Genomic DNA, 53,821 nt, shown 5'->3' on the forward strand with positions numbered 1-53,821 from the left:
AGGCCGCCGCCCAGATGACGAAGCTGGGACAGGCGTACCGCCTGTCGGCGACGCAACTGGACGGACTGGAAAGACCCAGATTCCCTCCACCGCCGAAGGCGATTCAGCCTGATCCGCGAAGTGTTTGGTCAAACGAAGTCGTGTCGACCGGAGGCGGGGCCGTCAGCACGTCATCAAGCAGACACACGGTTCCCGCCCCGTTCTCATCCGGGGTGTCTAGGACTGCGGCCGAGGCCACTGGGCGTCGAGGAGGGATGAGCGATGAATCCGGCTCGCCGGGAACAGTTGGACGATCGCGCCCCGAAGCCTCGGACCATGTGGGCGTGAAGATCGACGGGACGCAGGTACTGCCGCAAACACCCTTGGCACCTCCTGTGAGTCCGGTCGGCCCGCCGAGTGGTGGAAGGGCTGAGGTCGGTGGTTCGCCTCCCACGGGGACGATTCCGCCGATGCCGAGTGGCGCGCCGGGTTCGCCCGGACGCTTGGTGGGTCCGGAGCGCACGACGGCCGGCGGTCGTCCTACGGTTCAGCCCAGGCCCGGACCGGCGGGACCGGTCTCCCGAGGCGTACGGGGTATCGGAGATGTCGCCGAGCCGGGGGGCCCGACAGGCGCGGCACGTCCGGTAGTCGGAGGACGGCCTGCGGTCCCCCTTGGACGCGGGATGGCAGTCGCAACTCCCAGACGGACGCCGGGCAGCGACGGCATTGTCGGGGGCCGTCCCACGTCACCGACCCCGGGACCGGCTGCTGCTCGGCCTTCCCGTGGGCTGACGCGCGGCACCGTCGTGGGGGGTGAAACACCCAGCACGCCTGATCGCGGTGCTAGCGGTCCAAAGCGGCCTGCCGGTGCCGGTGGAGCTCGCAATGGTCAGCGCGCGACGCCTGAATTGCGGGGCATGGGAACCGGTCCGGAGAGCGGCGTACTGGGTGGCCGCCCGAAGCCACAGAAAGGCTCGGGAACTGGGCTGTTCACCCGCGGTGGCTCGGGTTTGGTGCGAAACCAGGACCCCGATGGCACTACGCCCACGTCGAGCGCTGTCGGGCGTACGGGCGCGCCGCCGAACGGCTCCCGGACATCGAAATCGCGGAGACGGAATAACGAGCGGGAAAAGAGGGACGGCACCCGAACCGAGGAGCAGGAGACCGGGCAGCAGTAGGCCGCTTGGAGACCTGGCCGACGTAAGTCGACCGACCCTGCACATGAGACCCCGAGGAAGTAGATGCCTGCCAGCACGATAAGGAACGCCCGCCTTGGGAACGCCGTCTCCGGAGTCGTGGGCCTGCTGTTGGTGGGCATTGCGACCACGCCCGCCTACGCGGAGTCCATCCGGGAGCGGGAGTGGCACCTCACGGCCATGAAGGCCGAGCAGATGTGGCAGACCAGCACGGGCAGGGGCATCACCGTGGCCGTCATCGACTCGGGCGTGAACGCCGACTTGCACGACCTGAAGGGCCAGGTACTCCCTGGCATGGACGAGGCACCAGACTCACCCGGCGACGAGCACACGGATTACGAGGGGCATGGGACCGGGATGGCCCTTCTGATCGCCGGCACAGGCAAGGCCAACGGAGGCGCTGGCACCTTCGGCCTCGCACCAGGAGTCAAGATCCTCCCGGTACGGACACCTGATAGGGGATTGGACGGCGCCCGATACACCAAGGAGTTCAGTGAGACCGTGAGCCGTGGGATTCGTTTCGCCGTTCGCCAGGGCGCACAGGTGATCAACATCTCGATGGCGGTGTCCGAAGGGTCGGAGCAACTCACCGACGCTGTGAAGTACGCGCTGGACAAGGGTTCGCTGATCTTCGCCGGCGTCGGAAACAGCGGCAGCGAAGACAAGGGAAACCCAGTGGAATACCCTGCCGCGACTCCGGGCGTGGTCGGCGTGGGCGCGGTCGGCAAAGACCTCCGCAAGACCACCGAGTCCGAGTACGGCCCGCAGGTCGACATGGCCGCGCCTGGCGAAGAGATGTACTCCGTATGCCCGAACGGCTCGGGTTTGTGCCGCTCCCACGGCACCAGCGACGCCACCGCCCTTGCCTCCGCCAGCGCCGCCCTCATCTGGTCCAAGCACCCGACATGGACCAACAACCAGGTCCTGCGCGTCATGCTCGACACCGCCGGCGGCCCCACGGACGGCGCCAAGCGCAACGACTCCATCGGCTACGGCATCGTCCGTCCTCGCATCGCCCTGCAGGACCCCGGCGATCCGGGGCCGGCCGATGCTTATCCACTCCCAGACTTCCCAATTGCGGCCACCGCGGCGCCCTCTCCGGGTGCTGTTGCCTCCAAGGAGCAGGAGTCCGTGGCGAAGGCTCACAGCGCAGCAGGCGAATCTGCTTCAAAGGGCGCCGGAGGCGGCTCCCTCTGGATCGCCCTCGGCATGGGGGCCGTGGTGCTCCTCGGAGGTCTCGCGACCGTCATCGCCCGTAAGTATCGGCGTTCGGCCGCCTAGCGGCGGGTGGCGACCCCTTCGGCGGAATGTCCTCACCCAAGGGCTGACATCGTTGGAATATCAGGCGCTGTTAGCCTGGCAGGCGCACGCCAACTGACCACACAGGGGTGGATGTTCATGTCGCAGTCGACAGGCGAGCACCCGACAGTCGCTGCCGGAGCCACGCCTCCGATCGGTATGCGGCTGAACCAGCTCCCCGGCGACCCGGGCGGCGGGCTCTCCGGCGGCAAGCCGGATCTCGCGTCGTCGCCCGCTGAGAAGCGGGCCGCTGCGAAGGCGATCGAGGATCACATCGAGCCCGAAACCAAGAAGGCCGGGGAACGAGCGGACGGGGAGATGGGCGCCGCCATCAAGGCGTTCGGGCCGAAGGACGGGAGCGGTTGGCTCACATCCGGTGCGGTCGGGAAGGCGCACAAGGCCTGGGACGAGCAGGTCCGGCACCTCATGAACCGGCTGTCGTCGGAGAAGGCTGCGCTGCGAAGCACTAACACCGTGTTGACGGGGACGGACGTCGGAGTCGGGACCGGCGTGCGCAAGTCGTCGTCGCTCGACGGCTTCTGATCCCCTTCGCTCTCCAACGGTTCTTACGCCAGCGCACTCAACGGGGACCCATGCCGACGTATCACGAGATCATGACGACCGACCTTTCTTCACTCACCACGGCCGCCGAACGCTGGGACGCCGTGGCGAAGGAGTTCCACAAGCAGGAAGTGGCGTACAAGCGGGACGTGCACGGCATATCCGTGGGGCAGACCTGGACGGGCCTGAGCGCGGACGCCGCCAGCAAGCGCTTCGACATCACGCTGAAGGAGTTCCAGAAGGCCCAGGTCGAGGCGAAGGCCATCGCCTCTCTTTTCCGTGACGCCCATAAGCAGTTCACGGGCCTGCGCGTCAAGCTCGAATCGTCTGGCAGGGATGCCGTCGAAGCGGGCATGAAGGTGTCCGACCAGGGACTGGTGTCCTTCGACACCGAGAAGCTGAGCCAGGCCGAGCGAACCGCCTGGGGCCACGACCCCGACTACCAGGACAGCATCCGCAAGTCCGTCAGCTCCTGGCAGCAGCTCATCGACCAGCGCGTGAAGGATATGGGCGACGCAGACAAGGACGTCGAGACCGCCTTGCAGACCGTGGTGGTCGACGGCGACCTCAATGACGGTACGTTCACTGGCTTCAACGGCCAGGCCCAAGGCCACATTGACCACTACACGGGCCAGAAGCCCGTCGGCACGAAGACGGACGGGTGGGACCCCGAAGGCAAGCTCAAGCTGACCGGGCCCGGCGCCGGCTTCTCCGTCACCACCGACCCCAAGTACGGCAAGGAGGGATCGGTCAAGGCATACACCGACCTCTTCCATGCGACCGGGGAAGGGACGCTGACCAGGGGAGACTGGAAGCTTGCCGGGATAGCCGACGGCTACGGGGGAGCCAGGGCCACCGCGAACTACGGATTCAACAACAAGGGCGTCGTCGGCAAGGCCGAGGCCTCCGCGGGGCTACGGGCGTTGACCGAAGAACGGGCCGAGTATGGGCCCTACGCCGGTGTCTACGGGCGGGCCGACGGATTCGCCGGTGCCGAGGCGGGGGTCAACGCCAAAGCGACCAAGGACGAGTTCACCGTCGGCGCGAAGGCGTTCGCCGGGGCGAAGGGCGGCGTCGCCGGAGGTGGGGAGGTCGCCGGCATCGGTTTCGGCGCGACGGCCGAGGGGTGGGCCGGTCCCGGTGCGGAGGCCTGGTGGGGTTACAAGAGAGACGATGACGGCAAGTTCCACCTCGGCGGTAAGGCCGGAGCGTCCCCTCTCCTCGGCGGCGCAGTGGGATACGAGATCACTGTCGATCCGGACAAGCTGAGCGAGACCGCCGGCGACGCGGCCGATGCGATGGGCGACGCGGTCGACTCGGTCGGCGACGGCATCGGCTCCGTCAAGGACAGCGTCACCAACTGGTTCTGATCCATTTCCCTTGGAAGGAGGGCCCGAAATGCCCACGACATTGCCGGTGCCCATCGAATTCCGATTGCCAGAGGGCTGGCTCCCGGCCCGTCCGGAAGGGTTCGACGCCGCGGGCGTGGCCTTCGCTGCGGTGCGTCCGCAGCCGGATGCCGGGTTCGCGGCGAACATCACCATCGACGGCGAGGTGCCGCCGGACGAGGCGACGCTGGCCGACCTCGCGGACGAGTCGGTGGAGCGTCTGCGCGAGGCCGCCGAGTCGGTGGTGGCGGGCCGCCGACGCGAGGTCGGCTCCGCCGACGCGCCCGCCCTCACCCAGCGGCTGACGTTCTCCACCTTTGTCGACGGCGCGCGCTGTGACCTCGTCCAGTCGCAGGTGTACTTGTCCCTGTCGGACGCCGAGGATCCGCACAAGCGCGCGGTGATCCGGCTGGCTCTGACCGCCACCGCGGCCCAGCACGACGCTGTCCTGGGAGACTTTCAGGACTTCGTTCGCACGGTTCGTCCAGACACCAGGGCGGGGGCCTAGCAATGGGGCGTCTTTGGGACAGACTGACCGGCACCACATACCCGGACAGCGGTGTCTCACCGCTGCCGAGTACGGAGATCCGGGCCGCGCTTTTCGCGCTCAACGGGCCGGACGTGCCGTACCGCGTACGGAACGCTCTCCCTGCCGAGAAGGCCGACCTGGTGGCGGAGTGCCGGATTCCGCGGGTGGGCGTGACCCTCAAGACCCGTATGCGCCTGATCCCTGAGAAGCATGAGGTGCGTTTCCTCGACGAGCGGTGGGAGAACCGTTCGTCCGACCAGGCCAATGCGCAGTACGGACGTGGGCACGCACCCGCGGTGTTCCGACAGTGGAAGACCGAGCAGGGTCCTGACGGCCGTCGGCGCAAGGTCGAGACGTTCCGCTTCGACACGCGGGAGATGACGGACCCCCTGCGGAACACGGTCCTCGGCGCAGGGTGGACCTTGCGGGGAGTCTTCAAGCTCTGATCCGCCGGTGGGGGACACGGGGCTGGGCGAAGGAGTCCGCGGTCACCGGCTCCTTCTGACGGCAGACAGCGACAGAGGCAGAGACAGAGACGACAAGAAGTTCTGCATCAAGATCGTCCCCGGAGCGTGGAGATCGGCATCGGCTCCGAGGCTCCGGCCGACATCTGCTCTCGCTCCCTCCTACCTGCTGGGGGCGGTCACGCATGATGCCGTTCTCGGGTCATGTCGCCCGTCCCCCGCTCTCACATGCACTGGTTCCCATGGCGCGGGTAGAAGCTTGGGGTCGGAGAGCGCGGTGGGATCCGGGTCGGGCGCATGTGCCCCGTGCGGAGAAGGCCCGCAGGCGCGACCGCGCACCCAGGGTTTGACCCACGTCACCCAAGGGGTACGATCCTCGGCTCGATTGGCCAGCCCCCCGCCGCGTATGGCAGACTAGCGGGGTTGCTCGGTCGAGTGCCGATGCTGTGCGCCTCCCGTCGGGGGGACCGGAAGCGAGTCCCACAGTACTCGTCGCCCCATCTGCCGTGAGGCAGCGCTGGAGCGGACGTACGGGAATCTTCCGGGAAGTGTCAGCGGGGTGCAGACCAGGCGCCCGGTGGGTGTTCAGCCCCCGGTTCCGCGGTTGTCTTTTGGGCTGAGCCGCGTCCCTGAGCAGGGAAATCCCTTGTGGATATCTGTGCGGCAGGAGCGCGACACACCCGACCGCGTGGGTCGGAGACGAGAACGCGAACCCGCGGGTTCCAGAGCGTTTCACGAGACAAAGGACTACTGAGTAGCCATGGCGGGACAGAAGATCCGCATCCGGCTCAAGGCCTACGACCACGAGGTCATCGACTCCTCGGCGAAGAAGATCGTCGAGACGGTGACGCGCACTGGTGCGTCGGTCGCGGGCCCGGTGCCGCTGCCCACTGAGAAGAACGTGTACTGCGTCATCAAGTCGCCGCACAAGTACAAGGACTCGCGCGAGCACTTCGAGATGCGCACGCACAAGCGCCTCATCGACATCCTCGACCCCACGCCCAAGACCGTTGACTCTCTGATGCGACTCGACCTCCCGGCCGGTGTCGACATCGAGATCAAGCTCTAAGGGCCGGTGATCTGAGAATGGGTAAGCAGATCAAGGGCATCCTGGGCGAGAAGCTCGGCATGACGCAGGTGTGGGACGAGAACAACCGCGTTGTTCCCGTCACCGTCGTCAAGGCCGGGCCGAATGTCGTGACCCAGGTGCGTACGAATGACTCCGACGGCTACGAGTCGGTCCAGATCGCCTTCGGCGAGATCGACCCGCGCAAGGTGAACAAGCCCCTCAAGGGTCACTTCGCCAAGGCCGACGTCACCCCCCGTCGTCACCTCGTCGAGATCCGCACCGCGGACGCCTCCGAGTACACCCTCGGCCAGGAGATCTCCGCCGAGGTCTTCGAGGCGGGCGTGAAGGTCGACGTCACCGGCAAGAGCAAGGGCAAGGGCTTCGCCGGTGTCATGAAGCGTCACAACTTCAAGGGCCTCGGCGCCGGTCACGGTGTCCAGCGTAAGCACCGCTCTCCCGGCTCCATCGGTGGCTGTGCCACCCCGGGTCGTGTGTTCAAGGGCGTCCGCATGGCGGGCCGCATGGGCAACGAGCGGGTCACCACCCAGAACCTGACCGTTCACGCCGTTGACGCGGAGAAGGGCCTGCTCCTCATCAAGGGAGCCATCCCTGGTCCGAACGGCGGCCTCGTCCTGGTCCGTACCGCGGCCAAGGGGGCCTGAGGACTATGAGCACCATTGACATTCAGTCGCCCTCCGGCGACACCGCCGGGACTGTTGAGCTCCCGGCCGAGATCTTCGACGTCGAGAAGATCAGCATCCCGCTGCTTCACCAGGTCGTCGTCGCGCAGCTGGCCGCCGCCCGTCAGGGCACGCACAAGGTCAAGCGTCGTGGCGAGGTCCGCGGTGGCGGTAGGAAGCCTTACCGCCAGAAGGGCACCGGCCGCGCGCGCCAGGGTTCGACCCGTGCGCCGCAGTTCGCCGGCGGTGGCGTCGTCCACGGCCCCACCCCGCGTGACTACTCGCAGCGGACCCCGAAGAAGATGAAGGCCGCGGCCCTGCGCCACGCCCTCACCGACCGGGCCCGCAACGCTCGCATCCACGTCATCACCGGCGTGATCGAGGGCGAGACCCCCTCCACCAAGGCCGCGAAGAGCTTCCTCGGCAAGGTCAGCGAGCGCAAGAACGTGCTCCTGGTCATCGAGCGCTCCGACGAGGCCGCGCTGCTTTCCGCGCGCAACCTGCCCCAGGTCCACATCCTGGAGCCGGGCCAGCTGAACACGTACGACGTTCTCGTCTCGGACGACGTGGTCTTCACCCAGGCCGCTTTCGAGTCCTTCGTGTCTGGCCCCCAGGCCGCTGACACCGAAGGGAGCGAAGCCTGATGGCTACGCGTCACCCGAGCATTGCCTCCAAGGCGGCCAAGGCCGCCAAGGCCGCGCGCGTCGCCAAGGCGAAGCGCCACGAGGCCGAGGGCAAGAACACCGTCGAGACGCCGCTGAGCAAGAGCTTCACGGACCCCCGTGACGTCCTTCTCAAGCCGGTCGTCTCCGAGAAGAGCTACGCGCTGCTCGACGAGGGCAAGTACACCTTCGTCGTCGCGCCGGGCGCCAACAAGACCCAGATCAAGCAGGCCGTCCAGGCGGTCTTCTCGGTCAAGGTCACCGGGGTCAACACGATCAACCGCCAGGGTAAGCGCAAGCGCACCAAGAGCGGTTTCGGCAAGCGTGCTGACACCAAGCGCGCCATCGTGACCCTCGCTGAGGGCGACCGTATCGACATCTTCGGCCAGGCCTCCTAACGGAGCGCCCTGGTCCGATATCGGACGAGGACTGAGAAATGGGAATCCGCAAGTACAAGCCGACGACCCCGGGCCGTCGTGGCTCCAGCGTCGCCGACTTCGTCGAGGTCACGCGGTCCACGCCGGAGAAGTCGCTGGTTCGCCCCCTGCACAGCAAGGGCGGCCGTAACAATTCCGGTCGTGTGACCGTTCGCCACCAGGGTGGCGGACACAAGCGCGCCTACCGAGTGATCGACTTCCGTCGTCACGACAAGGACGGCGTGCCGGCGAAGGTCGCGCACATCGAGTACGACCCCAACCGCACCGCGCGCATCGCGCTGCTGCACTACGTGGACGGCGAGAAGCGCTACATCCTCGCCCCGCGCAACCTGCAGCAGGGTGACCGCGTCGAGAACGGTCCCGGGGCCGACATCAAGCCGGGCAACAACCTGGCGCTCCGCAACATCCCGGTCGGTACCACGATCCACGCGATCGAGATCCGTCCCGGTGGCGGCGCCAAGTTCGCCCGCTCCGCCGGTGCCTCGGTGCAGCTGCTCGCGAAGGAGGGCACCATGGCCCACCTCCGCATGCCCTCCGGTGAGATCCGCCTGGTCGACCAGCGCTGCCGCGCCACGGTCGGCGAGGTCGGCAACGCCGAGCAGAGCAACATCAACTGGGGTAAGGCCGGCCGTAAGCGCTGGCTGGGCGTTCGCCCGTCCGTCCGCGGTGTGGCGATGAACCCGGTTGACCACCCGCACGGTGGTGGTGAGGGCAAGACCTCCGGTGGTCGCCACCCGGTCTCCCCGTGGGGTCAGAAGGAGGGTCGTACTCGTTCGCCGAAGAAGGCTTCGAACAAGTACATCGTCCGCCGCCGCAAGACGAACAAGAAGCGCTAGGAGCGGGTTTAGATGCCGCGCAGTCTCAAGAAGGGGCCCTTCGTCGACGACCACCTGATCAAGAAGGTGGACGTACAGAACGAAGCAGGTACCAAGAACGTCATCAAGACCTGGTCCCGTCGCTCGATGATCATCCCGGCCATGCTCGGTCACACGATCGCGGTGCACAACGGCAAGATCCACATCCCGGTGTTTGTCACCGAGTCGATGGTCGGCCACAAGCTCGGCGAGTTCTCGCCGACGCGCACCTTCCGGGGTCACGTCAAGGACGACCGGAAGTCGAAGCGCCGCTAACGCGGGGTGGAATCGACCATGACAGACACTGGAAGGACAACCATGGAAGCCAGGGCCCAGGCGCGGTACATCCGCGTCACGCCCATGAAGGCCCGCCGCGTGGTGGACCTTATCCGTGGCATGGATGCCACGGAGGCTCAGGCGGTCCTGCGTTTCGCCCCGCAGGCCGCGAGCGTGCCGGTCGGCAAGGTGCTTGACAGCGCCATTGCCAACGCCGCACACAACTACGACCACACCGACGCCGGCAGTCTCGTCATCTCCGAGGCGTACGTCGACGAGGGTCCGACCCTGAAGCGGTTCCGTCCGCGTGCCCAGGGCCGCGCCTACCGGATCCGCAAGCGGACCAGCCACATCACCGTGGTCGTCAGCAGCAAGGAAGGAACCCGGTAATGGGCCAGAAGGTTAACCCGCATGGGTTCCGGCTCGGCATCACCACGGACTTCAAGTCCCGCTGGTACGCCGACAAGCTGTACAAGGACTACGTCAAGGAAGACGTCGCCATCCGTCGGATGATGTCGTCCGGCATGGAGCGCGCCGGTATCTCGAAGGTTGAGATCGAGCGCACCCGTGACCGCGTGCGGGTGGACATCCACACCGCGCGTCCCGGCATCGTCATCGGCCGCCGTGGCGCCGAGGCCGACCGCATCCGCGGTGACCTCGAGAAGCTCACGGGCAAGCAGGTCCAGCTGAACATCCTCGAGGTCAAGAACCCCGAGACCGACGCTCAGCTGGTTGCTCAGGCCGTCGCCGAGCAGCTGTCCTCCCGCGTCTCCTTCCGTCGCGCCATGCGTAAGAGCATGCAGGGCACGATGAAGGCCGGCGCCAAGGGCATCAAGATCCAGTGCGGTGGCCGCCTCGGCGGCGCCGAGATGTCCCGCTCGGAGTTCTACCGCGAGGGCCGCGTGCCCCTGCACACGCTCCGCGCGAACGTGGACTACGGCTTCTTCGAGGCCAAGACGACCTTCGGCCGTATCGGTGTGAAGGTCTGGATCTACAAGGGCGACGTCAAGAACATCGCCGAGGTCCGCGCCGAGAACGCCGCTGCCCGCGCCGGCAACCGCCCGGCCCGTGGCGGCGGCAACGACCGCCCGGCCGGCCGTGGTGGTCGTGGTGGCGAGCGTGGCGGCCGCGGCCGCAAGCCGCAGCAGGCTCCCGCTGCCGAGGCCCCCAAGGCCGAGGCTCCGGCTGCCGCTCCGGCTGAGAGCACCGGAACGGAGGCCTGACCGACATGCTGATCCCCCGTAGGGTCAAGCACCGCAAGCAGCACCACCCGAAGCGCCGTGGTCAGGCCAAGGGCGGCACGCAGGTTTCGTTCGGCGAGTACGGCATTCAGGCCCTCACGCCGGCGTACGTGACGAACCGCCAGATCGAGGCCGCTCGTATCGCGATGACCCGCCACATCAAGCGTGGCGGCAAGGTCTGGATCAACATCTACCCGGACCGCCCGCTGACCAAGAAGCCTGCCGAGACCCGCATGGGTTCCGGTAAGGGTTCTCCCGAGTGGTGGGTCGCGAACGTGCACCCGGGCCGGGTCATGTTCGAACTGTCCTACCCCAACGAGAAGATCGCCCGTGAGGCCCTGACTCGCGCAGCCCACAAGCTGCCGATGAAGTGCCGGATCGTCAAGCGCGAGGCAGGTGAAGCGTGATGTCGGCCGGTACCAAGGCGTCCGAGCTGCGCGAACTGGGTGACGAGGAGCTTCTTGCGAAGCTTCGCGAAGCCAAGGAAGAGCTGTTCAACCTCCGCTTCCAGGCGGCGACCGGTCAGCTCGAGAACCACGGTCGGCTCAAAGCCGTCCGCAAGGACATCGCGCGGATCTACACCCTGATGCGTGAGCGCGAGCTGGGCATCGAAACGGTGGAGAGCGCCTGATGAGCGAGAGCAACGTGACTGAGACCAACGAGCAGCGCGGTTTCCGCAAGACCCGTGAGGGTCTGGTCGTCAGCGACAAGATGGACAAGACCGTCGTCGTCGCTGTCGAGGACCGCGTCAAGCACGCGCTGTACGGCAAGGTCATCCGCCGTACGAGCAAGCTCAAGGCCCACGACGAGCAGAACGCCGCGGGTATCGGCGACCGCGTCCTCCTCATGGAGACGCGTCCGCTGTCCGCGACGAAGCGCTGGCGCATCGTCGAGATCCTCGAGAAGGCCAAGTAATTACCTGAGGGGTTTCCCTCAGGTTCGTTCCGCCAGGCTCGGGGCGGGGCCGCCGTAAGGTCGGCCCCGCCCCGGGAACCGGCAGACAAATCAGGAGATAGACGTGATCCAGCAGGAGTCGCGACTGCGTGTCGCCGACAACACTGGTGCGAAGGAGATCCTTTGCATCCGTGTGCTCGGTGGCTCCGGTCGCCGCTACGCGGGCATCGGTGACGTCATCGTCGCCACCGTCAAGGACGCGATCCCCGGTGGCAACGTGAAGAAGGGTGACGTCATCAAGGCCGTCATCGTTCGCACCGTCAAGGAGCGCCGCCGTCCGGACGGCTCGTACATCCGCTTCGACGAGAACGCCGCCGTCATTCTGAAGAACGACGGCGACCCTCGCGGCACCCGTATCTTCGGCCCTGTCGGCCGTGAGCTGCGCGAGAAGAAGTTCATGAAGATCATCTCGCTCGCGCCGGAGGTGCTGTAAGCATGAAGATCAAGAAGGGTGACACGGTTCAGGTCATCACTGGCAAGGACAAGGGCAAGCAGGGCAAGGTCATTGCCTCTTACCCGCGCGACGAGCGCGTCCTGGTCGAGGGTGTCAACCGGGTCAAGAAGCACACCAAGGCCGGCCCGACCGCCAGCGGTTCGCAGGCCGGCGGCATCGTGACGACCGAGGCCCCGATCCACGTGAGCAACGTTCAGCTCGTCGTGGAGAAGGACGGCAACAAGGTCGTCACGCGTGTCGGTTACCGCTTCGACGACGAGGGCAACAAGATCCGCGTTGCCAAGCGGACGGGTGAGGACATCTGATGGCTACCACCACGACTCCGCGTCTCAAGACGAAGTACCGCGAGGAGATCGCGGCGAAGCTGCAGGAAGAGTTCTCCTACGAGAACGTCATGCAGACGCCGGGCCTCGTCAAGATCGTGGTCAACATGGGTGTCGGCGACGCCGCCCGTGACTCGAAGCTCATGGACGGTGCCGTCCGTGACCTGACCACGATCACCGGTCAGAAGCCGGCCATCACCAAGGCCCGCAAGTCCATCGCGCAGTTCAAGCTGCGTGAAGGCCAGCCGATCGGTGCCCACGTCACGCTCCGTGGCGACCGCATGTGGGAGTTCCTGGACCGCACCCTGTCGCTCGCGCTGCCGCGCATCCGCGACTTCCGCGGTCTGTCCCCCAAGCAGTTCGACGGCCGTGGCAACTACACCTTCGGTCTCACGGAGCAGGTCATGTTCCACGAGATCGACCAGGACAAGATCGACCGCGTCCGGGGTATGGACATCACCGTGGTGACCACGGCGACCAACGACGCTGAGGGCCGTGCCCTTCTCCGTCACCTCGGCTTCCCCTTCAAGGAGGCGTAAGCGAGATGGCGAAGAAGGCTCTGATTGCCAAGGCTGCTCGTAAGCCCAAGTTCGGTGTGCGTGGCTACACGCGCTGCCAGCGGTGCGGTCGTCCGCACTCCGTGTACCGCAAGTTCGGCCTGTGCCGCGTCTGCCTTCGTGAGATGGCTCACCGTGGCGAGCTGCCGGGCGTGACCAAGAGCTCCTGGTAGTCCCGTACTTCGGGATTCCAGAGGCTCTCGGTAAGTAAAGGGCGCTGTCGGGTGCCCATCTCTCCATGGCTTAGGCTAGGGGGGTTGGGCGCCTGACGCCCGTACGACTTACTACGCCGTAGGTCCCCGCACCGCACCCGTCCCGCCACTGAGTGGGGAGAGGGATGGCGCATACAGGAAACCCCGGCGAGAGAGGCCGAAGGCCAATTCATGACCATGACTGATCCGATCGCAGACATGCTTACCCGTCTGCGTAACGCGAACTCGGCGTACCACGACGATGTCGCGATGCCGCACAGCAAGATCAAGTCGCACATCGCGGAGATCCTCCAGCAGGAGGGCTTCATCACCGGCTGGAAGGTCGAGGACGCCGAAGTCGGCAAGAAGCTCGTCCTCGAGCTGAAGTTCGGCCCGAACCGTGAGCGCTCCATCGCGGGCATCAAGCGGATTTCGAAGCCGGGTCTGCGTGTGTACGCGAAGTCCACCTCCCTGCCCAAGGTGCTCGGTGGCCTCGGCGTGGCGATCATCTCCACGTCGCACGGTCTCCTCACCGACAAGCAGGCCGGCAAGAAGGGCGTAGGCGGAGAAGTTCTCGCCTACGTCTGGTAGCGGAAGGGAACGGAGGAAACAGCTATGTCGCGTATTGGCAAGCTCCCCATCACGGTTCCCGCCGGCGTGGACGTCACCATCGATGGCCGTACGGTCCAGGTGAAGGGCCCCAAGGGCTCCCTCTCCCACACCGTCGTGGCGCCGATCGAGATCATGAAGGGTGAGGACGGCGTTCTGAACGTCACCCGCCCGAACGATGAGCGTCAGAACAAGGCCCTGCACGGCCTGTCCCGCACGCTGGTGGCGAACATGATCACCGGCGTGACCACGGGTTACGTGAAGAAGCTCGAAATCAGCGGTGTCGGTTACCGCGTCCTGGCGAAGGGCTCCAACCTGGAGTTCTCGCTCGGCTACAGCCACTCGATCACGGTCGAGGCGCCCGAGGGCATCTCGTTCAAGGTCGAGAACCCGACGCACTTCTCGGTCGAGGGAATCGACAAGCAGAAGGTCGGCGAGGTTGCGGCCAACATCCGCAAGCTGCGCAAGCCCGACCCGTACAAGGCCAAGGGCGTCAAGTACGAGGGCGAAGTCGTCCGGCGCAAGGTCGGAAAGGCGGGTAAGTAAGCCATGGCATACGGTGTCAAGATTGCTAAGGGCGACGCTTACAAGCGTGCTGCCATCAAGCGTCGTCACATCCGGATCCGTAAGCACATCTCGGGTACGGCTGAACGTCCTCGCCTGGTCGTGACGCGCTCCAACCGCCACATCGTGGCCCAGGTCATCGACGACGTTAAGGGTCACACCCTCGCGTCGGCGTCGACCCTGGACACCACGGTCCGTGGTGGCGAGGGCGACAAGTCCGCGCAGGCCAAGTCGGTCGGCGCCCTGGTCGCCGAGCGCGCCAAGGCCGCCGGTGTCGAGGCTGTCGTATTCGACCGTGGTGGTAACCAGTACGCCGGGCGCATTGCCGCTCTGGCGGACGCCGCCCGCGAAGCCGGACTCAAGTTCTGAGTCGGTTCCGTAGCTAGCGGAAACAGAGAGAGGTAATTCCAATGGCTGGACCCCAGCGCCGCGGAAGCGGTGCCGGTGGCGGCGAGCGGCGGGACCGGAAGGGCCGTGACGGCGGCGCTGCTGCCGAGAAGACCGCGTACGTTGAGCGCGTTGTCGCGATCAACCGCGTCGCCAAGGTCGTGAAGGGTGGTCGTCGCTTCAGCTTCACCGCGCTGGTCGTGGTGGGCGATGGTGACGGCACCGTCGGTGTCGGTTACGGCAAGGCCAAGGAGGTGCCGGCCGCCATCGCCAAGGGTGTTGAGGAGGCCAAGAAGCACTTCTTCAAGGTCCCCCGTATCCAGGGCACCATCCCGCACCCGATCACGGGCGAGAAGGCCGCGGGCGTCGTCCTGCTCAAGCCTGCTTCCCCCGGTACCGGCGTTATCGCCGGTGGCCCGGTGCGTGCTGTGCTCGAGTGCGCCGGCGTTCACGACATCCTGTCGAAGTCGCTCGGCTCGTCCAACGCGATCAACATCGTGCACGCGACGGTGGCTGCCCTCAAGGGTCTGCAGCGTCCCGAGGAGATCGCGGCTCGCCGTGGTCTGCCCCTCGAGGACGTCGCCCCGGCGGCTCTGCTGCGTGCGCGTGCGGGAGCGGGTGCGTAATCATGGCTCAGCTCAGGATCACGCAGACGAAGTCGTACATCGGTAGCAAGCAGAACCACCGCGACACACTGCGTTCGCTCGGGCTCAAGCGCCTGAACGACGTGGTCGTCAAGGAGGACCGCCCCGAGTTCCGCGGAATGGTGCACGCCGTCCGCCACCTCGTGTCGGTTGAGGAGGTCGACTGATCATGGCGGAGAACAAGCCGCTCAAGATCCACAACCTCCGTCCCGCCCCGGGCGCCAAGACTGCCAAGACCCGTGTGGGTCGTGGTGAGGCGTCGAAGGGTAAGACGGCCGGTCGTGGTACCAAGGGCACGAAGGCCCGTTACCAGGTTCCGGAGCGCTTCGAGGGCGGGCAGATGCCCCTCCACATGCGTCTCCCGAAGCTGAAGGGCTTCAAGAACCCGTTCAAGACCGAGTTCCAGGTCGTGAACCTCGAGAAGCTGGCCGCGCTGTACCCGGAGGGTGGCGAGGTCACCGTCGAGGGTCTCGTCGCCAAGGGTGCCGTTCGCAAGAACAGCCTCGTCAAGGTCCTCGGCCAGGGCGAGGTCTCCGTGGCGCTGCAGGTGACGGTCGACGCCGTCTCCGGCTCCGCCAAGGAGAAGATCACCGCCGCGGGCGGTACCGTCACCGAGCTCGTCTGATCACTTCAGGCGCCTCGATGACTTGAGCGATCCCGACCGGGGATGCCCCAACAAATGGGGCATCCCCGGTTGGTCGTTCCAAGGGGGGCGGTGTCGCCGGTAAGGTGGCCTGCACTGCCGACTTTCGTCCGGCGCCACGCCGGACGGCAGTTGACCGATACCTATTCGTCGAACCTCAAGACCATCACCCTTGACGCGGTAGCGCGGGGGTCGCAGGAGGCACCGTGCTCACCGCGTTCGCCCGGGCGTTCAGGACGCCCGACCTGCGCAAGAAGCTGCTCTTCACTCTCGCCATCATCGTGGTCTACCGGGTCGGTACGCACATTCCGATCCCTGGCGTCGACTACAAGAACGTCCAGACCTGTATCGACGCGGCCTCGAAGGGCAACCAGGGGCTGTTCGGTCTCGTCAACCTGTTCAGTGGTGGCGCGCTGCTGCAGATCACGATCTTCGCGCTCGGCATCATGCCGTACATCACGGCGAGCATCATCCTGCAGCTGCTGACGGTGGTGATCCCGCGCCTCGAAGCCCTCAAGAAGGAGGGCTCGTCCGGCACCGCGAAGATCACGCAGTACACCCGGTATCTGACGGTTGCCCTCGCCATCCTTCAGGGCACCGGCCTGGTCGCGACCGCGCGCAGCGGCGCCCTGTTCAGCGGCTGCCAGGTGGCCAACCAGATCGTTCCGGACCAGTCGATCTTCCAGACCGTCGTCATGGTCGTCACCATGACCGCCGGTACCGGCGTCGTCATGTGGCTGGGTGAGCTCATCACCGACCGCGGCATCGGCAACGGCATGTCGATCCTCATGTTCATCTCGATCGCCGCGAGCTTCCCGACCGCGCTGTGGACCATCAAGACGTCGGGCACCCTGGCCGGAGGCTGGATCGAGTTCGGCACGGTCATCCTCGTCGGCCTGGTCATGGTCGGCCTGGTGGTCTTCGTCGAGCAGGCCCAGCGGCGCATTCCCGTCCAGTACGCGAAGCGCATGATCGGCCGCCGGTCCTACGGGGGTACGTCCACGTACATCCCGCTGAAGGTCAATCAGGCGGGCGTGATCCCCGTCATCTTCGCGTCGTCGCTGCTCTACATCCCGGCGCTGGTCGCCCAGTTCTCCAAGGGCAACTCCGGTTGGAAGACCTGGATCACGCAGAACCTGACCAAGGGCGACCACCCGATTTACATCACCATGTACTTCCTCCTGATCGTTTTCTTCGCGTTCTTCTACGTGGCGATCTCCTTCAACCCCGAGGAAGTAGCCGACAACATGAAGAAGTATGGTGGCTTCATCCCGGGCATCCGGGCCGGTCGGCCGACCGCTGAGTACCTGAGTTACGTACTCAACCGGATCACCTGGCCGGGGTCGCTGTATCTGGGTCTGATCGCTCTCGTACCGACGATGGCGTTGGTTGGCTTCGGGGCAAGCCAGAACTTCCCGTTCGGTGGTACCAGCATCCTGATCATCGTGGGTGTGGGTCTTGAGACGGTGAAGCAGATCGAGAGCCAGCTTCAGCAGCGCAATTACGAAGGGTTCCTCCGCTGATGCGAATCGTCCTCGTCGGGCCGCCCGGTGCCGGGAAGGGAACGCAGGCCGCGTTCCTTGCCAAGAACCTGGGGATTCCGCACATCTCCACGGGCGACCTCTTCCGTGCCAACATCAGCCAGGGCACGGAGCTCGGCAAGCAGGCGAAGGCGTACATGGACGCCGGCAACCTGGTACCGGACGAGGTCACCATCGGGATGGCCAAGGACCGCATGGAGCAGCCCGACGCCGCGAACGGCTTTCTGCTGGACGGCTTCCCTCGTAACGTCTCGCAGGCCGAGGCGCTCGACGAGATGCTGAAGGCCGAGAGCATGAAGCTGGACGCGGTGCTGGACCTGGAGGTCCCCGAGGACGAGGTGGTCAAGCGCATCGCCGGCCGCCGTATCTGCCGCAAGGACTCGAGCCACGTCTTCCACGTGGAGTACAAGAAGCCGCAGCGGGACGGCGTCTGCGACGTCTGCGGTGGCGAGCTGTACCAGCGCGACGACGACTCCGAGGAGACCGTCCGTACGCGGCTGGAGGTCTACCACACGCAGACCGAGCCGATCATCGACTACTACAAGGCCCAGGGCCTGGTCGTCACGATCTCGGCGCTCGGCAAGGTGGAAGAGGTCACGGGGCGCGCCATGGAGGCGCTCAAGAGCAAGGCCGACGACAAGTAGTCGTCACGCTGCTGCGGCCGCGGTGCCCTCCGGGGCGTCGCGGCCGTAGTGTTGTGCAGGTAGTCGTTCGTGTACGCAGTCGTTTGACGGAGAAGACGGAGAGCGCGGGCCGCCATGGTGCAGATCAAGACCCCCGAGCAGATCGCCAAGATGCGTGAGGCGGGCCTTGTCGTCGCCGCCGTGCACGCGGCCACGCGCGAGGCGGCGGTGCCGGGTGCGACGACGCGGGACCTCGACGAGGTCGCGCGCAAGGTACTCGCGGAGCACGGCGCGAAGTCGAACTTCCTGGGGTACGGGGGTTTCCCCGCGACCATCTGCACCTCGGCCAACGAGGTCGTCGTGCACGGCATCCCGGACGACAAGACCGTCCTGAAGGACGGCGACATCATCTCCATCGACGCGGGCGCGATCGTGGACGGCTGGCACGGGGACGCGGCGTTCACGGCGTTCGTGGGCTCCGGCCACGCTCCGGAGCTGATCGAGCTCTCCCGGGTGACCGAGGAGTCGATGTGGGCGGGCATCGCGGCGATGAGGTCGGGGAACCGGCTCGTCGACGTCTCCCGCGCGATCGAGACGTACATCCGCCGTCAGCCGAAGCCCGGCGGCGGCCGGTACGGGATCATCGAGGACTACGGCGGCCACGGCATCGGCACCGAGATGCACATGGACCCGCACCTGCTGAACTACGTGGAGCGCCGGCGCGGCAAGGGCCCGAAGCTCGTCCCCGGTCTCTGCCTGGCCGTCGAGCCGATGGTCTCCCTGGGCACGCCGAAGACCGAGGTGCTGGAGGACGACTGGACCGTCATCACGACGGACGGCACCTGGTCCTCGCACTGGGAGCACTCGGTGGCGGTCACGGAGGAGGGCCCGCTGGTCCTGACGGCTCCGGACTGCGGCAGGGCGAAGCTGGCGGAGTACGGCGTGACGGCGGCGCCCGACCCACTGGCGTAGGGCGCGGCCTCGGCCGGTTCGCGCTCAATCACCGGGGGGACCAGGTTAAGGATCTCCCGGATGGGGCATTCTTCCTCGATTCGTCTTTCCGAGTGCCCTGACGTAGACTGACTCGTCGGCTCTCGTGCACCCGCATGCCTGCATGCGCTCGCGCGGAGTCGATCAAGGTAGTCGATTCGAAGGGCGAAGCGTGGCCAAGAAGCAAGGTGCCATCGAGATCGAGGGCACTGTCGTCGAGTCTCTTCCGAACGCCATGTTCAAGGTTGAGCTCCAGAACGGCCACCAGGTTCTGGCACACATCAGCGGCAAGATGCGTATGCACTACATCCGCATCCTCCCTGACGACCGGGTCGTGGTGGAGCTGTCTCCGTACGACCTGACGCGTGGCCGGATCGTCTACCGGTACAAGTAGATCTTGCCTTTACTCCGTGCTCCCGGTTCCGGGACGCGGGTGGTGGCACTGACCCGGAGAACCTCACCTAATGAAGGTCAAGCCGAGCGTCAAGAAGATCTGCGACAAGTGCAGGGTGATCCGCCGTCATGGTCGGGTCATGGTCATCTGCGAAAACCCGCGCCACAAGCAGCGCCAGGGCTGACGCACGACCGCACCTTCTGCACCCGCAGATACTTCGCGCGACGCAAGCAGTACATGTTCATACGCAGAACCCAGGGCTGATTCTCGTCAGGCCTGACACCCCCGGTCGGAGGCCGGGGACCCGTTCCGTACCGAATCTTCAGCAGAGAAGACGACGGCGGGCGGGATCCGGTTCTGCGGAAGACCTCCGAACGACAACTGGAGCCATTGAATGGCACGCGTTTCCGGTGTTGACATCCCGCGCGAAAAGCGCGTGGAGGTCGCCCTGACCTACGTGTTCGGCATCGGCCGGACCCTTTCCCAGCAGACGCTGGCCGAGACCGGCGTGAACCCGAACACCCGCGTTCGTGACCTCTCCGAGGAGGAGCTGGTCAAGATCCGCGAGTACGTGGACGCTCACCTGAAGACCGAGGGTGACCTCCGTCGCGAGATTCAGGCCGACATCCGCCGCAAGGTCGAGATCGGTTGCTACCAGGGTCTGCGCCACCGTCGTGGCCTGCCCGTCCACGGTCAGCGCACCAGCACGAACGCTCGTACCCGCAAGGGCCCGCGTCGCGCCATCGCCGGTAAGAAGAAGCCGGGCAAGAAGTAGTCCTCAGCGGACGCTTATCAGCGGTCTTCGCTGTAGGACCGACCACCTCCCGTAGGAGTAATAGATGCCCCCCAAGGGTCGTCAGGGCGCTGCCAAGAAGGTGCGCCGCAAGGAAAAGAAGAACGTCGCTCACGGGCACGCTCACATCAAGAGCACGTTCAACAACACGATCGTCTCGATCACGGACCCCGCGGGCAACGTGATCTCCTGGGCCTCCGCCGGCCACGTCGGCTTCAAGGGCTCGCGCAAGTCCACCCCCTTCGCCGCGCAGATGGCCGCCGAGTCGGCCGCCCGTCGCGCGCAGGAGCACGGCATGCGCAAGGTTGACGTCTTCGTCAAGGGCCCGGGCTCGGGTCGTGAGACGGCGATCCGTTCGCTGCAGGCGACCGGTCTCGAGGTCGGCTCCATCCAGGACGTGACGCCGACCCCGCACAACGGCTGCCGTCCGCCCAAGCGCCGCCGCGTCTGACGCACGGCCGCTTGTCGGCTTGAGGTTTCCGGGCGGTACGGCTCTGTGAAAGGGCCGTATCGCCCGTACCCTTGCAGTACCCGTGCGGTGAAACGTACGGTTTTTGTCGGGCGTCAAATAGCGGGCGTCCACGAAAGAAGGATCTGATCCACACATGCTGATCGCTCAGCGTCCCTCGTTGACCGAAGAGGTCGTCGACGAATTCCGCTCCCGGTTCGTGATCGAGCCGCTGGAGCCGGGCTTCGGTTACACCCTCGGCAACTCCCTGCGTCGGACCCTCCTGTCCTCGATCCCGGGTGCGGCGGTCACGTCCATCCGTATCGACGGCGTGCTGCACGAGTTCACCACCGTGCCGGGCGTCAAGGAGGACGTCACCGACCTGATCCTCAACATCAAGCAGCTCGTCGTCTCCTCGGAGCACGACGAGCCGGTCGTGATGTACCTGCGCAAGCAGGGTCCGGGTCTCGTCACCGCCGCCGACATCGCGCCCCCGGCCGGTGTCGAGGTGCACAACCCCGACCTCGTCCTCGCCACGCTCAACGGCAAGGGCAAGCTGGAGATGGAGCTGACCGTCGAGCGCGGTCGCGGCTACGTCTCCGCCGTTCAGAACAAGCAGGTGGGCCAGGAGATCGGCCGTATCCCGGTCGACTCCATCTACTCGCCCGTTCTGAAGGTCACCTACAAGGTCGAGGCGACCCGTGTCGAGCAGCGCACCGACTTCGACAAGCTGATCGTCGACGTCGAGACCAAGCAGGCCATGCGTCCCCGTGACGCCATGGCGTCGGCCGGTAAGACCCTGGTCGAGCTGTTCGGTCTGGCTCGTGAGCTCAACATCGACGCCGAGGGCATCGACATGGGCCCGTCCCCCACGGACGCCGCCCTCGCCGCTGATCTCGCCCTGCCGATCGAGGAGCTCGAGCTCACCGTTCGGTCGTACAACTGCCTCAAGCGTGAGGGCATCCACTCCGTGGGTGAGCTCGTCGCCCGCTCCGAGGCCGACCTCCTGGACATCCGCAACTTCGGTGCGAAGTCCATCGACGAGGTCAAGGCGAAGCTGGCCGGCATGGGCCTGGCCCTCAAGGACAGCCCGCCCGGATTCGACCCGACCGCTGCCGCGGACGCCTTCGGTGCGGACGACGACGCGGATGCCGGGTTCGTCGAGACCGAGCAGTACTGAGAGCTCGGGCCGGACGGTCCGTTTTCCGGTGCGGGTGCGCTGTGCTTGATCGCACAGTTCCCCGTGCCCCCTCCGGGGCGCCCCTTCGGGGCCGCCCCGGATCTCCGACGGGCAATCGCCCGCTCGGACACTGACCTCGGTACCTGATACGGCCGGGGCAGACACCAAGGAGAAACACCATGCCGAAGCCCGCCAAGGGTGCCCGTCTGGGCGGCAGTGCCGCGCACGAGAAGCTGCTCCTCGCGAACCTCGCGAAGTCGCTCTTCGAGCACGGCCGCATCACCACCACCGAGGCCAAGGCCCGTCGTCTGCGCCCGTACGCGGAGCGTCTGGTCACCAAGGCGAAGAAGGGTGACCTTCACAACCGCCGTCAGGTGCTCTCGGTGATCACGGACAAGAGCATCGTGCACACGCTCTTCACCGAGATCGGCCCGCGCTACGAGAACCGCCCGGGTGGTTACACCCGTATCACCAAGATCGGTAACCGCCGTGGCGACAACGCGCCCATGGCCGTCATCGAGCTGGTGGAGGCCCTGACCGTGGCCCAGCAGGCCACCGGTGAGGCCGAGGCGGCCACCAAGCGTTCCGCCAAGGACGCCGAGGCTCCGGCCAAGGTCGAGGAGACCAAGGTCGAGGACGCCGCTGAGGCTCCTGCCGAGGAGTCGAAGGACGCCTGAGGCACTGCCTTGCTGTGAGCGGGTCCGTCCCTTCGGGGGCGGGCCCGCTTTCGCGTTCCGGCAGGAGAGCCGGGCTTGAGAGGATCCAGGAGTGAGTGACGAAGCAGAGCACGGGTTCGTACGGGTGCGGCTCGACCTGTCGTACGACGGGACCGAGTTCTCCGGGTGGGCCAAGCAGGCCGGGGGCCGGCGGACCGTGCAGGGGGAGATCGAGGACGCGCTGCGAACGGTGACGCGCTCCCACGAGACCGGGTACGAGCTGACCGTCGCCGGGCGCACCGACGCCGGGGTGCACGCGCGCGGGCAGGTGGCGCACGTCGATCTGCCGGCGGAGCTGTGGGCCGAACACCGGGAGAAGCTGCTGAAGCGGCTGGCCGGGCGGCTGTCGAAGGACGTGCGGGTGTGGTCCCTGACCGAGGCGCCCGCCGGGTTCAACGCGCGTTTCTCGGCGGTCTGGCGGCGCTATGCCTATCGCGTCACCGACAACGCCGGGGGTGTGGATCCGCTGCTGCGCAACCACGTCCTATGGCACGACTGGCCGTTGGACGTCGACGCCATGAACCGGGCGGCGGCCGATCTCGTGGGCGAGCACGACTTCGCCGCCTACTGCAAGAAGCGCGAGGGCGCGACGACCATCCGTACGCTCCAGGAGCTGAGCCTGGTGCGCGGGGACGACGGGATCATCACCGCGACCGTCCGCGCCGACGCCTTCTGCCACAACATGGTGCGCTCCCTGATCGGGGCGCTGCTGTTCGTGGGGGACGGCCACCGCGGGCCCGAGTGGCCCGGCAAGGTGCTGGCCGCCGGTGTACGGGACTCGGCCGTCCATGTCGTACGGCCGCACGGGCTGACGCTGGAGGAGGTCGGCTATCCCGCCGACGAGCTGCTGGCCGCGCGCAACAAGGAGGCCCGCAACAAGCGCACCCTTCCCGGGGCGCCGGGGTGTGACACCTGCTAGTGCCTGCCGGGCCCTGGACGGCCCCGGCGCGCCGCGCAGGCGTCCGGCCGCCCGGTGCGGGGTGGCCGGGAGCGGGGTGGCCGGTTGCCGCCCGGTCCACCCGCGGCGGCCGGCCGGTGACTACCGGTTGGCCGCCGACGAGGCCTGGGCCTCGCCGCGCCGGCGGATCTGGCGGAAGGTGAACTCGGCCAGGTCGTCGCCGGTGGTGAAGACCTCGGCGCTCTTGGTCGTCACGTCCTTGCCGTTGGTGAAACCGGCCAGCGTGAAGTAGGCGTAGCGGCCGTAGGAGTTGGTGGTCGAGCGGCAGACCGACGTGCGGCAGAAGGTGGCGACGCCCTGGCCCGGCAGCGAGGTGATGATGCTCTTGCTGTCCGCCTGGGCCTTCGCCTTGTCCGCCTGGGCCTTGGTGTCGAAGACCGCGACGCCCACGGTCACGGCGACGCCGCCCTTGCTGTACGTGACGCGGATGAGCCGGGTGCAGCCGTTGTCGGTGAGGACCTTGGGGAGCGTCCTCTGCACGCCCGTCGCGCACTTCGTCGTGGAGGCGGTCGGACCCTTGCGGTAGACGCGGTCAACCATGGTCAGCTGCGAACCGGGGAAGAGGATGTCCGGGCTGAGCGGGGCGGTGTCCTTCTTGGCGCTGGATATGAAGTCCATCGGATCCAGCGGCGGAGGGGCCGAGGTCGGCGCGAACGAGGGCGCCGGCGCGGTGGTGTCGCTCGGGACGGCCGTGGTGCCGGGCAGCTTGCCGGACTGGTTCGACGCCGAGTTGTCGCCGTTCGCGGAGACGACGGCCACGGCGACGGCCGCGCCGACCGCGAGCGTGGCGATCGCCGAGCCGCCGATCACCAGCAGCCTGCGGCGCCTGTTGCGCGTCTCGGACGCCTCGGCGAGTGCCGCCCAGTCCGGAGTCCGGTTCCCGCTGCCCCAGTCGGGTTGCTGAGAACCAGGCTTCCACGGATCCCACGGGGGCTCCCCCTGCCCACCCTGCCCATAGCTCATGGGGCGCATCTTAGACGGGCGTTGGGGGGTGCCGTTCCGCACCGGGGGATACCTGAGCCCCTAGCGTGACCTGACCGCGCACGGGCAAAACTGACATCTCCGGGTGGTTGGTACGTCATGCCTCCCGGCGGCGCGCCGGGGCGGGGGGCCTCGCGCGGCGGCGGATTCCGTGGGGTTCCTCACACGGTCGCCGGGCCGGTGGCGCGGCGCGTCCTTTGTGACTGGTTTAGGCTGGGTACGCAGGCTGCGGCAGCGGCCGTGCGGCCGGAATCCGGCCTCGGGGCGCGTACAGCGCCCGGAGCCGAGGGATGTCCCATCCGCCCGGACGACCGCCCTCGAGGCTTGCCGCAAGAGCCGCGTTTTGACCCGTCCGGGGAAGCGCGGGTACTCTTGCAGTTCGTTATGTGTATTGGCTTGCTCATTCTCACGTGAGGGGCCCTTACACCGGTCCACCGGGGCCGATGACCAGCGACCAGCACTCGGTATGCGTCACCGAGGTGCGGTCAGGGCTGTCGTGATCGTCCGTGGTGGCCATGTCAGGACCCACTCACTGAAGAAGCGAAGGCTACGACCGTGCGTACGTACAGCCCCAAGCCCGGCGACATCACTCGCCAGTGGTACGTCATCGACGCCCAGGATGTCGTCCTGGGTCGTCTGGCGACCACTGCAGCGAACATCCTGCGGGGCAAGCACAAGCCGATCTATGCGCCCCACGTCGACGCTGGTGACTTCGTCATCATCATCAACGCCGACAAGGTGCACCTCTCCGGCAACAAGAAGACCCAGAAGCTGGCGTACCGCCACTCCGGTTACCCGGGTGGTCTGCGCTCCGTCCGTTACGACGAGCTGCTGGCGAAGAACCCCGAGAAGGCCGTCGAGAAGGCCATCAAGGGCATGGTTCCGAAGAACACCCTGGGCCGTCAGGTGCTCTCGAAGCTGAAGGTCTACGCGGGCGAGAACCACCCGCACGCTGCGCAGCAGCCGGTCCCGTTCGAGATCACCCAGGTCGCGCAGTAGTTCCGGCCACCCCCTAAGACGAAAAAGAATCTGAGGAGAATCGTGGCCGAGACCACCGTTGAGCAGCCGGTCGAAGAGACTGAGACCGAGCTTGTCGACATCGAGAGCTACACCAGCGAGTCCGAGGTCCCCGTCGAGGGTGAGTACACCTCGGAGTCGCTCGCGGGCCGCTTCGGCGACCCGCAGCCGGCCGCCGGCCTGGGCCGTCGCAAGAACGCCATCGCCCGCGTCCGGATCGTCCCGGGCACCGGCAAGTGGAAGATCAACGGTCGCACCCTTGAGGACTACTTCCCCAACAAGGTGCACCAGCAGGAAGTCAACGAGCCCTTCAAGGTGCTCGAGCTCGACAACCGCTACGACGTCATCGCCCGCATCTCGGGTGGCGGCGTCTCCGGTCAGGCCGGTGCGCTCCGTCTCGGTGTCGCCCGCGCGCTGAACGAGGCCGACGTCGACAACAACCGCGCGGCGCTCAAGAAGGCCGGCTTCCTCAAGCGCGACGACCGTGCGGTCGAGCGCAAGAAGGCCGGTCTCAAGAAGGCCCGTAAGGCCCCGCAGTACAGCAAGCGTTAATCACCGCCTGCTGATATTCGTACGACCGTTCGCCCCGGCGGCACGCTGTGTGCCGCCGGGGCGTTCGTATATCACCAGCCCAGGGCGTATAACGGCACAAGGCGCTCAAAGGTTTGCATGATCGGATGACTTCCGAATACTGAGCATCATCAGGAGGACACCAGTGGGACGACTCTTCGGCACGGACGGCGTGCGCGGTGTCGCCAACGGGGATCTGACGGCCGAGCTGGCGCTCGGTCTCTCCGTCGCGGCGGCGCATGTGCTGGCCGAGGCGGGTACGTTCGAGGGCCACCGGCCGGTGGCCGTGGTCGGGCGGGACCCGCGTGCGTCCGGGGAGTTCCTGGAGGCCGCCGTGGTCGCGGGTCTGGCCAGCGCGGGCGTGGACGTCCTGCGTGTCGGTGTCCTGCCCACCCCCGCGGTGGCGTATCTCACCGGTGTGCTGGGTGCCGACCTCGGTGTGATGCTGTCGGCCAGCCACAACGCCATGCCGGACAACGGCGTCAAGTTCTTCGCCCGCGGCGGGCACAAGCTCGCCGACGAGCTGGAGGACAGGATCGAGGCCGTCTACGACGAGCACCGCACCGGCGCTCCGTGGGACCGGCCGACCGGTTCGGGCGTCGGGCGTGTGCGCTCGTACGACGAGGGCTTCGACCAGTACGTCGCCCACCTGATCGGCGTGCTCCCGAACCGTCTCGACGGTCTCAAGGTCGTCCTCGACGAGGCGCACGGTGCCGCCGCCCGGGTGTCCCCGGAGGCCTTCGCTCGGGCCGGCGCGGAGATCGTCACGATCGGTACCGCGCCGGACGGCCTGAACATCAACGACGGCTGCGGTTCCACGCACCTCGACCTCCTCAAGGCCGCCGTCGTCGAGCACGGCGCCGCTCTCGGTATCGCGCACGACGGCGACGCCGACCGCTGCCTCGCCGTGGACCACACGGGCGCCGAGGTGGACGGCGACCAGATCCTGGCCGTACTCGCGCTGGCGATGCGGGACCGTTCCGCGCTGCGCTCCGACACCGTTGTCGCGACGGTCATGTCCAATCTGGGCTTCAAGCTCGCCATGGAGCGCGAGGGCGTCGCCCTCATCCAGACCGCGGTCGGTGACCGCTACGTCCTGGAGGAGATGAAGCAGCACGGCTACGCGCTCGGCGGCGAGCAGTCCGGCCACGTGATCATCCTGGACCACGCCACGACCGGCGACGGCACGCTGACCGGCCTGATGCTGGCGGCCCGGGTCGTCCAGACGGGCCGTACGCTCCAGGACCTCGCGTCCGTCATGGAGCGGCTGCCGCAGGTCCTCATCAACGTCCCCGACGTCGACCGCTCGCGGGTGAACAGCTCCGCCGAGCTGGCGGCAGCGGTCGCCGAGGCCGAGCGTGAACTCGGCACCACCGGGCGGGTGCTGCTGCGTCCCTCCGGCACCGAGCCGCTCGTCCGGGTCATGGTCGAGGCCGCCGACATCGACCACGCCCGGTCGGTGGCCGGCCGGCTCGCGGACGCCGTGAAGTCCTCGCTCGGCTAGCCGAGGGGTGTCACCGCACGCTGTCTCGCCCAGAACCACTTCTGGGCGAGCAGGGTGAGCGTCCCCGAGAGCACGATGCCGCCGAGGTTGGCGAGCAACTGCCAGGTGGAGCCCCAGGTCTGGGAGTAGTCCGCGTAGCTGAGGGCGACCGCCGCGTTCGCCGCCGCCGGGACCGTGGTCACCGAGATCGCGACGCCGATCAGCGCGCCCGACTTCGCGGACGTGAGGGACAGGGTGCCCGCGATCCCCGCGAGGAAGGCCACGACGAAGGACATCCAGTCGGGTTTCCAGATGAAGGCCGTGTTCGGCCGGGGGGCCTCCACCATCGACTTCTCGAACAGGCCCAGGCCGTCGAGGAGCAGACTGAAACCCGCGGTCAGCAGCATGGCGAGGGCGAAACCCGCGAGCAGCGCCCACAGTGACCGCCACACCAGGTGCGGGGCGTGCCGCACCAGCGCCGTCGAGATCCCGGCGAGCGGCCCGAACTCCGGTCCCACGGCCATCGCGCCGACGATCAGGATCGCGTTGTCCAGCATCACACCGCAGGCCGCGAGCATCGTGGCGACCGCCAGCAGCGCCACATAGGTGACGCTCAGCGTCGACTCCTCGTGCGAGGCGTCCGCCAGGTGCTCCCACAGCACCGCGTCCGCCCCCTCGCCCGGCGCCTCCTCCTCGGCCTCGTCGGCACGGCTGGAGAGCGACAGGTCGATGTTCTCGACGGCGATCGAGCCGGTCCGGTCCAGCTCGAACTCCCGCAGTGCGCCGATCAGTTCGTCACCCGCCTCACGGGCGACGTCGCACATCACGACGTCACCGGCGGGGTCGCGGGCCGCGCCGGGCAGCACGACGAGATGGGTGGTGCCGACCGTACGCCCGATCAGGCGCACCACCTCGTCGGTCCGTCCGGCCGGTGTGATCAGACGCAGATGCAGCATGCGGCGCAGGGTAGCCGTGCCGAACGCCCGGCGGCCGTACGGGACTACAGCTTGCGCAGGCTGAGGCGCTGCACCTTGTGGTCGGGGCCCTTGCGGACGACGAGGGCGGCGCGGCCGCGGGTGGGGGCCACGTTCTCCATCAGGTTGGGCTTGTTGATGGTCCGCCAGGTCGTGCGGGCGTAGTCGAGTGCCTCCTCCTCGGAGACCTGCGTGTACTTGCGGAAGTACGAGGAGGGGTTCTGGAAGGCGGTGGCGCGCAGTTTGCGGAACCGGTTGAGGTACCAGGCCTCGATGTCCTCGGCGCGGGCGTCCACGTACACGCTGAAGTCGAAGTAGTCGGCGAGACCGACGCGGGTGCGGCCGTCCTTGCCCGGCAGGGCGGGCTGCAGCACGTTCAGGCCTTCGACGATGAGGATGTCGGGGCGGCGGACCGTGAGCCGCCGGCCGGGGACGATGTCGTAGATGAGGTGGGAGTAGACGGGGGCGGTGACCTCGTCCTTGCCCGCCTTGATGTCGGCGACGAAGCGGGTGAGCGCGCGGCGGTCGTACGACTCGGGGAAGCCCTTGCGCGACATCAGGCCGCGTGCCTCCAGCTCCTTGGTGGGGAGGAGGAAGCCGTCCGTGGTCACGAGTTCGACGCACGGATGTTCGGGCCAGCGGGAGAGGAGGGCCTGGAGAAGGCGGGCGACGGTGGACTTCCCGACGGCGACCGACCCCGCCACGCCTATCACGAACGGGGTGCCGGACTGCGAGCCCTTCTCGCCGAGGAAGGTGTTCAGCGCCCCTCTCAGCCCGTCCGTGGCACCGACGTACAGATTGAGCAGTCTGGACAGCGGCAGATAGATGTCCCGCACCTCGTCGAGGTCGATGACATCGCCCAGACCGCGCAGCTTCTCGACCTCCTCGGCGTTCAGCGGCAGCGGCGTCTTCTCGCGCAGCGCGCTCCACTCGGCACGGGTGAGGTCGACGTAGGGAGTCGCCTCCGGCTTGTGCCGGTGGGCGCTCCGGGGCATCGGGGAGACCGGAGAGATCACAGTCCATTGTTACGGGAGTGTGGACGGGGTGGGGCGTGGGGTCCGTCACGTGGCGTCGTCCGGACGTCGCCGCAGCGCGCTTCCGAAGCGTCCGGGGCGGGTGGGATCCCTGGGACCGGTGTGGAAGGGCGGCTGGAATTTCCGATATCGGGCACGAGATGCCGAGATGTGGCGGGTGTCGGCCCTTAGGCTGCGCGCATGTGCGGAATCGTGGGATACGTGGGGTCGCAGTCGGCGCTTGACGTGGTGATGGCCGGACTGAAGCGACTGGAGTACCGGGGGTACGACTCGGCGGGCGTCGCCGTGCCGGCGGACGGCGGACTGGCCGCGGCGAAGAGGGCCGGGAAACTGGTCAACCTGGAGAAGGAGCTGGTCGACCGGCCGCTGCCGACCGGGACGACCGGCATCGGGCACACCCGCTGGGCCACCCATGGCGGCCCCACGGATGCGAACGCGCATCCGCACCTCGACAACGCGGGCCGGGTCGCCGTCGTCCACAACGGGATCATCGAGAACTTCGCCGAACTCCGCACCGAACTGACCGAGCGTGGCCACGAGCTGGCCTCCGAGACCGACACCGAGGTGGTCGCGCACCTGCTCGCCGAGGAGTTCTCGGTCTGCGCCGACCTGGCGGAGGCGATGCGGCTGGTGTGCCGGCGCCTGGAGGGCGCGTTCACGCTGGTCGCGGTGCACGCCGACATGCCGGACGTGGTCGTGGGCGCGCGCCGCAACTCGCCGCTCGTGGTGGGGGTCGGCGAGGGCGAGGCCTTCCTCGCCTCGGACGTCACCGCGTTCATCGACCACACACGGTCGGCGATCGAGCTCGGCCAGGACCAGGTGGTGGAGCTGCGCCGGGACGGGGTGACGGTCACCGGCTTCGACGGGCGGCCCGCCGACGTGCGCTCGTACCACGTGGACTGGGACGCCGCGGCGGCCGAGAAGGGCGGCTACGACTACTTCATGCTCAAGGAGATCGCCGAGCAGCCCAAGGCGGTCGCCGACACGCTCCTCGGCCGCATCGACGCGGGCGGCTCGCTCCGGCTGGACGAGGTGCGCATTCCCGTGCGCGAGCTGCGGGAGGTCGACAAGGTCGTCATCGTGGCCTGCGGTACGGCCTTCCACGCCGGGCTGATCGCCAAGTACGCCATCGAACACTGGACGCGCATCCCGTGCGAGGTGGAGCTGGCCAGCGAGTTCCGCTACCGGGACCCCATCCTGGGCGCGCGGGCGCTGGTCATCGCGATCTCCCAGTCCGGCGAGACCATGGACACCCTGATGGCGCTGCGGCACGCGCGCGAACAGGGCTCCAAGGTGCTGGCGATCTGCAACACCAACGGTTCGACGATCCCGCGCGAGTCGGACGCGGTGCTCTACACGCACGCGGGCCCGGAGGTCGCGGTCGCCTCGACCAAGGCGTTCCTCACCCAGCTGGTGGCCTGCTATCTGGTCGCGCTGTACCTCGGCCAGGTGCGCGGCACCAAGTGGGGCGACGAGATCCAGGCCGTGATCCGGGACCTGTCCCACATCTCAGGCGAGGTCGAGCGGGTCCTGGAGACCATGGAGCCGGTACGGGAACTGGCGCGGTCGCTCGCGGACAAGCGGACCGTCCTGTTCCTCGGCCGGCACGTCGGCTACCCGGTGGCGCTGGAGGGCGCCCTCAAGCTCAAGGAACTGGCGTACATGCACGCCGAGGGCTTCGCGGCGGGCGAGCTGAAGCACGGGCCTATCGCGCTGATCGAGGAGGACCTGCCGGTCGTCGTGGTCGTGCCCTCGCCGCGCGGCCGGTCCGTCCTGCACGACAAGATCGTGTCCAACATCCAGGAGATCCGGGCCCGGGGCGCGCGCACGATCGTGATCGCGGAGGAAGGCGACGAGGCGGTGGTGCCGTACGCCGACCACCTGATCCGCATCCCGGTGACCCCGACGCTGCTCCAGCCCCTGGTGGCCACGGTTCCCCTGCAGGTGTTCGCCTGCGAGCTGGCGACGGCACGGGGCAACGAGGTGGACCAGCCGCGCAACCTGGCGAAGTCGGTGACGGTGGAGTGAGCGCGTCCGGCGGCCGCCTCGCGCGGGCAGGTGCGCGGGGTCGCGCTCGGCCGTGACAGGACGGCGGCGGCGGATATCGGGACGGCGGATATCGGGACGGCGGGCCGGACGGCCGTAGGGTGCTCGGCATGAGCATCATCGGGGTCGGTATCGACGTGGCCGAGATCGACCGGTTCCGCGCGTCGCTGGAGCGTACGCCGGGGCTGGCCCAACGGCTCTTCGTGGAACAGGAGTTGCACCTGCCGAGCGGGGAGCGCCGGGGCATCGCCTCGCTCGCCGTGCGGTTCGCCGCCAAGGAGGCGGTCGCCAAGGCGCTGGGCGCTCCGGCCGGAATGCACTGGACGGACGCCGAGGTCTACGTCGAGGACAGTGGCCGGCCGCTGCTGCGGGTGCGGGGGACCGTGGCGGCGCGCGCGGCCGAACTGGGCGTCAGGTCGTGGCATGTGTCGCTCAGCCACGACGCGGGGGTGGCTTCGGCGGTGGTGATCGCGGAGGGATAGCGGGGCCGGCCGGCCGCGGCACGGGCCGGGGCGGCCGGGGCGGCACGGTGGGGCTCCGTACGGGAGACTCGGTCCATGCGTACTGCGTACAGCGTGGAGACCGTGAGGACCGCCGAACGGGAGCTGATGGCACGGCTCCCCGAGGGGGCGTTGATGCAGCGGGCGGCCGCCGGACTCGCCGCCGCCTGCGCCGACGTGCTGGGGCGGGTGTACGGCGGCCGGGTCGTGCTGCTGGTCGGCAGCGGGGACAACGGAGGGGACGCGTTGTACGCGGGCGCGCGCCTGGCCCGTCGCGGGGCGGGCGTCACCGCGCTGCTGCTCGCGCCCGAACGCACCCATGCCGGGGGGCTGGCCGCGCTGCGACGGGCCGGCGGGGCCGCGGTCGCGAGCGGGGACGGCTTCCCCGGCACCGCGCGAGAACTGATCCGGCGGGCCGACCTCGTCGTCGACGGCATCGTGGGCATCGGGGGCAGGGGCGGTCTGCGGCCCGACGCGGCGTCGCTCGCGGATTACGCCGCGGAGTCCCGCGCGGTGGTGGTCGCCGTGGACCTGCCGAGCGGTGTCGAGGCGGACACCGGAGAGGTCCACGGCCCGGCGGTCCGCGCCGATCTGACGGTGACCTTCGGCACCCACAAGCCGGGGCTGCTGATCGATCCGGCGCGCGAGTACGCCGGTTCCGTACGCCTCGTCGACATCGGGCTCGATCTGCCCGGCGCGGCCGAACTGGAGGCCCTGCAGCACGTGGACGTGGCGGCGCGGCTGCCCGCGCCGGGGGCGGAGAGCGACAAGTACCGGCGGGGCGTGGTGGGGATCGCGGCCGGGTCCGCCCGGTACCCCGGGGCCGCCGTGCTCGCCGTCTCCGGGGCGCTGCGCGGGGGCGCGGGGGCGGTGCGCTACGTGGGGCCCGCGGCGGACGCCGTGATCTCCCGGTTCCCCGAGACGCTGGTGTCGGACCTGGGGCCCGCGCGGGCCGGGCGGGTGCAGGCGTGGGTGGTCGGGCCCGGCGCCGGGGACGACGCGTCGGCGGTGGCCGAGGTGCTGGAGGCGGAGGTTCCGGTGCTCGTGGACGCGGACGGTCTGCGGCTGGCGGATCGCGAGACGGTGCGTGGGCGGACCGCGCCGACGCTGCTGACCCCGCATGCCGGGGAGGCGGCGGCGTTGCTCGGAGTGTCGCGGGAGTCGGTGGAGGGCGCCCGGCTGACGTCCGTGCGGGAGCTGGCGGCGCGGTACGGGGCGACGGTGCTGCTGAAGGGGTCGACGACGCTGGTCGCCGATCCGGGGGGCGGGGTCGTGCGGGTCAATCCGACGGGGACCGCGTGGCTGGCCACGGCGGGGAGCGGGGATGTGCTGTCCGGGCTCGCCGGGTCGTTGCTCGCGTCGGGGCTGTCGGCGCTGGACGCCGGGAGTGTGGGGGCGTATCTCCACGGGCTGGCGGGGCGGCTCGCGGCGGAGGGGGCGCCGGTGGGGGCGCATGACGTGGCGGAGGCGGTACGGGACGCCTGGCGCGACGTGACGGGGTGACCCCGGGGGCGAAAGAGGCTGGTCCGTTGCCCATTACGGGGGACCCCGTCCGCGCGGCTCACCTCCTCCCGCCCCCACGTTGCGTATCGCTGATCGCATGATGATGAGCAGACGAATGGCCTGCCGAAGCGCGGCGGTGATGCTGGCGCTGCTGACCGTACTGCCCGCACAGACCGCCCTGGCCGAAGCGGACGGCCCGCTGGCCCCCGGCCCGGAAAGCCCGCTGGTGCCCGGCGCGGCGTCCGCCGTGGAGAGCCTGGTGCCCGGTGTGGCGCCCGGCCCGCGGCAGTCGTGGCAGGGGCCGGCGGACATGCCGGACCAGATGCTCCCGCCGGAGGTGTACACGCCGAGCGCCCGCGAGGACGCCGTCGAACCGCGGGACGCCGCCCCCGAGGCGGACGCCCTGATCGAGTACGTCCCGCCGGGCGACGCCGCCGACAGGACCCTGTCTTGCAGCAGGCGGACCGGCCCCTACCAGCGCCAGGTCGAGCGCTGGCTGAAGCTGAACGTGGACGGGAAGCAGTCCGGCGGCGACTGCCGCGCGATCAGGGCGTTCCAGACCCGCCACGGGATCAAGCCGCACACCGGATTCGCCGGACCGGTGACCTGGGCCCGTATGCGGCTGCTGTCCGCGCGCAAGAACCCGAACGCGGCCGGGAAGTGCCCCGTCCGCTCCTCCCGCGTCGCCTGTGTGGACCTGGCCCGTCAGCTCACCTGGGTGCAGAAGGGGAAGAAGGTGCTCTGGGGACCGGTGCCGATGCGCAGCGGACGGGCCGGGTACCGGACCAGGACCGGCCAGTTCAAGATCTACTGGAAGCACAAGAACCACTGGTCGACGCTGTACAACAGCCCCATGCCGTACAGCCAGTTCTTCAGCGGCGGCGAGGCCTTCCACGCCGTCTACGGCAGCATCTACGACCCGCACGGTTCGTGGGGGTGCGTCAATCTGCGCCTCGCCGACGCCCGCACGCTGTGGAACGTGCTCAGGACGGGCGACCGGGTGTCCGTCTGGGGCCGCAGGGCCGGTACCTGACCGCCCGGCGGCGTCCGGGGCCGTCGGAGCCGAGATCGTCCGAGACCGTCCGGGCCGCCCGAAGGGCACCGGCACAGGGGGGCCGTCGGACCCCTCTGAGACACTGGGGGCGCGATGAACGAGACAGCACCGCTGCGCGCCCGCGCAGAGATCGACCTGGCCGCCCTGCGGGCCAACGTGCGGACCCTGCGCGCCCACGCGCCGTCCGCGGCCGTGATGGCCGTGGTCAAGTCCGACGCGTACGGCCACGGCGCGGTCCCGTGCGCCCGCGCGGCGCTCGAGGCCGGCGCCACCTGGCTCGGCACCGCCACCCCCGAGGAAGCCCTCGCCCTGCGGGCGGCGGGCGTCCCGGGGCGTGTCATGTGCTGGCTGTGGACCCCGGGCGGTCCCTGGCGGGAGGCCGTCGAGGCCGACCTCGACGTGTCGGTCAGCGGGATGTGGGCGCTGCGCGAGGTCGTCGCGGCGGCCGCGGCCGCCGGCGTGCCGGCGCGCGTCCAGCTGAAGGCCGACACCGGGCTCGGACGCAGCGGCTGCCAGCCCGCCGACTGGCCCGAGCTGGTCGCGGAGGCCCTGCGCGCCGAGGCCGGGGGACGGATCCGGATCACCGGCCTCTGGTCGCACTTCGCCTGCGCCGACGAGCCCGGCCACCCTTCCGTGCGGGCCCAACTGACCCTGTTCCGCGAGATGGTGGCGTACGCCGAGGAGCGGGGCGTGCGCCCCGAGGTGCGGCACATCGCCAACTCGCCGGCCACGCTGACCCTGCCCGAGAGCCACTTCGACCTCGTCCGTACGGGGATCGCGGTCTACGGCATCTCGCCCAGCCCCGAGATCGGCACCCCGGCCGACTTCGGGCTGCGCCCGGTGATGACGCTCAGCGCGTCGCTGGCGCTGGTCAAGCACGTACCGGGTGGACACGGTGTCAGTTACGGGCACCACTACGTCACTCCGGGCCCCACCACCCTCGGCCTGATCCCCGTCGGCTACGCGGACGGCATCCCCCGGCACGCCTCCGGTACCGGTCCGGTGCTGGTCGGCGGCAAATGGCGGACGGTCGCGGGCCGGATCGCGATGGACCAGTTCGTGGTCGACCTCGGCGGGGACGAGCCGGCGCCCGGCACGGAGGCGGTCCTCTTCGGTCCGGGCGACCGCGGCGAGCCGACCGCCGAGGACTGGGCGCGGGCGGCGGGCACGATCGCGTACGAGATCGTCACCCGGATCGGAACCCGGGTGCCACGCGTACACGTGAACAGGGAACAGGACGGGTAACCGCACAGAGTGCCCCGTGCAGGACAACAGGACATGCCGACACCGGCGGCGGTGTCAGTCACAGCGACAGCAAGAGCAACAGCAAGAGCAACAGCACCACCAACAGCACCACCGATACCAACGGACGCATCAGTGGACGAGATCCCGGCGAAGAGGAGCGGTACGTGAGCGAGAGCAGCGCGGAGGCCGTGACGGACGTCGCCGCGGCGGCCGTCGCCTCCGCCGCCGGGAACTGGCGCAGGGCCGGGATCGCCGGTGTCGCCATAGGCGTGGTCGCCGCGGGAGCCGCGGCAGGAGTCGCCATAGAGAGGCTCACGGTCGGCCGCGGCATGCGCAGCAAGGCGCGCCTCGCGCTCGACTCGACCGGCCCGTACGGCTCCCTCCGCGGTACCCCGGGCAAGGCGTACGCGGACGACGGCACCGAGTTGTACTACGAGGTGGACGACATCGAGCAGGACGTCACCTTCACCCCGCGCCGCCGCCGGCTGTTCGGCCGCAAGGCCCCGGCCCCCGTCACCGTCGTCTTCAGCCACGGCTACTGCCTCAACCAGGACTCCTGGCACTTCCAGCGCGCCGCGCTGCGCGGGGTGGTGCGCACGGTGCACTGGGACCAGCGCAGTCACGGCCGCTCCGGGCGCGGGGTCGCCCAGTCGAAGGACGGCACCCCGGTCACCATCGACCAGCTCGGCCGGGACCTGAAGGCCGTCATCGACGCCGCCGCGCCCGACGGGTCGGTCGTGCTGGTCGGGCACTCGATGGGCGGCATGACCGTCATGGCCCTCGCCGACCAGTACCCCGAGCTGATCAGGGACCGGGTCGTCGCCGTCGCCCTCGTCGGTACGTCGTCGGGGCGGCTCGGTGAGGTCAACTTCGGGCTGCCCGTCGCGGGCGTCAACGCGGTACGGCGGGTGCTGCCCGGGGTGCTGAAGGCGCTCGGTCAGCAGGCCGCCCTGGTGGAGCGCGGGCGGCGGGCCACGGCCGACCTGTTCGCGGGGATCATCAAGCGGTACTCGTTCGCCTCCCGGGATGTCGACCCGGCCATCGCCCGGTTCGCCGAGCGGATGATCGAGGGCACACCGATCGACGTGGTCGCGGAGTTCTACCCGGCCTTCACCGACCACGACAAGACCGAGGCACTCGCGCGTTTCGCCGACCTTCCGGTGCTGGTGCTGGCCGGCGTCGGGGACATGGTGACGCCGAGCGAGCACAGCGAGGCGATCGCCGACCTGCTGCCCGACGCCGAGCTGGTGCTCGTACCGGACGCCGGACATCTGGTCATGCTGGAGCGCCCCGAGGTGGTCATGGACCGCCTCGCCGACCTTCTGATGCGCGCGGGCGCCGTCCCGGCAGGGGCTACCGTGGGCGGCTATGGAAGCACCAGCAGCACCGCACAACCCGGCTGAGCCCGCCGCCGCGCGGGCCGGCGTCCGGATCACCGTCAACTCCCCCGAGCAGATGCGGGAGCTGGGTCTGCACCTGGCCGGTCTGCTGCGCGCGGGTGACCTGGTGATGCTCAACGGGGAGCTCGGCGCGGGCAAGACGACCCTGACCCGCGGACTCGGCGAGGGGCTGGGCGTGCGGGGCGCCGTCACGTCCCCGACGTTCGTCATCGCCCGGGTGCACCCCTCCCTGGTCGACGGTCCGCCGCTCGTGCACGTGGACGCGTACCGCCTGGGCGGCGGGCTCGACGAGATGGAGGACCTCGACCTCGACGTGTCGCTCTCCGACTCGGTGATCGTCGTGGAGTGGGGCGAGGGCAAGGTCGAGGAGCTGACCGACGACCGCCTGCACGTCGTCATCCACCGCGCGGTGGGCGACACCACGGACGAGGTACGGCACGTCACGCTGACCGGCCTCGGCGCGCGCTGGGCGAGTACCGATCTGAGCGGGCTCACGGTATAGCGCGGGGCTTCGGGCTCCGGCGCGGACCGTGCGTTCTTCGTACGGGTTCCGACAAGTCGTCGGCAAGATGTTGCGTTCGGCATCCCGGCCGTGGTCACATGGAGATCAGGCCGTAGTTAGGTGTACCTAACCACGCTTGCCCCCGAAGCCCCAGGAGGCGTCCATGTCGGCATCAGAACGTGACGGGCGCGATCTGCCGGCGCAGCAGCCGCGTGCGGCGGCCGGGGTGTCGATGCGGGACCTGCTGGCGTCGTGCGCCGCAGCCGAGGCGGTGTCGAGGCCGCCGCAGCCGCCGCGGGCGCCGTTGTCGGATGCCGGCCGGGGGGACGAGAGGTCCCTCGACGCCGCGTAGGGCTCCGCCGGGGTGGCGGTGGCGGTCCGGCCGGGTCGGTCTACTGGATGACGACGACCTTGACGCCGACCGTCGCGAAGGTCCACATCGCGTCGCCGTCGGCGCGGGACTCGCGGATGCCGCCGAGCTTCTTCCCGGGGTCCGGGGCGGCCGTCGAGCCGTCCGTGGCCGCGCTGAAGCCGATCACGATGCCGTCGACCACGCTGAACCGTACGACGTGCTCGATATGCGCGCCGTCCGATCCGGTGACGATCCTGCCGCGCGAGGTGACGGCGTACGTGCCCACCACCGGGTCCAGCGTGCCGGGCGTGACCGCGAAGGTGCGCCGGGTCCTGTCGTCCGCCCCGACCAGCCACACCCGGTCGTCGTCGATCGAGTAGACGACCCGCTCGCCGGTGCCGGAGTCACCGGGCAGCGCCGCCGGGTTCTTCCGGTCCCGGGGTGCCTTCGTGGTGGAGACCCCGGGGGACGTGCCCACGTGGGGCCCGGCCAGGTGGTCCGGCGCGTTCGCCGACGCCTGGTAGGCGAGGAAGCCGACCACGGCGAGGGCCGCGGCGGTGAGCCCGGCCACGAATCCCGAGCTGCTCCTGGCCACCCTGTGCCACCTCTCGTACCTTGATCGCGCCCAATATGTCCTGTGTGGTGACGGTAGCAGCACGGGTCCGGCAGACCGCGGCGGCCGTGCATCCGTCCGCCGGACACCCCCCGGGCGCCGTACGCTGTTTGCGTGCTCTTGCTCGCTCTGGATACCGCCACCCCCGCCGTGACCGTCGCCCTGCACGACGGCACGTCCGTCATCGCCTCGTCGAGCCAGGTGGACGCGCGCCGGCACGGAGAGCTGCTGCTGCCCGCCGTCGACCGCGTGCTCACCGAGGCGGGCCTGCGGCTCGACGCCGTCACCGGCGTCGTCGTCGGCGTCGGCCCCGGCCCGTACACGGGGCTTCGTGTCGGCCTCATGACCGCCGACACCTTCGGCCTCGCGCTCGGCGTCCCGGTGCACGGTCTGTGCACCCTCGACGCGCTCGCCTACGCCGCCGACATCGACGGCCCCTTCGTCGTCGCGACGGACGCGCGGCGCAAGGAGGTGTACTGGGCCCGGTACGCCGACTCGCGCACCCGGGTCTCCGAGCCCGCCGTCGACCGGCCCGGCGACCTCGCCCTCGACGGCCTGCCCGCCGTCGGCGCGGGCGCCCTGCTCTACCCCGACAGCTTCCCGGACCCCCGAGCGCCCGAGCACGTCTCGGCGGCCGCGCTCGCGTCGCTGGCGGCGGAGCGGCTGGCCGCGGGCGAGGAGCTGGAGCCGCCCCGGCCGCTCTATCTGCGCCGCCCGGACGCCCAGGTGCCCAAGAACTACAAGGTGGTCACCCCCAAGTGACCGCCGTGCTGCGCGAGATGCGCTGGTGGGACATCGATCCCGTCCTGGAGCTGGAGAAGGTCCTCTTCCCCGCGGACGCCTGGTCGCGGGGGATGTTCTGGTCCGAGCTGGCCCACGCCCGAGGGCCGGAGGCCACTCGCCGGTACGTGGTCGCGCTCGACGGCGACCGGCTCGTCGGGTACGCGGGGCTCGCCGCCGCCGGTGACCTCGGCGACGTGCAGACGATCGCCGTCCGACGTGAGCAGTGGGGCACCGGCCTCGGCGCCCGGCTGCTGGCCGAACTGCTGCGGGCCGCCACCGCGTTCGAGTGCGCCGAGGTGATGCTCGAGTGCCGCGTCGACAACGTACGCGCGCAGAAGCTGTACGAGCGCTTCGGCTTCGAACCCATCGGCTTCCGGCGCGGCTACTACCAGCCGGGGAACGTCGACGCCCTGGTGATGCGCCTCAACGACCCCTCCACCTCAGTAAACGGCGTACAAGGAACCGAGATCAATGGCTGACGAACCGCTCGTCCTCGGCATCGAGACCTCCTGCGACGAGACCGGCGTCGGCATCGTCCGCGGCACCACCCTGCTCGCGGACGCCATCGCCTCCAGCGTCGACGAGCACGCCCGCTTCGGCGGTGTCGTGCCGGAGGTCGCCTCCCGCGCGCACCTGGAGGCGATGGTGCCGACCATCCAGCGCGCCCTGAAGGACGCCGGGGTGAGCGCCCGTGACCTCGACGGGATCGCGGTGACCGCCGGGCCCGGACTGGCCGGCGCGCTGCTCGTCGGGGTCTCGGCGGCGAAGGCGTACGCGTACGCCCTGGGCAAGCCGCTGTACGGCGTCAACCACCTCGCCTCGCACATCTGCGTGGACCAGCTGGAGCACGGCGCGCTGCCGGAGCCGACGATGGCGCTGCTGGTCTCGGGCGGCCACTCGTCGCTGCTCCTGTCCACCGACATCACCTCGGACGTCCGGCCGATGGGCGCGACCATCGACGACGCGGCGGGCGAGGCCTTCGACAAGATCGCCCGGGTGCTGAACCTCGGCTTCCCCGGCGGTCCGGTCATCGACCGGTACGCCAAGGAGGGCGACCCGAGGGCGATCACCTTCCCGCGCGGGCTCACCGGGCCGCGCGACTCGGCGTACGACTTCTCCTTCTCCGGTCTGAAGACCGCCGTGGCCCGCTGGATCGAGGCGAAGCGGGCGGCGGGCGAGGAGGTCCCGGTGCGCGACGTGTCCGCGTCCTTCCAGGAGGCGGTGGTGGACGTGCTGACCCGCAAGGCCGTACGGGCCTGCAAGGACCAGGGCGTCGACCACCTGATGATCGGCGGCGGTGTGGCCGCGAACTCCCGGCTGCGGGTGCTCGCCCAGGAACGCTGCGAGGCCGCCGGGATCCGGCTGCGGGTGCCCCGGCCGAAGCTGTGCACGGACAACGGGGCGATGGTCGCGGCGCTGGGCGCGGAGATGGTCGCGCGCGGGCGCGCGGCCTCCGACTGGGACCTCTCCGCGGACTCGTCGCTTCCGGTGACCGACCCGCACGTGCCGGGCCACGCGCACACGCACGATCATGTGCACGAGGTCAGCAAGGAGAACCTCTACTCGTGACCGTCGCGCTGATGTGGGAGGCGCGGGCCGTCGACGGGCGGGGCGACGAACTGCTCGCCTGGGTGCGGCGGCAGGAGACCGCGGGGGAGCCGGTCCGGCGCGAGGTCCTGCGGGCGCCGCGGGACCGGGTCCTCGTCATCACCTGGTGGGACGCCGACTACGACGCGGACCTGCCCGAACTGCCCGAGCCGGACGGTGAGTTGGTGACCCGTGCCGTCCACCGGTGGCGGTTCGAGTCCGTGACGGAGGACTGACCGGGGCCGGTGAGGTCCGCCGACCGCCCCCGATGGGCCGGTGACGGCCGGCGCCCGGACACCTCCACAAGCGTTCCCGCCTGTGGAGGTGTCCGGGCGGTGCCTCAGCCGTCCGTCGTCACCTCGCAGCGCAGTCGCCGGTCCGGGCCCAGTACCCGTCGCGGCCCGGTCAGCGCCAACCGCGCGGTGTGCCGGGTCTCCGCGCTCGACGCCCCCAGCCGCAGCTCCAGCGCGCCCGGCTCGACCACCCGCTCGCCCGAGCGGTCGGTGAAGGACGACAGGTCCGCGTGGAAGCCGAAGGTGACCCGGCGGGCCTCACCGGGGGCCAGGCGCAGGCGCTGGTAGCCGATCAGCCGGACGTCCGGACGCGTCACCGACGCCACCGGGTCGTGCAGGTAGAGCTGGACGACCTCGGCGCCGTCGCGGTCGCCGGTGTTGCGGACGGTGAGCGAGAGGTCGTACGAGCCGTCCGTCGCGATCTCCGCGTCCGTTCCCCGGAAGTCCTCCCAGGCGAACGTCGTGTACGAGTGGCCGTGACCGAAGGCGTGGAGCGGGGTGGGGTCCAGGTTGCTGACCTCGCTCGCGAGTCCGAGCGGGGGCTGGAGGTAGGTCCACGGCTGGCCGCCGGGCAGCCGCGGCACGCTCACCGGGAGGCGCCCCGAGGGGTTGACGCGGCCGGACAGCACACCGGCGACCGCCGGGCCGCCCTCCTCGCCCGGGAAGAACGCCTGCACCACGGCGCCCAGCCGGCCCTCCCAGCGGCCCAGCGCGTAGGGGCGGCCGGTCAGCAGGACCAGCACCACCGGGACGCCGGTGTCGACCAGCGCGTCCAGCAGTTCGCCCTGGACGCCGGGCAGCCGGAGGTCGGAGGCGTCGCAGCCCTCGCCGGACGTGCCCCGGCCGAACAGGCCGGCGCGGTCGCCGAGCACGACCACGCACACATCGGCCTCCGACGCCCGCGCCACCGCCTCGGCGAAACCGGACGGGTCGGGGTCCGAGACGCCGCAGCCCTGCGCGAACGTCACCTTGGTGTCCGGGAGTTCGGCGCGCAGCGCGACGAGGACGGTGGGGATGCCGATTCCCATCGGCACGTCGGGGTGGTGCGTGAGGACGTGGGACGGGAAGGAGTAGCAGCCGAGCATCGCGAGCGGGTCCGCGGCACGGGGGCCGACGACCGCGATCCGGGTCTCGGGAGCCAGCGGCAGCAGCCCGTCCGGGTTGTCCAGCAGGACCACCGACGCCTCCGCCAGCCGGCCGGCCAGGGCGCGGTTGGCCGTCGAGTCCAGGTCGACGGGGCCTTGGCGCTCGGGCTCCCAGTCCTCGTCCAGGAGGCCAAGTCCGCACTTCTGCAGCAGTACGCGGCGGGCCGCCCGGTCGATCAGCGACTCCGGGGTGCTTCCGCTGCGTACGGCGTCCACCAGCGGTTTTCCGTAGCAGTTCACCGTCGGCAGTTCGACGTCGATGCCGGCCTCCAGCGCCGCGTGGGCCGCCTCGGCCGGGCTTTCCGCCACCCGGTGCAGGGTCTGGAGGAAACCGACGCCGAAGTAGTCGGCGACCACGGTTCCGGTGAAGCCCCAACGCTCCCGCAGGAGTTCGGTCAGCAGCCGGGCGTCCGCCGACGCCGGGACGCCGTCCGTCTCGTTGTACGCCGCCATCACCGAACGGGCGCCGCCCTCGCGCAGCGCCATCTCGAACGGCGGGAGCGTGACGTCCGCGAACTCCCGCGCGCCTGCTCGCACCGGGGCGAGGTTCCGTGCCCCCGCCGACGACGCGTACCCGGCGAAGTGCTTCAGCGTGGCGATGATCCCGGCCGATTCCAGGCCCCGCACATAGGCCGTGCCGATCGTGCCGACGAGGTACGGGTCCTCGCCGATCGTCTCCTCCACCCGGCCCCAGCGCAGGTCGCGGACCACGTCGAGGACGGGTGCCAGGCCCTGGTGCACGCCGACCGAGCGCAGGTCGTCGCCGATGCGTCCGCCCAGCTCCTCGACCAGCTCCGGGTCGAAGGTGGCGCCCCAGGCGAGCGGGACGGGGTAGGCCGTCGCGCGCCAGGCGGTGAATCCCGCCAGGCACTCCTCGTGCGCGACCGCCGGGATGCCGAAGCGGCCGGCGTCGGCGATCGCGCGCTGGGCGCGGGCCAGAGCCCGCGCGCCGAGCTCCGGGTCCACCGGGGCGGTGCCGAAGGAGCGGGTCAGCTGGCCGAGCCCGAGCGTGATCAGCTCGTCCCAGTCGTGGCCGGCGGTCATCTCGTGCTGGAGCGGGGCGACCCCGTCGCCGTCCGTGGCCGCGCCCACCCACACGCCGTACAGCTGGGCGGTCTTCTCCTCCAGGGTCATCCGGGAGAGCAGGTCGTCGACGCGGACGGCGGCGGTCAGCGAGGGATCGCGCCAGGGAGCGGTGGTCATGAATCTCCTGTCAGGGGAAAGGGGGTCGACTGCCCCTGGTCGTACACGTTCACTTGCCGCCCACACCCATGAGGCCGCCGACCAGTGCGCGGCGGGCCACCAGGTACACGACGAAGATCGGGACACCGGAGAGGACCACGGAGGCCAGCAGCGCGGGGATGTTCACGCCGAACTCGCTCACGTAGGTGAACAGGCCGAGGGTCAGCACCCGGGGGCCGTCGGACTGCGTGAAGATCAGCGGGAAGAGGAGCCCGTTCCAGGCCTGGAGCGCCGCGTAGACGACCACGGTGCCGATGCCGCCCTTGGCCAGCGGGATGACCAGCTGGAACAGCATCCGGGTGGTGGAGGCGCCGTCCAGTCCCATCGCCTCGTACAGGTCCTCCGAGATGTCCCGCAGTGTGCCGGTGAGGACCAGCACCGACACCGGCATCGCGAAGGCGGCCGTCGGCAGGATGATCGCGAGCAGGCTGTCGTAGAGGTTCAGCTTGGTGATCATCAGGTAGAGGGGGACCACGACGGCCTGCGCCGGGATCGCGACGCCCAGCAGGAACAACCGGAAGGCGGCCCCCGACCACACGCTCCGGGTCCGCACGGCGACGTAGGAGAGCGGGACGCACAGCGCCAGGACGATCACGACGACCGCGGCCGCCACGAGCGCGGTGTTCCACAGCAGGTGGCCGAAGCCGTTGTGCAGGACGGTGTCGTAGTTGTCCAGCGTCGGGTGGGACGGCGGCTTGAGGGCGTTGTGGCCCAGCGCCTCGCTCTGGTGGGTGAGCGAGGACGAGATCATCGCGTAGACCGGGACGATCACGACGGCCAGCCAGATCACCGAGCCGGCTCCGGCGAGCGGGTTGGCACGCCGGAACCAGTGCCTACGGCGGGGCGGGGTCCGGTCGGGGCCTGGAGCGGGAGCCGTCTTCACCGGGCGCCGCAAGGTGTCGTGTGACACGTCGTCACATTCCTTCCCGGGTGCTGCGCATCGCGCCGAAGCCGGACAACCGCACCATCAGCAGGGACAACGCGGTCGCGGCGATCACCAGGAACGAGGCGACCGCGCTCGCGTAGCCGAAGTCGTAGCTCTTGAAGCCCGCCTGGTACATCAGATACGGCAGGATCGCCGTGTCGGTGCCGGGGCCGCCCTGGGTGAGGATGAGGACCGTCTCGAAGTACGTGAGCGAGCCGACGACCATCAGCACACCGGACGTGGTGGCGGTGTTGCGCAGCTGCGGCAGGGTGATCGAGAAGAACTGCCGCAGGCGTCCGGCGCCGTCGATGGCCGCCGCCTGGTAGAGCACCTCGGGGATCTGCCGTGCGCCACCCTGGTAGATGAGCGTGTGGAACGGGATGAACTGCCAGCCGCCGACGAAGACGATCGCGAGGAACGCTCCGCTGGTCGTGCCGAGGGTGTCCGCGTGGATGATGCCGAAGTTCGGGTCGAGCAGCGCGTAGAACAGCAGCGAGATCGCCGTCGACGACAGCAGGAACGGCGTGAAGAAGATCGCCGAGAGGACCGCGCGGTTGCGCTGCCTGCCCGCCGCCCACACGCCGAGCAGCAGCGAGATCACCGTCTGGAACACCCAGCTCGCCGCGGTCAGCCCCACGGTGACCGTCAGGGACTGGGTGAGCCGGTCGTCGTTCAGCAGCTTGCGCCAGTTCGCGAGGCCCACCGGCCGCGGGTCGCCCAGGCCGTTCCACTGCGTGAAGGAGAGGTAGAAGGCCAGCACCATCGGGGCGACGGCGAAGAACACGAAGAACAGGATTCCGGGCAGGGCCAGCGCCGCGCTCGGGCGGCCCGCCCTGCCGCGTGCGGCGGAGCGGGGGCGGCCCGCGGTGCGCGGGCCGCCCTTGAGGTGCGTCGTGCTCACTTCAGCCCCTCGAGCGCGGACACGAACTGCGTCGGCGAGGACTTGCCCACGAACAGCTTGTTGACCTCGGTGAGCATCGGGGTCGAGACGTTCGGGGCGACCGCCTGGTCCCAGCTCAGCGTGAACGCCGGTGCGTCCTGGACCATCTGGTACTGGAACTTGGCGAACTCCGGGTTGGGGGAGGCGTCCAGCAGGCTCGCCGCGTTCGAGGTGGCCGGCACGTCGCCGTTGGCGATGAGTTCCTTGGTGTAGGCCTCGGAGGCACTGTCCCGCAGGAAGGCGATCGCCGCGTCCTTGTTGGAGGTACGGGCGTTCACCGACCAGTAGTTGGTGGGGTTGCCGACCACGTTGCGGATGTTGCCGGCGCCGCCCTCGATCTTCGGGAAGGCGCACCATCCCAGGTTGTTCTTGGCGAAGTCCGGGAACTTGCCGAGCTGCGTGGAGTACTCCCACGACCCCATCAGGTGCATCGCCGCCCTGCCCTTGGCGAAGACCGCGGGAGCGCCGCCGTTGCCGTAGCCCACCGAGCTGTAGCCCTTGCCGAAGGCGCCGTCGTCGATCAGCTCCTTGACGGTCTCGGCGGCCTTGAGGACGGCAGCGTCGCCCCAGCCGGAGGCGTCGCCGTTCTTGATCTTCTCGAAGACGTCGGGGCCGCCGATCCGGTCGACCAGGTACTCCAGCCACATCAGCTCGGGCCAGATGTCCGAGCCGCCCAGCGCGAACGGGGTGATCTTCGCCTTCTTCAGCTTGGCGTTGATGTCGAGCAACTGGTCCCAGGTGGTGGGCGGCTGGAGCTTGTGCTCGGCGAAGACGGTCTTGTTGTAGAAGAGGATCACGGGCTGCATGCCCCGCATCGGAACGCCGTAGTTCTTGCCGTCCAGCCCGCCCGCGCTGAGCACCGACGGCAGGAAGCCGCTCTTGAGCACCGGGTCGGACGCGATGACGTCGGTCAGGTCCACGAGCTGGCCTGCGTCCTTGTACGCCTTGATCGAGCCGCCGCCCCAGTTGAAGAACACGTCGGGGGCGTTGGGCGAGCCCATCGCGGTGCGCAGCTTCGCCGGGTAGTCCGTGGCGGGCACCTTCTGGAGCTTGACCGTGCCCTTGGCTTTCTTCGCGGCGGCCGACGCGTTGAACCGGTCGACGGACTTGACCTGGATCTTCGCCGCGTCGTCCCCGTAGACGAACGCGGTGAGCGTGCCGCCGCCGCCCGAACCGCCGCCCGAGCCGCAGGCGGTGAGCCCGCCGACGGAGGCCAGGGCGGTCGCGCCCGCGCCGAGGAACCAACGCCTGCTGTAGGACTCCATGGGACGGCACCTCTCGGTATGCGCGAAGACTCCACGACGAGTCGGCGCGAATGTTTCGATACGAACATCGAATGTTCCGGGAACGTAGGGCGATCCTGAGAGTTCGTCAAGAGGTCGCGCAGGGATACGATCGCGGGCATGAAGCCTGGGAATTCCGTGGAAGCGCGGACCGCGACCCTCGCCGAGATCGCCCGCGAGGCCGGGGTCTCGGCTCCGACTGTTTCGAAGGTGCTCAACGGCCGCGCCGATGTCGCCCCCGCGACCCGCACCCGGGTCGAGGAGCTGCTGCGCGGCCACGGATACCGGCGGCGCGGAGGAGAGGGGGGCCGGTCGCCCCTCATCGACCTGGTCTTCCACGAGCTGGAGAGCGCCTGGGCGATGGAGGTCATCCGGGGCGTGGAGAACGTGGCCCGGGAGGAGGGGCTGAGCGTGGTGCTGTCCGAGAGCGCCGGGCGGCTGACTCCCGGCCGGACCTGGGCCGACCAGGTCGCGGCGCGCCGCCCGCACGGAGTGATCCTCGTGCTGTCCGGGCTCGACGAGTCCGGGCGCGCGCTGCTGACCAGCAGGTCCATCCCGTTCGTGGTGATGGATCCGGCCGGTGACCCGGGTGACGACGTGCCGTCCATCGGGGCCACCAACTGGCAGGGCGGGCTCGCCGCGACGCGTCATCTGATCGAGCTCGGTCACACCCGGATCGGCGCGATCACCGGACCCTCGCGGATGATGTGCAGCCGCGCCCGGGTCGACGGCTACCGGGCGGCGCTGGAGACGGCGGGGCTGCCCGTCGACTCCGGGCTGATCCGCCCCGGCACCTTCCACCACGAGAGCGGCTACCGGGCCGGGCTCGACCTCCTGCGCATGCCCGACCGGCCCACGGCCGTCTTCGCCGGCAACGACCTCCAGGCGCTCGGCCTCTACGAGGCGGCCCGCGAGCTGGGGCTGCGTGTCCCCGAGGACCTGAGTGTCGTCGGCTTCGACGATCTGCCGGTCGCGCGCTGGGTGGGGCCGCCGCTGACGACCGTACGGCAGCCGCTCACGGAGATGGCCGAGGCGGCGGCGAAGCTGGTGCTCGAACTGGGCCGTCAGGAGAGGCCCGCGGCAGGAACGCGGATGGAGCTGGCGACCAGCCTGGTGGTCCGCAGCAGCACGGGGGCGCCTCCGGCGTGAGCGGTGGGAGTGCACCTTCCGGGCCCGCCGAAGCGTGTCGATCGTGTCGTCGAAACTTTCGGGCCGAGGTGCGGCCTTCGGGCGAGGGAGGCGGCGTTCGGACGGGGCATTGGCGTTCGGACGGACGGGAGTGTTCGGGTGAGGGGGGAGGGACCGGGTCGCTCCCCGGCGCGGGACGATGTGGTCGTTGTCGATGCGTCATCAGGTGCCTGCGGTGCCCATGCGGTGCCTGCGATGGCGATGCCCATGCGGTGCCCGCGGTGCCTGCGGGCTGATATCGGTCTGAGAAAAGTGAGATTTTCCGAAGAAAAGGCCCCTCTGCGTCATTGCTCGACATAATTCGCACTTATGTTCCTCGCCGTGACGGAACACGACGAGAGCGGGGACGGGACGGAGCCGGTGGTCCGGCGGCGGGGGCTGAAGGCCGTCGGGCTCGCCCTGGCCGGAGTCCTGGTGCTGGGCATCGGCGCGGCGGGCTGGGCCTACTGGCACCTCGACCAGAACATCAGGAGCGTCGACATCGACGGGGCGCTCGGCGACAACCGCCCGGCGAAGGCGGTGCCGGCACCCTCCTCGTCCGCGTCCGCCGCCCCGCTGCCGAGCGGGTCCCTGAACATCCTGGTCCTCGGCTCCGACTCGCGCAGCGGGAAGGCGAACGCCGCGCTCGGCGGCGGCGACAGCGGCGGTGCCCGTTCGGACACGGCGATGGTCGTCCACATCGACGAGGGACGCACCGGCGCGACCGTGGTGAGCATCCCCCGGGACACCCTGGTGACCCGCCCGTCCTGTCCGACCCCGTCCGGCGGGACCACCTCGGTGGCGTACGGCACGATGTTCAACAGCGCGTACTCGGTCGGCGGACCGGTCTGCGCCGTGAAGACCGTCGAGTCCCTGACGGGCGTCCGCATGGACCACTACCTGGAGATCGACTTCTCGGGCTTCGCGAAGCTGGTGGACGCGCTCGGCGGGGTCACGGTCACGACGGACGAGGACATCGACGACGACCAGAGCCGTCTGCACCTGAAGGCGGGCACCCATCTCCTGGACGGCACCCGCGCCCTGGCGCTGGCCCGTACCCGGCACGGCATAGGCGACGGCAGCGACCTCGGCCGCATCGGGCTCCAGCAGAAGCTGGTCAAGGCGCTGCTGGAACAGATCTCCTCGACGTCCCTGCTGACCAGCCCCGCCAAGCTCTACCAGGTCGCCGACGCGGTCACCGGAAGCCTCACCACGGACACGGGCCTCGACTCCCTCGGCGAGCTGACGAAGCTCGGCCAGAGCCTCGGGGCACTGTCCGCCGACCACGTCAGGACGGTCATGATGCCGGTGGTGACGGCCCCCTCGGACGCCAACCGGGTGGTGGCGCGCGAGCCGGCGGCGGGCGAGCTGTGGGCGTCGCTCAAGTGACCGTGTACGTCAGCAGATAGCGCCAGTAGAGGAGTTGGCGGACGCGGGCGCCCGGCAGCAGGCGGGCCGCCTCGGCGCGGACATCGGTGAGCGGCATCCGCGGCGCGCGCACCGGCGCCGGGACCACCGCTGGTCCGCTCCCGCGCAGCCGTTCGCGCGCCGACACCCCGGCCCTGGCCACCGCGTCGGCGGGCACGGCCGCGAGGTCCCACCAGCTGTGCCCCGCGTAGCAGCCCAGCACCAGCAGCACCCCGCCGGGCGCCAGCGCGTCGCGGAACCTGGTCACCGTGCGGAAGGGCATGTGGTGCAGGCTCGCGAGGCAGGTGATGACGTCGTAGTGCGCCTTCGGCAGTCCGGCGGAGGCGGCGTCCGTCCGCCGGAACCGGGGCCCGCCGCCGATCCGTTCGGCCACGGCGATCACCTCCGCGGACGGGTCGACGGCGTCCACCTCGTAGCCGCGCGCGGCGAGCCGCCGCGCGAAGCGGCCGGTGCCGCAGCCGACGTCCAGCGCGGTGCGCCCGTGCCCGGGCAGTTTCCGCAGCAGGAGCCGGTGGTAGTGGTCGTTGTGGTCGAAGGGCATACGGGAAAAATCGCACACGGCGGGTACGGACGGTAGTGCTCCCCGGACAGCCGTTCCGGACGGCCCTTCCGGACAGCCGCCCCTCAGCTGTCCGCCGGCCCCGAGCCCTCCGGAGGCCGTTCCGCCGACCGCCCGGGCAACGCTCGGACAGGCTTCGCGAAGCCGTCCGGCGGCGCTCGAAGAGAATCGCGAAAAGAATCTTCGAGGTTTTCCGGGGACGGTGTCGAAACCGTCGCCACCCGATCGACGCAGGGATGAGAGGCGGGGAGAAGCCCCGCCCTCCGCACCGAAGGAGCCACCATGCCCCGCTACCTGTCCCTGGTCCGCATCGACGAGACCAACGCCCCCGCCGAGGGCCCGAGCCCCGAGCTGATGCAGCGGATGGGCGAGCTGATCGAGGAGATCACCAAGGCGGGGGTCATGCTCGACACCGCCGGACTGACGCCGACCGCCCAGGGCAAGCGGGTGCACTGGGCGGGTGGGCAGCTGTCCGTCACCGACGGCCCCTTCACCGAGTCCAAGGAGGTCGTCGGCGGCTACGCGCTCATGCAGTGCAAGGACATGGCCGAGGCGCTGGAGTGGACCAAGCGGTTCCTGAAGACGCACGAGGAGCACTGGACGGTGACCTGCGAGGTGCGCGAGATCGCCGAAGGCTGAGCGGCGGCTTGGCCCAGCCGGTCCGCTGGTGTCTGATGGTGGGCTGTGGAACAGCAGCCCACCGTCACCCCGTCCGGCGCCGACGAGACCGTGGAGACGATCTTCCGGATCGAGTCGCCCCGGATCATCGCCGGCGTCACCCGCGTCGTCCGGGACGTCGGCATCGCCGAGGAACTGGCCCAGGACGCCCTGGTCGCGGCGCTGGAGCAGTGGCCACGGGACGGAGTACCGGACAACCCCGGCGCCTGGCTCATGGCGACGGCCAAGCACCGTGCGATCGACCTGGTACGCCGCCGGGAGCGCTACGCGCGCAAGCTGGAGGAGATCGGGCGTGACCTGGAGACGACCGTCCCCTTCGAGGAACCCTCCGACCCGGACGACATCGACGACGACCTCCTGCGGCTGGTGTTCACCGCCTGCCACCCGGTGCTGTCCGCCCAGGCCCGCATCGCCCTCACGCTGCGCCTGCTCGGCGGGCTGACCACGCCGGAGATCGCCCGCGCCTTCCTCGCGCCGGAGGCGACGATCGCCCAGCGCATCGTGCGCGCCAAACGGACGCTGGCGACGAAGGGGGTCCCCTTCGAGGTCCCCTGCGGCCCGGACCGGGAGAGCCGGCTCGGCTCGGTCCTCGAGGTCATCTACCTCGTCTTCAACGAGGGGTACGCGGCCACGGCCGGCGACGATCTGCTGCGCCCCGCGCTGTGCGAGGAGGCCCTCCGCCTGGCCCGCGTCCTGGCCGAGCTGATGCCCAAGGAGCCCGAGGTGCACGGGCTCGTCGCGCTGCTGGAGCTCCAGGAGTCCCGCGCCGCCGCCCGCACCGGGCCCTTGGGTGAGCCGGTCCTCCTCAGGGACCAGAACCGCCGCCGCTGGAACCGCCTGCTGATCCACCGCGGTTTCGCCGCCCTGGCCCGCGCGAACGCCGTCACCACGGGCGCCCCGGGTCCGTACGCCCTCCAGGCGGCCATCGCCGCCAGCCACGCCCAGGCCTACCGGTACGAGGACACGGACTGGCGGCAGATCGCCACCCTGTACGGACTTCTCGCGGCCCGCTTCCCGTCGCCCGTCGTCGAACTGAACCGCGCCGTCGCCGTCTCGATGACGGACGGCCCCGGCCCAGCCCTGGCCATCGTCGACACGCTCGCGGCCGAACCCGCCCTGCGCGACTACCACCTGCTGCCCAGCGTCCGCGGGGACCTGCTCGCCCGGCTGGGGCGCACGCGGGAGGCGCGGGCGGAGTTCGAGCGGGCCGCGGGCCTGGCCCGCAACGAACGCGAACGGAAACTGCTGGAGGCACGCGCGAAGGAGTGCCGCTAGCGGCGTGCGGTGGCGTCGGGCGGCGGCGTCAGGCGGAGTGCCGCCGGGCCGGGTGACCGAGCAGCATCGTCGGTGCCCCCGCGACCCTGGTCAGGAAGACGGTGGCCGCGTGCGGACCCTGCGGCTTGACCTTCCTGCGCAGCTCCTCCGGTTCGACCGCCGAGCCCCGCTTCTTCACGGTCAGCACGCCGACCTCCCGCTCCCGCAAGAGCGCCTTCAGCTTCTTCACGTTGAAGGGGAGCCGGTCGGTGATCTCGTACGCGGTGGCGTACGGGGTCGGGCGCAGCGAGTCCGCCGTGATGTACGCGATGGTCTCGTCGAGGAGCCCGCCGTCGAGGTCCTCGGCCACCTCGGCGACCAGATGGGCGCGGATCACGGCGCCGTCGGGCTCGTAGAGATAGCGTCCGGCCGGCCGCACCGAGGGGTTGGGCAGACCGCGGCCGCGCAGGACGCGGGGTCCCGGCAGCAGGGTGGCCCGCACCAGACCCGGCTCCGTGCCGAACCACAGCACGGCCTCCTTCACGTCCCCGCCGTCCGAGATCCACTCGGCCTCCGCCTCGGCCGGGACCGTCTCGTGCGGGATGCCCGGGGCGATCTTCAGGGCGGCGAGCGGGGACTTCAGGGCCGCCCCGACCGCCCAGGAGAGCGGCGGTGAGTACGCCTCGGGGTCGAAGATCCGCCCGCCCGCCCTGCCGCCCCGCCGTGCCGGGTCCACGAAGACGGCGTCGTACGGGGCCGTGTCCACCTCCGTGACGTCCGCCTCGCGCACCTCGATCAGGCCGGAGAGCCCGAGCGCGTCGGCGTTCGCGCGGGCGGCGGCGGCCGCCAGGGGGTCCCGGTCGACGGCGAGGACGCGGATACCGGCGCGGGCCAGCGCGATCGCGTCGCCGCCGATACCGGAGCAGAGGTCGGCGACCGAGCGCACACCGAGGGCGCGCAGACGCTCCGCGCGGTGTGTGGCGACCGTCGTACGGGTCGACTGCTCGACCCCGTTCGGCGTGAAGAACATGCGCTCCGCGTCCTCGGCGCCGAACTTCGCCGCCGCCCGCTGCCGCAGCCGCGCCTGCCCGAGCGCCGCAGAGACCAGCTCGGCCGGATGCGTGCGGCGCAGTCGGGTGGCGACGGCCAGTTCCTGGGCCGGGTCGGTGCCGCGCACCTCGTCGAGCAGCGCGTGGCCCTCGGGGGTGAGCAGGGAGGCGAAGGAGACGTCGTTCACCGGCCCATTGTCGGTCAGTGTGGGCCAGTCGGTGGACGGTGCGCGTGCGGTCGCGGTGTCGAAGCACCGTACGGGCTCTGGCCTGGGAGGATTCGTCACCATGCGATCAGTACGACAAGCCGATAAAAATGACGCGAACCGGACGAGCGTCCGAAGCGGGATCGCCGCCCTCGCCGTCATCGGCCTCGCTTCCGGCTGTACGGGCGGCGGGTCCGCGGAGGTGGGGCCCGCGCACGGCCTGCGGATGATGAGCCTGTGAGAGGCGGATCGCGGGCCCCGGGCACCCGGGTGCGTGCACGGGTGTCCGCCGCGCTGGCCACCGTGCTCGCCGCCGTCCTGCTGGCCGGCTGCGCCCAGTCCGTGGACCCGATCGAGCGCCTGGGCAAGAAGGCCGCGCAGGAGGTGGGCAGGACCCGCCCGCA

General features: G+C 69.6%; 66 protein-coding genes (1 of these 66 cut by a window edge). 56 read left to right on the forward strand and 10 right to left on the reverse strand.

What is annotated here, in order from left to right; genetic code table 11:
- The first annotated feature begins 1,274 nt into the window (after positions 1-1,274).
- The 36 genes from mycP to truA all read left to right on the forward strand — a co-directional run bounded on the left by mycP (position 1,275) and on the right by truA (position 23,565).
- Positions 1,275-2,456 carry a type VII secretion-associated serine protease mycosin gene (mycP, locus tag ABZV34_RS13765; protein WP_356274751.1) on the forward strand — a complete coding sequence of 394 codons (1,182 nt, stop codon included), beginning with the start codon at positions 1,275-1,277 and terminating at the stop codon, positions 2,454-2,456.
- Positions 2,457-2,573: 117 nt separating this feature from the next.
- On the forward strand, positions 2,574-3,017 hold the full coding sequence (locus ABZV34_RS13770) for a hypothetical protein (RefSeq protein ID WP_356274753.1): 444 nt from the start codon (positions 2,574-2,576) through the stop codon (positions 3,015-3,017).
- A 71-nt stretch (positions 3,018-3,088) separates the two neighbouring features.
- Complete coding sequence (locus ABZV34_RS13775; RefSeq protein ID WP_356274756.1) at positions 3,089-4,405, forward strand: hypothetical protein; 1,317 nt, start codon at positions 3,089-3,091, stop codon at positions 4,403-4,405.
- Positions 4,406-4,433: 28 nt separating this feature from the next.
- On the forward strand, positions 4,434-4,931 hold the full coding sequence (locus ABZV34_RS13780; RefSeq protein WP_356274759.1) for a hypothetical protein: 498 nt from the start codon (positions 4,434-4,436) through the stop codon (positions 4,929-4,931).
- 2 nt (positions 4,932-4,933) lie between these two features.
- Positions 4,934-5,398: a hypothetical protein gene (locus tag ABZV34_RS13785; RefSeq protein ID WP_356274762.1), complete on the forward strand. Its 465-nt coding sequence runs from the start codon at positions 4,934-4,936 to the stop codon at positions 5,396-5,398.
- A 778-nt stretch (positions 5,399-6,176) separates the two neighbouring features.
- Positions 6,177-6,485, forward strand: a complete 309-nt coding sequence (rpsJ, locus tag ABZV34_RS13790; protein WP_003948644.1) for a 30S ribosomal protein S10 — start codon at positions 6,177-6,179, stop codon at positions 6,483-6,485.
- A gap of 17 nt (positions 6,486-6,502) precedes the next feature.
- Positions 6,503-7,147, forward strand: a complete 645-nt coding sequence (rplC, locus tag ABZV34_RS13795; protein ID WP_153289118.1) for a 50S ribosomal protein L3 — start codon at positions 6,503-6,505, stop codon at positions 7,145-7,147.
- A 5-nt stretch (positions 7,148-7,152) separates the two neighbouring features.
- The gene (rplD, locus tag ABZV34_RS13800) at positions 7,153-7,809 is read left to right on the forward strand and encodes a 50S ribosomal protein L4 (protein WP_356274765.1); all 657 of its coding nucleotides are present in this window, start codon (positions 7,153-7,155) and stop codon (positions 7,807-7,809) included.
- Entirely contained in the window at positions 7,809-8,225 is a 417-nt protein-coding gene (rplW, locus tag ABZV34_RS13805) for a 50S ribosomal protein L23 (RefSeq protein WP_099921128.1), read from the forward strand. Before rplD ends, rplW begins: the two co-directional genes overlap by 1 nt.
- 38 nt (positions 8,226-8,263) lie before the next feature.
- The gene (gene rplB / locus ABZV34_RS13810) at positions 8,264-9,100 is read left to right on the forward strand and encodes a 50S ribosomal protein L2 (RefSeq protein ID WP_150472364.1); all 837 of its coding nucleotides are present in this window, start codon (positions 8,264-8,266) and stop codon (positions 9,098-9,100) included.
- A 12-nt stretch (positions 9,101-9,112) separates the two neighbouring features.
- Positions 9,113-9,394: a 30S ribosomal protein S19 gene (gene rpsS, locus ABZV34_RS13815; RefSeq protein WP_168529651.1), complete on the forward strand. Its 282-nt coding sequence runs from the start codon at positions 9,113-9,115 to the stop codon at positions 9,392-9,394.
- A gap of 42 nt (positions 9,395-9,436) precedes the next feature.
- Entirely contained in the window at positions 9,437-9,784 is a 348-nt protein-coding gene (gene rplV / locus ABZV34_RS13820; RefSeq protein WP_006604878.1) for a 50S ribosomal protein L22, read from the forward strand.
- On the forward strand, positions 9,784-10,617 hold the full coding sequence (rpsC, locus tag ABZV34_RS13825) for a 30S ribosomal protein S3 (RefSeq protein ID WP_356274769.1): 834 nt from the start codon (positions 9,784-9,786) through the stop codon (positions 10,615-10,617). The genes rplV and rpsC overlap by 1 nt, the downstream gene beginning before the upstream one ends.
- Positions 10,618-10,622: 5 nt before the next feature.
- Positions 10,623-11,042 carry a 50S ribosomal protein L16 gene (rplP, locus tag ABZV34_RS13830; RefSeq protein ID WP_099500627.1) on the forward strand — a complete coding sequence of 140 codons (420 nt, stop codon included), beginning with the start codon at positions 10,623-10,625 and terminating at the stop codon, positions 11,040-11,042.
- The gene (gene rpmC / locus ABZV34_RS13835; RefSeq protein ID WP_003998824.1) at positions 11,042-11,266 is read left to right on the forward strand and encodes a 50S ribosomal protein L29; all 225 of its coding nucleotides are present in this window, start codon (positions 11,042-11,044) and stop codon (positions 11,264-11,266) included. Before rplP ends, rpmC begins: the two co-directional genes overlap by 1 nt.
- On the forward strand, positions 11,266-11,550 hold the full coding sequence (gene rpsQ, locus ABZV34_RS13840; protein ID WP_148010025.1) for a 30S ribosomal protein S17: 285 nt from the start codon (positions 11,266-11,268) through the stop codon (positions 11,548-11,550). The genes rpmC and rpsQ overlap by 1 nt, the downstream gene beginning before the upstream one ends.
- A 103-nt stretch (positions 11,551-11,653) precedes the next feature.
- Complete coding sequence (rplN, locus tag ABZV34_RS13845; protein ID WP_003992364.1) at positions 11,654-12,022, forward strand: 50S ribosomal protein L14; 369 nt, start codon at positions 11,654-11,656, stop codon at positions 12,020-12,022.
- Positions 12,023-12,024: 2 nt separating this feature from the next.
- The gene (rplX, locus tag ABZV34_RS13850; protein WP_168529657.1) at positions 12,025-12,348 is read left to right on the forward strand and encodes a 50S ribosomal protein L24; all 324 of its coding nucleotides are present in this window, start codon (positions 12,025-12,027) and stop codon (positions 12,346-12,348) included.
- Complete coding sequence (rplE, locus tag ABZV34_RS13855) at positions 12,348-12,905, forward strand: 50S ribosomal protein L5 (protein ID WP_148010026.1); 558 nt, start codon at positions 12,348-12,350, stop codon at positions 12,903-12,905. Before rplX ends, rplE begins: the two co-directional genes overlap by 1 nt.
- Before the next feature lie 5 nt (positions 12,906-12,910).
- On the forward strand, positions 12,911-13,096 hold the full coding sequence (locus tag ABZV34_RS13860; protein WP_003948630.1) for a type Z 30S ribosomal protein S14: 186 nt from the start codon (positions 12,911-12,913) through the stop codon (positions 13,094-13,096).
- 210 nt (positions 13,097-13,306) lie between these two features.
- Positions 13,307-13,705, forward strand: a complete 399-nt coding sequence (rpsH, locus tag ABZV34_RS13865; RefSeq protein WP_055614920.1) for a 30S ribosomal protein S8 — start codon at positions 13,307-13,309, stop codon at positions 13,703-13,705.
- Between the two features lie 24 nt (positions 13,706-13,729).
- Positions 13,730-14,269 (forward strand): 50S ribosomal protein L6, encoded by a 540-nt coding sequence (rplF, locus tag ABZV34_RS13870; RefSeq protein WP_356274774.1) that lies wholly within the window; start codon positions 13,730-13,732, stop codon positions 14,267-14,269.
- Positions 14,270-14,272: 3 nt separating this feature from the next.
- Positions 14,273-14,656, forward strand: coding sequence for a 50S ribosomal protein L18 (gene rplR / locus ABZV34_RS13875; protein ID WP_067367094.1), 384 nt, complete (start codon positions 14,273-14,275; stop codon positions 14,654-14,656).
- Positions 14,657-14,697: 41 nt separating this feature from the next.
- The gene (gene rpsE / locus ABZV34_RS13880; protein ID WP_055513610.1) at positions 14,698-15,300 is read left to right on the forward strand and encodes a 30S ribosomal protein S5; all 603 of its coding nucleotides are present in this window, start codon (positions 14,698-14,700) and stop codon (positions 15,298-15,300) included.
- Between the two features lie 2 nt (positions 15,301-15,302).
- A complete protein-coding gene (gene rpmD / locus ABZV34_RS13885) occupies positions 15,303-15,485 on the forward strand; it encodes a 50S ribosomal protein L30 (protein ID WP_356274777.1) in 183 nt (60 codons plus the stop codon).
- 2 nt (positions 15,486-15,487) lie between these two features.
- The gene (gene rplO / locus ABZV34_RS13890) at positions 15,488-15,943 is read left to right on the forward strand and encodes a 50S ribosomal protein L15 (protein WP_356274780.1); all 456 of its coding nucleotides are present in this window, start codon (positions 15,488-15,490) and stop codon (positions 15,941-15,943) included.
- A 224-nt stretch (positions 15,944-16,167) separates the two neighbouring features.
- Positions 16,168-17,484 (forward strand): preprotein translocase subunit SecY, encoded by a 1,317-nt coding sequence (gene secY / locus ABZV34_RS13895; protein WP_356274782.1) that lies wholly within the window; start codon positions 16,168-16,170, stop codon positions 17,482-17,484.
- Complete coding sequence (locus ABZV34_RS13900; RefSeq protein ID WP_356274785.1) at positions 17,484-18,146, forward strand: adenylate kinase; 663 nt, start codon at positions 17,484-17,486, stop codon at positions 18,144-18,146. Before secY ends, ABZV34_RS13900 begins: the two co-directional genes overlap by 1 nt.
- 114 nt (positions 18,147-18,260) lie before the next feature.
- Positions 18,261-19,097, forward strand: a complete 837-nt coding sequence (gene map, locus ABZV34_RS13905) for a type I methionyl aminopeptidase (RefSeq protein WP_356274788.1) — start codon at positions 18,261-18,263, stop codon at positions 19,095-19,097.
- Between the two features lie 190 nt (positions 19,098-19,287).
- Positions 19,288-19,509, forward strand: a complete 222-nt coding sequence (infA, locus tag ABZV34_RS13910) for a translation initiation factor IF-1 (protein ID WP_003948620.1) — start codon at positions 19,288-19,290, stop codon at positions 19,507-19,509.
- 70 nt (positions 19,510-19,579) lie between these two features.
- Positions 19,580-19,693: a 50S ribosomal protein L36 gene (gene rpmJ / locus ABZV34_RS13915; RefSeq protein WP_003998809.1), complete on the forward strand. Its 114-nt coding sequence runs from the start codon at positions 19,580-19,582 to the stop codon at positions 19,691-19,693.
- A gap of 210 nt (positions 19,694-19,903) precedes the next feature.
- Positions 19,904-20,284: a 30S ribosomal protein S13 gene (rpsM, locus tag ABZV34_RS13920; protein ID WP_356274791.1), complete on the forward strand. Its 381-nt coding sequence runs from the start codon at positions 19,904-19,906 to the stop codon at positions 20,282-20,284.
- Between the two features lie 64 nt (positions 20,285-20,348).
- Entirely contained in the window at positions 20,349-20,753 is a 405-nt protein-coding gene (rpsK, locus tag ABZV34_RS13925; protein WP_006376016.1) for a 30S ribosomal protein S11, read from the forward strand.
- Positions 20,754-20,907: 154 nt separating this feature from the next.
- On the forward strand, positions 20,908-21,930 hold the full coding sequence (locus tag ABZV34_RS13930) for a DNA-directed RNA polymerase subunit alpha (RefSeq protein WP_003966937.1): 1,023 nt from the start codon (positions 20,908-20,910) through the stop codon (positions 21,928-21,930).
- 179 nt (positions 21,931-22,109) lie between these two features.
- Positions 22,110-22,607, forward strand: a complete 498-nt coding sequence (rplQ, locus tag ABZV34_RS13935; RefSeq protein WP_356274794.1) for a 50S ribosomal protein L17 — start codon at positions 22,110-22,112, stop codon at positions 22,605-22,607.
- A 91-nt stretch (positions 22,608-22,698) separates the two neighbouring features.
- A complete protein-coding gene (gene truA / locus ABZV34_RS13940) occupies positions 22,699-23,565 on the forward strand; it encodes a tRNA pseudouridine(38-40) synthase TruA (RefSeq protein WP_356274797.1) in 867 nt (288 codons plus the stop codon).
- A 120-nt stretch (positions 23,566-23,685) separates the two neighbouring features.
- Here the strand turns inward: truA and ABZV34_RS13945 are convergent, their stop codons facing one another.
- Positions 23,686-24,567 (reverse strand): hypothetical protein, encoded by an 882-nt coding sequence (locus ABZV34_RS13945; RefSeq protein ID WP_356274800.1) that lies wholly within the window; start codon positions 24,565-24,567, stop codon positions 23,686-23,688.
- A 573-nt stretch (positions 24,568-25,140) separates the two neighbouring features.
- Here ABZV34_RS13945 and rplM point away from each other — a divergent pair.
- From rplM to glmM, 3 genes are all read left to right on the forward strand, one after another.
- Positions 25,141-25,584 carry a 50S ribosomal protein L13 gene (gene rplM, locus ABZV34_RS13950; protein WP_168529673.1) on the forward strand — a complete coding sequence of 148 codons (444 nt, stop codon included), beginning with the start codon at positions 25,141-25,143 and terminating at the stop codon, positions 25,582-25,584.
- A 42-nt stretch (positions 25,585-25,626) separates the two neighbouring features.
- Positions 25,627-26,154: a 30S ribosomal protein S9 gene (rpsI, locus tag ABZV34_RS13955; RefSeq protein WP_356274803.1), complete on the forward strand. Its 528-nt coding sequence runs from the start codon at positions 25,627-25,629 to the stop codon at positions 26,152-26,154.
- A gap of 163 nt (positions 26,155-26,317) precedes the next feature.
- Complete coding sequence (glmM, locus tag ABZV34_RS13960) at positions 26,318-27,676, forward strand: phosphoglucosamine mutase (RefSeq protein ID WP_356274806.1); 1,359 nt, start codon at positions 26,318-26,320, stop codon at positions 27,674-27,676.
- On the opposite strand, the gene ABZV34_RS13965 is transcribed toward glmM, so the two are convergent.
- Both ABZV34_RS13965 and coaA read right to left on the reverse strand, forming a co-directional pair.
- A complete protein-coding gene (locus tag ABZV34_RS13965; RefSeq protein ID WP_356274809.1) occupies positions 27,673-28,611 on the reverse strand; it encodes a DUF389 domain-containing protein in 939 nt (312 codons plus the stop codon). The genes glmM and ABZV34_RS13965 overlap by 4 nt on opposite strands.
- A gap of 44 nt (positions 28,612-28,655) precedes the next feature.
- The gene (gene coaA / locus ABZV34_RS13970; RefSeq protein WP_356274812.1) at positions 28,656-29,624 is read right to left on the reverse strand and encodes a type I pantothenate kinase; all 969 of its coding nucleotides are present in this window, start codon (positions 29,622-29,624) and stop codon (positions 28,656-28,658) included.
- Between the two features lie 219 nt (positions 29,625-29,843).
- On the opposite strand from coaA, the gene glmS reads away from it, so the two are divergent.
- From glmS to ABZV34_RS14010, 8 genes are all read left to right on the forward strand, one after another.
- Positions 29,844-31,691 carry a glutamine--fructose-6-phosphate transaminase (isomerizing) gene (gene glmS, locus ABZV34_RS13975; RefSeq protein ID WP_356274815.1) on the forward strand — a complete coding sequence of 616 codons (1,848 nt, stop codon included), beginning with the start codon at positions 29,844-29,846 and terminating at the stop codon, positions 31,689-31,691.
- Positions 31,692-31,819: 128 nt separating this feature from the next.
- The gene (locus ABZV34_RS13980; RefSeq protein WP_356274818.1) at positions 31,820-32,191 is read left to right on the forward strand and encodes a holo-ACP synthase; all 372 of its coding nucleotides are present in this window, start codon (positions 31,820-31,822) and stop codon (positions 32,189-32,191) included.
- A gap of 75 nt (positions 32,192-32,266) precedes the next feature.
- Positions 32,267-33,712, forward strand: a complete 1,446-nt coding sequence (locus ABZV34_RS13985) for an NAD(P)H-hydrate dehydratase (RefSeq protein ID WP_356274821.1) — start codon at positions 32,267-32,269, stop codon at positions 33,710-33,712.
- A gap of 115 nt (positions 33,713-33,827) precedes the next feature.
- On the forward strand, positions 33,828-34,745 hold the full coding sequence (locus tag ABZV34_RS13990; RefSeq protein ID WP_356274824.1) for a L,D-transpeptidase family protein: 918 nt from the start codon (positions 33,828-33,830) through the stop codon (positions 34,743-34,745).
- 114 nt (positions 34,746-34,859) lie between these two features.
- On the forward strand, positions 34,860-36,011 hold the full coding sequence (gene alr, locus ABZV34_RS13995) for an alanine racemase (protein WP_356274827.1): 1,152 nt from the start codon (positions 34,860-34,862) through the stop codon (positions 36,009-36,011).
- Between the two features lie 164 nt (positions 36,012-36,175).
- The gene (locus tag ABZV34_RS14000) at positions 36,176-37,414 is read left to right on the forward strand and encodes an alpha/beta hydrolase (RefSeq protein WP_356274830.1); all 1,239 of its coding nucleotides are present in this window, start codon (positions 36,176-36,178) and stop codon (positions 37,412-37,414) included.
- The gene (tsaE, locus tag ABZV34_RS14005; protein ID WP_356274833.1) at positions 37,380-37,913 is read left to right on the forward strand and encodes a tRNA (adenosine(37)-N6)-threonylcarbamoyltransferase complex ATPase subunit type 1 TsaE; all 534 of its coding nucleotides are present in this window, start codon (positions 37,380-37,382) and stop codon (positions 37,911-37,913) included. Before ABZV34_RS14000 ends, tsaE begins: the two co-directional genes overlap by 35 nt.
- Before the next feature lie 163 nt (positions 37,914-38,076).
- The gene (locus tag ABZV34_RS14010; protein WP_356274836.1) at positions 38,077-38,265 is read left to right on the forward strand and encodes a hypothetical protein; all 189 of its coding nucleotides are present in this window, start codon (positions 38,077-38,079) and stop codon (positions 38,263-38,265) included.
- Between the two features lie 40 nt (positions 38,266-38,305).
- Here ABZV34_RS14010 and ABZV34_RS14015 read toward each other — a convergent pair whose 3' ends face one another.
- On the reverse strand, positions 38,306-38,860 hold the full coding sequence (locus ABZV34_RS14015; protein ID WP_356274839.1) for a hypothetical protein: 555 nt from the start codon (positions 38,858-38,860) through the stop codon (positions 38,306-38,308).
- 132 nt (positions 38,861-38,992) lie between these two features.
- On the opposite strand from ABZV34_RS14015, the gene tsaB reads away from it, so the two are divergent.
- From tsaB to ABZV34_RS14035, 4 genes are read left to right on the forward strand one after another with little or no spacing between them, the layout of a single operon-like run.
- Positions 38,993-39,640: a tRNA (adenosine(37)-N6)-threonylcarbamoyltransferase complex dimerization subunit type 1 TsaB gene (gene tsaB, locus ABZV34_RS14020; RefSeq protein ID WP_356274842.1), complete on the forward strand. Its 648-nt coding sequence runs from the start codon at positions 38,993-38,995 to the stop codon at positions 39,638-39,640.
- Between the two features lie 17 nt (positions 39,641-39,657).
- Positions 39,658-40,140: a ribosomal protein S18-alanine N-acetyltransferase gene (gene rimI, locus ABZV34_RS14025; protein WP_356275218.1), complete on the forward strand. Its 483-nt coding sequence runs from the start codon at positions 39,658-39,660 to the stop codon at positions 40,138-40,140.
- Positions 40,133-41,230, forward strand: a complete 1,098-nt coding sequence (gene tsaD, locus ABZV34_RS14030) for a tRNA (adenosine(37)-N6)-threonylcarbamoyltransferase complex transferase subunit TsaD (RefSeq protein WP_356274845.1) — start codon at positions 40,133-40,135, stop codon at positions 41,228-41,230. The genes rimI and tsaD overlap by 8 nt, the downstream gene beginning before the upstream one ends.
- Positions 41,227-41,484, forward strand: coding sequence for a hypothetical protein (locus ABZV34_RS14035; RefSeq protein ID WP_356274848.1), 258 nt, complete (start codon positions 41,227-41,229; stop codon positions 41,482-41,484). The genes tsaD and ABZV34_RS14035 overlap by 4 nt, the downstream gene beginning before the upstream one ends.
- Before the next feature lie 104 nt (positions 41,485-41,588).
- Here the strand turns inward: ABZV34_RS14035 and ABZV34_RS14040 are convergent, their stop codons facing one another.
- Genes ABZV34_RS14040 through ABZV34_RS14055 form a run of 4 tightly spaced genes read right to left on the reverse strand, consistent with a single transcriptional unit; the run spans position 41,589 to position 47,058 of the window.
- Positions 41,589-43,889: a glycoside hydrolase family 3 N-terminal domain-containing protein gene (locus ABZV34_RS14040; RefSeq protein ID WP_356274851.1), complete on the reverse strand. Its 2,301-nt coding sequence runs from the start codon at positions 43,887-43,889 to the stop codon at positions 41,589-41,591.
- Positions 43,890-43,938: 49 nt separating this feature from the next.
- Positions 43,939-44,811 (reverse strand): carbohydrate ABC transporter permease, encoded by an 873-nt coding sequence (locus ABZV34_RS14045; RefSeq protein ID WP_356275221.1) that lies wholly within the window; start codon positions 44,809-44,811, stop codon positions 43,939-43,941.
- A gap of 31 nt (positions 44,812-44,842) precedes the next feature.
- The gene (locus ABZV34_RS14050) at positions 44,843-45,754 is read right to left on the reverse strand and encodes a sugar ABC transporter permease (protein WP_356274854.1); all 912 of its coding nucleotides are present in this window, start codon (positions 45,752-45,754) and stop codon (positions 44,843-44,845) included.
- Entirely contained in the window at positions 45,751-47,058 is a 1,308-nt protein-coding gene (locus ABZV34_RS14055) for an extracellular solute-binding protein (RefSeq protein ID WP_356274857.1), read from the reverse strand. Before ABZV34_RS14055 ends, ABZV34_RS14050 begins: the two co-directional genes overlap by 4 nt.
- Positions 47,059-47,196: 138 nt before the next feature.
- On the opposite strand from ABZV34_RS14055, the gene ABZV34_RS14060 reads away from it, so the two are divergent.
- The gene (locus tag ABZV34_RS14060; RefSeq protein WP_356274860.1) at positions 47,197-48,225 is read left to right on the forward strand and encodes a LacI family DNA-binding transcriptional regulator; all 1,029 of its coding nucleotides are present in this window, start codon (positions 47,197-47,199) and stop codon (positions 48,223-48,225) included.
- 348 nt (positions 48,226-48,573) lie between these two features.
- The gene (locus ABZV34_RS14065) at positions 48,574-49,632 is read left to right on the forward strand and encodes an LCP family protein (RefSeq protein WP_356274863.1); all 1,059 of its coding nucleotides are present in this window, start codon (positions 48,574-48,576) and stop codon (positions 49,630-49,632) included.
- Here ABZV34_RS14065 and ABZV34_RS14070 read toward each other — a convergent pair.
- A complete protein-coding gene (locus tag ABZV34_RS14070; protein ID WP_356274866.1) occupies positions 49,625-50,212 on the reverse strand; it encodes a class I SAM-dependent methyltransferase in 588 nt (195 codons plus the stop codon). The two genes, ABZV34_RS14065 and ABZV34_RS14070, sit on opposite strands and share 8 nt — an antisense overlap.
- A 300-nt stretch (positions 50,213-50,512) precedes the next feature.
- Between ABZV34_RS14070 and ABZV34_RS14075 the strand changes: the two genes are divergently transcribed.
- Together ABZV34_RS14075 and ABZV34_RS14080 are read left to right on the forward strand one after the other, a co-directional pair.
- On the forward strand, positions 50,513-50,869 hold the full coding sequence (locus ABZV34_RS14075) for a YciI family protein (RefSeq protein WP_356274869.1): 357 nt from the start codon (positions 50,513-50,515) through the stop codon (positions 50,867-50,869).
- 45 nt (positions 50,870-50,914) lie between these two features.
- Positions 50,915-52,183, forward strand: coding sequence for an RNA polymerase sigma factor (locus ABZV34_RS14080; RefSeq protein WP_356274872.1), 1,269 nt, complete (start codon positions 50,915-50,917; stop codon positions 52,181-52,183).
- Between the two features lie 28 nt (positions 52,184-52,211).
- On the opposite strand, the gene ABZV34_RS14085 is transcribed toward ABZV34_RS14080, so the two are convergent.
- Entirely contained in the window at positions 52,212-53,399 is a 1,188-nt protein-coding gene (locus ABZV34_RS14085; RefSeq protein ID WP_356274875.1) for a class I SAM-dependent methyltransferase, read from the reverse strand.
- Positions 53,400-53,711: 312 nt separating this feature from the next.
- Between ABZV34_RS14085 and ABZV34_RS14090 the strand changes: the two genes are divergently transcribed.
- Positions 53,712-53,821 carry the 5' portion of a polysaccharide deacetylase family protein gene (locus ABZV34_RS14090; protein WP_356275224.1) on the forward strand. 643 nt of this gene lie beyond the right edge of the window, so 110 of the gene's 753 nt are visible here — the first part of the coding sequence; it begins with the start codon at positions 53,712-53,714; the stop codon falls past the right edge of the window.

This window comes from Streptomyces sp. NPDC005195 (assembly GCF_040608315.1).
GTDB lineage: Bacteria > Actinomycetota > Actinomycetes > Streptomycetales > Streptomycetaceae > Streptomyces > Streptomyces kaempferi.

Bases quoted from the DNA above. Each gene is read 5' to 3' on its own strand.
- ABZV34_RS13770 (WP_356274753.1), top strand. From the start codon at position 2,574: ATGTCGCAGTCGACAGGCGAGCACCCGACAGTCGCTGCCGGAGCCACG.
- ABZV34_RS13775 (WP_356274756.1), top strand. From the start codon at position 3,089: ATGACGACCGACCTTTCTTCACTCACCACGGCCGCCGAACGCTGGGAC.
- ABZV34_RS13780 (WP_356274759.1), top strand. From the start codon at position 4,434: ATGCCCACGACATTGCCGGTGCCCATCGAATTCCGATTGCCAGAGGGC.
- ABZV34_RS13785 (WP_356274762.1), top strand. From the start codon at position 4,934: ATGGGGCGTCTTTGGGACAGACTGACCGGCACCACATACCCGGACAGC.
- rpsJ (WP_003948644.1), top strand. From the start codon at position 6,177: ATGGCGGGACAGAAGATCCGCATCCGGCTCAAGGCCTACGACCACGAG.
- rplC (WP_153289118.1), top strand. From the start codon at position 6,503: ATGGGTAAGCAGATCAAGGGCATCCTGGGCGAGAAGCTCGGCATGACG.
- rplD (WP_356274765.1), top strand. From the start codon at position 7,153: ATGAGCACCATTGACATTCAGTCGCCCTCCGGCGACACCGCCGGGACT.
- rplW (WP_099921128.1), top strand. From the start codon at position 7,809: ATGGCTACGCGTCACCCGAGCATTGCCTCCAAGGCGGCCAAGGCCGCC.
- rplB (WP_150472364.1), top strand. From the start codon at position 8,264: ATGGGAATCCGCAAGTACAAGCCGACGACCCCGGGCCGTCGTGGCTCC.
- rpsS (WP_168529651.1), top strand. From the start codon at position 9,113: ATGCCGCGCAGTCTCAAGAAGGGGCCCTTCGTCGACGACCACCTGATC.
- rplV (WP_006604878.1), top strand. From the start codon at position 9,437: ATGGAAGCCAGGGCCCAGGCGCGGTACATCCGCGTCACGCCCATGAAG.
- rpsC (WP_356274769.1), top strand. From the start codon at position 9,784: ATGGGCCAGAAGGTTAACCCGCATGGGTTCCGGCTCGGCATCACCACG.
- rplP (WP_099500627.1), top strand. From the start codon at position 10,623: ATGCTGATCCCCCGTAGGGTCAAGCACCGCAAGCAGCACCACCCGAAG.
- rpmC (WP_003998824.1), top strand. From the start codon at position 11,042: ATGTCGGCCGGTACCAAGGCGTCCGAGCTGCGCGAACTGGGTGACGAG.
- rpsQ (WP_148010025.1), top strand. From the start codon at position 11,266: ATGAGCGAGAGCAACGTGACTGAGACCAACGAGCAGCGCGGTTTCCGC.
- rplX (WP_168529657.1), top strand. From the start codon at position 12,025: ATGAAGATCAAGAAGGGTGACACGGTTCAGGTCATCACTGGCAAGGAC.
- rplE (WP_148010026.1), top strand. From the start codon at position 12,348: ATGGCTACCACCACGACTCCGCGTCTCAAGACGAAGTACCGCGAGGAG.
- ABZV34_RS13860 (WP_003948630.1), top strand. From the start codon at position 12,911: ATGGCGAAGAAGGCTCTGATTGCCAAGGCTGCTCGTAAGCCCAAGTTC.
- rpsH (WP_055614920.1), top strand. From the start codon at position 13,307: ATGACCATGACTGATCCGATCGCAGACATGCTTACCCGTCTGCGTAAC.
- rplF (WP_356274774.1), top strand. From the start codon at position 13,730: ATGTCGCGTATTGGCAAGCTCCCCATCACGGTTCCCGCCGGCGTGGAC.
- rplR (WP_067367094.1), top strand. From the start codon at position 14,273: ATGGCATACGGTGTCAAGATTGCTAAGGGCGACGCTTACAAGCGTGCT.
- rpsE (WP_055513610.1), top strand. From the start codon at position 14,698: ATGGCTGGACCCCAGCGCCGCGGAAGCGGTGCCGGTGGCGGCGAGCGG.
- rpmD (WP_356274777.1), top strand. From the start codon at position 15,303: ATGGCTCAGCTCAGGATCACGCAGACGAAGTCGTACATCGGTAGCAAG.
- rplO (WP_356274780.1), top strand. From the start codon at position 15,488: ATGGCGGAGAACAAGCCGCTCAAGATCCACAACCTCCGTCCCGCCCCG.
- ABZV34_RS13900 (WP_356274785.1), top strand. From the start codon at position 17,484: ATGCGAATCGTCCTCGTCGGGCCGCCCGGTGCCGGGAAGGGAACGCAG.
- map (WP_356274788.1), top strand. From the start codon at position 18,261: ATGGTGCAGATCAAGACCCCCGAGCAGATCGCCAAGATGCGTGAGGCG.
- rpmJ (WP_003998809.1), top strand. From the start codon at position 19,580: ATGAAGGTCAAGCCGAGCGTCAAGAAGATCTGCGACAAGTGCAGGGTG.
- rpsM (WP_356274791.1), top strand. From the start codon at position 19,904: ATGGCACGCGTTTCCGGTGTTGACATCCCGCGCGAAAAGCGCGTGGAG.
- rpsK (WP_006376016.1), top strand. From the start codon at position 20,349: ATGCCCCCCAAGGGTCGTCAGGGCGCTGCCAAGAAGGTGCGCCGCAAG.
- ABZV34_RS13930 (WP_003966937.1), top strand. From the start codon at position 20,908: ATGCTGATCGCTCAGCGTCCCTCGTTGACCGAAGAGGTCGTCGACGAA.
- rplQ (WP_356274794.1), top strand. From the start codon at position 22,110: ATGCCGAAGCCCGCCAAGGGTGCCCGTCTGGGCGGCAGTGCCGCGCAC.
- ABZV34_RS13945 (WP_356274800.1), bottom strand. From the start codon at position 24,567: ATGAGCTATGGGCAGGGTGGGCAGGGGGAGCCCCCGTGGGATCCGTGG.
- ABZV34_RS13965 (WP_356274809.1), bottom strand. From the start codon at position 28,611: ATGCTGCATCTGCGTCTGATCACACCGGCCGGACGGACCGACGAGGTG.
- coaA (WP_356274812.1), bottom strand. From the start codon at position 29,624: ATGCCCCGGAGCGCCCACCGGCACAAGCCGGAGGCGACTCCCTACGTC.
- glmS (WP_356274815.1), top strand. From the start codon at position 29,844: ATGTGCGGAATCGTGGGATACGTGGGGTCGCAGTCGGCGCTTGACGTG.
- ABZV34_RS13980 (WP_356274818.1), top strand. From the start codon at position 31,820: ATGAGCATCATCGGGGTCGGTATCGACGTGGCCGAGATCGACCGGTTC.
- ABZV34_RS13985 (WP_356274821.1), top strand. From the start codon at position 32,267: ATGCGTACTGCGTACAGCGTGGAGACCGTGAGGACCGCCGAACGGGAG.
- ABZV34_RS13990 (WP_356274824.1), top strand. From the start codon at position 33,828: ATGGCCTGCCGAAGCGCGGCGGTGATGCTGGCGCTGCTGACCGTACTG.
- alr (WP_356274827.1), top strand. From the start codon at position 34,860: ATGAACGAGACAGCACCGCTGCGCGCCCGCGCAGAGATCGACCTGGCC.
- tsaE (WP_356274833.1), top strand. From the start codon at position 37,380: ATGGAAGCACCAGCAGCACCGCACAACCCGGCTGAGCCCGCCGCCGCG.
- ABZV34_RS14010 (WP_356274836.1), top strand. From the start codon at position 38,077: ATGTCGGCATCAGAACGTGACGGGCGCGATCTGCCGGCGCAGCAGCCG.
- rimI (WP_356275218.1), top strand. From the start codon at position 39,658: ATGCGCTGGTGGGACATCGATCCCGTCCTGGAGCTGGAGAAGGTCCTC.
- tsaD (WP_356274845.1), top strand. From the start codon at position 40,133: ATGGCTGACGAACCGCTCGTCCTCGGCATCGAGACCTCCTGCGACGAG.
- ABZV34_RS14040 (WP_356274851.1), bottom strand. From the start codon at position 43,889: ATGACCACCGCTCCCTGGCGCGATCCCTCGCTGACCGCCGCCGTCCGC.
- ABZV34_RS14055 (WP_356274857.1), bottom strand. From the start codon at position 47,058: ATGGAGTCCTACAGCAGGCGTTGGTTCCTCGGCGCGGGCGCGACCGCC.
- ABZV34_RS14060 (WP_356274860.1), top strand. From the start codon at position 47,197: ATGAAGCCTGGGAATTCCGTGGAAGCGCGGACCGCGACCCTCGCCGAG.
- ABZV34_RS14065 (WP_356274863.1), top strand. From the start codon at position 48,574: ATGTTCCTCGCCGTGACGGAACACGACGAGAGCGGGGACGGGACGGAG.
- ABZV34_RS14070 (WP_356274866.1), bottom strand. From the start codon at position 50,212: ATGCCCTTCGACCACAACGACCACTACCACCGGCTCCTGCTGCGGAAA.
- ABZV34_RS14075 (WP_356274869.1), top strand. From the start codon at position 50,513: ATGCCCCGCTACCTGTCCCTGGTCCGCATCGACGAGACCAACGCCCCC.